40 protein-coding genes and 2 pseudogenes are annotated in these 52,124 nt (G+C 72.0%); 24 read left to right on the forward strand and 18 right to left on the reverse strand.

Annotation, left to right across the window (positions count from 1 at the left end; all coding sequences use genetic code 11):
- Positions 1–141: 141 nt before the first annotated feature.
- Complete coding sequence (locus ACZ4WQ_RS20840) at positions 142–1,662, reverse strand: M81 family metallopeptidase (RefSeq protein WP_468022332.1); 1,521 nt, start codon at positions 1,660–1,662, stop codon at positions 142–144.
- A 446-nt stretch (positions 1,663–2,108) separates the two neighbouring features.
- Between ACZ4WQ_RS20840 and ACZ4WQ_RS20845 the strand changes: the two genes are divergently transcribed.
- Positions 2,109–4,358 (forward strand): MMPL family transporter, encoded by a 2,250-nt coding sequence (locus ACZ4WQ_RS20845; protein WP_468022333.1) that lies wholly within the window; start codon positions 2,109–2,111, stop codon positions 4,356–4,358.
- A 13-nt stretch (positions 4,359–4,371) separates the two neighbouring features.
- Here the strand turns inward: ACZ4WQ_RS20845 and ACZ4WQ_RS20850 are convergent, their stop codons facing one another.
- A complete protein-coding gene (locus tag ACZ4WQ_RS20850) occupies positions 4,372–5,346 on the reverse strand; it encodes a winged helix-turn-helix domain-containing protein (protein WP_311730738.1) in 975 nt (324 codons plus the stop codon).
- Positions 5,347–5,420: 74 nt separating this feature from the next.
- Between ACZ4WQ_RS20850 and ACZ4WQ_RS20855 the strand changes: the two genes are divergently transcribed.
- The 4 genes and pseudogenes from ACZ4WQ_RS20855 to ACZ4WQ_RS20870 all read left to right on the forward strand — a co-directional run.
- Positions 5,421–6,620, forward strand: coding sequence for an MFS transporter (locus tag ACZ4WQ_RS20855; protein ID WP_468022334.1), 1,200 nt, complete (start codon positions 5,421–5,423; stop codon positions 6,618–6,620).
- Between the two features lie 126 nt (positions 6,621–6,746).
- The gene (locus ACZ4WQ_RS20860; protein WP_311730736.1) at positions 6,747–6,941 is read left to right on the forward strand and encodes a hypothetical protein; all 195 of its coding nucleotides are present in this window, start codon (positions 6,747–6,749) and stop codon (positions 6,939–6,941) included.
- Positions 6,942–7,063: 122 nt separating this feature from the next.
- Positions 7,064–10,141, forward strand: coding sequence for a helix-turn-helix transcriptional regulator (locus ACZ4WQ_RS20865; RefSeq protein ID WP_398371858.1), 3,078 nt, complete (start codon positions 7,064–7,066; stop codon positions 10,139–10,141).
- A 46-nt stretch (positions 10,142–10,187) separates the two neighbouring features.
- Positions 10,188–10,325: pseudogene (locus ACZ4WQ_RS20870) on the forward strand (LuxR C-terminal-related transcriptional regulator); the annotation flags it as partial.
- 269 nt (positions 10,326–10,594) lie between these two features.
- Here the strand turns inward: ACZ4WQ_RS20870 and ACZ4WQ_RS20875 are convergent.
- The 3 genes from ACZ4WQ_RS20875 to ACZ4WQ_RS20885 form a co-directional block, all read right to left on the reverse strand.
- Positions 10,595–10,780 (reverse strand): DUF6191 domain-containing protein, encoded by a 186-nt coding sequence (locus tag ACZ4WQ_RS20875; RefSeq protein WP_311730735.1) that lies wholly within the window; start codon positions 10,778–10,780, stop codon positions 10,595–10,597.
- Positions 10,781–10,876: 96 nt separating this feature from the next.
- Positions 10,877–12,073: a PQQ-dependent sugar dehydrogenase gene (locus tag ACZ4WQ_RS20880; RefSeq protein ID WP_468022335.1), complete on the reverse strand. Its 1,197-nt coding sequence runs from the start codon at positions 12,071–12,073 to the stop codon at positions 10,877–10,879.
- Positions 12,074–12,221: 148 nt separating this feature from the next.
- Positions 12,222–13,220, reverse strand: coding sequence for an aldo/keto reductase (locus tag ACZ4WQ_RS20885; RefSeq protein WP_385348948.1), 999 nt, complete (start codon positions 13,218–13,220; stop codon positions 12,222–12,224).
- A 73-nt stretch (positions 13,221–13,293) separates the two neighbouring features.
- Here ACZ4WQ_RS20885 and ACZ4WQ_RS20890 point away from each other — a divergent pair, with 73 nt between their 5' ends.
- From ACZ4WQ_RS20890 to ACZ4WQ_RS20925, 8 genes are all read left to right on the forward strand, one after another.
- Entirely contained in the window at positions 13,294–14,292 is a 999-nt protein-coding gene (locus ACZ4WQ_RS20890) for a 2-hydroxyacid dehydrogenase (protein ID WP_385348945.1), read from the forward strand.
- A gap of 286 nt (positions 14,293–14,578) precedes the next feature.
- The gene (locus tag ACZ4WQ_RS20895; protein WP_385348942.1) at positions 14,579–17,563 is read left to right on the forward strand and encodes a putative bifunctional diguanylate cyclase/phosphodiesterase; all 2,985 of its coding nucleotides are present in this window, start codon (positions 14,579–14,581) and stop codon (positions 17,561–17,563) included.
- 214 nt (positions 17,564–17,777) lie between these two features.
- On the forward strand, positions 17,778–19,634 hold the full coding sequence (locus ACZ4WQ_RS20900) for an acetolactate synthase large subunit (RefSeq protein ID WP_311730730.1): 1,857 nt from the start codon (positions 17,778–17,780) through the stop codon (positions 19,632–19,634).
- Between the two features lie 28 nt (positions 19,635–19,662).
- Positions 19,663–20,190 carry an acetolactate synthase small subunit gene (gene ilvN / locus ACZ4WQ_RS20905; RefSeq protein ID WP_311730729.1) on the forward strand — a complete coding sequence of 176 codons (528 nt, stop codon included), beginning with the start codon at positions 19,663–19,665 and terminating at the stop codon, positions 20,188–20,190.
- A gap of 129 nt (positions 20,191–20,319) precedes the next feature.
- On the forward strand, positions 20,320–21,318 hold the full coding sequence (gene ilvC / locus ACZ4WQ_RS20910) for a ketol-acid reductoisomerase (RefSeq protein ID WP_352129389.1): 999 nt from the start codon (positions 20,320–20,322) through the stop codon (positions 21,316–21,318).
- Positions 21,319–21,564: 246 nt separating this feature from the next.
- Complete coding sequence (gene serA, locus ACZ4WQ_RS20915) at positions 21,565–23,169, forward strand: phosphoglycerate dehydrogenase (RefSeq protein WP_311730727.1); 1,605 nt, start codon at positions 21,565–21,567, stop codon at positions 23,167–23,169.
- Positions 23,170–23,409: 240 nt separating this feature from the next.
- Positions 23,410–24,132, forward strand: coding sequence for a TetR/AcrR family transcriptional regulator (locus tag ACZ4WQ_RS20920; RefSeq protein WP_468022336.1), 723 nt, complete (start codon positions 23,410–23,412; stop codon positions 24,130–24,132).
- A gap of 102 nt (positions 24,133–24,234) precedes the next feature.
- Positions 24,235–25,734 (forward strand): MFS transporter, encoded by a 1,500-nt coding sequence (locus ACZ4WQ_RS20925; RefSeq protein WP_311730725.1) that lies wholly within the window; start codon positions 24,235–24,237, stop codon positions 25,732–25,734.
- A gap of 444 nt (positions 25,735–26,178) precedes the next feature.
- On the opposite strand, the gene ACZ4WQ_RS20930 is transcribed toward ACZ4WQ_RS20925, so the two are convergent.
- Positions 26,179–26,787, reverse strand: a complete 609-nt coding sequence (locus ACZ4WQ_RS20930; protein ID WP_311730723.1) for a TIGR03086 family metal-binding protein — start codon at positions 26,785–26,787, stop codon at positions 26,179–26,181.
- Positions 26,788–26,854: 67 nt separating this feature from the next.
- Here ACZ4WQ_RS20930 and pdxR point away from each other — a divergent pair, with 67 nt between their 5' ends.
- The gene (gene pdxR, locus ACZ4WQ_RS20935) at positions 26,855–28,261 is read left to right on the forward strand and encodes a MocR-like pyridoxine biosynthesis transcription factor PdxR (RefSeq protein WP_311730722.1); all 1,407 of its coding nucleotides are present in this window, start codon (positions 26,855–26,857) and stop codon (positions 28,259–28,261) included.
- Here the strand turns inward: pdxR and ACZ4WQ_RS20940 are convergent, their stop codons facing one another.
- The 6 genes from ACZ4WQ_RS20940 to ACZ4WQ_RS20965 all read right to left on the reverse strand — a co-directional run bounded on the left by ACZ4WQ_RS20940 (position 28,262) and on the right by ACZ4WQ_RS20965 (position 35,218).
- The gene (locus ACZ4WQ_RS20940; RefSeq protein ID WP_311730721.1) at positions 28,262–28,777 is read right to left on the reverse strand and encodes a TIGR03618 family F420-dependent PPOX class oxidoreductase; all 516 of its coding nucleotides are present in this window, start codon (positions 28,775–28,777) and stop codon (positions 28,262–28,264) included.
- 35 nt (positions 28,778–28,812) lie between these two features.
- Positions 28,813–30,294, reverse strand: coding sequence for an MFS transporter (locus tag ACZ4WQ_RS20945; RefSeq protein ID WP_361192427.1), 1,482 nt, complete (start codon positions 30,292–30,294; stop codon positions 28,813–28,815).
- A gap of 94 nt (positions 30,295–30,388) precedes the next feature.
- Complete coding sequence (locus tag ACZ4WQ_RS20950; RefSeq protein WP_398896240.1) at positions 30,389–30,868, reverse strand: MarR family winged helix-turn-helix transcriptional regulator; 480 nt, start codon at positions 30,866–30,868, stop codon at positions 30,389–30,391.
- A gap of 34 nt (positions 30,869–30,902) precedes the next feature.
- Complete coding sequence (locus ACZ4WQ_RS20955) at positions 30,903–32,354, reverse strand: polysaccharide lyase family 1 protein (protein ID WP_398371769.1); 1,452 nt, start codon at positions 32,352–32,354, stop codon at positions 30,903–30,905.
- Positions 32,355–32,356: 2 nt separating this feature from the next.
- Positions 32,357–33,310, reverse strand: a complete 954-nt coding sequence (locus ACZ4WQ_RS20960; protein ID WP_311730717.1) for a glycoside hydrolase family 6 protein — start codon at positions 33,308–33,310, stop codon at positions 32,357–32,359.
- A 246-nt stretch (positions 33,311–33,556) separates the two neighbouring features.
- Positions 33,557–35,218 (reverse strand): MFS transporter, encoded by a 1,662-nt coding sequence (locus tag ACZ4WQ_RS20965; RefSeq protein WP_398371771.1) that lies wholly within the window; start codon positions 35,216–35,218, stop codon positions 33,557–33,559.
- Between the two features lie 98 nt (positions 35,219–35,316).
- Here ACZ4WQ_RS20965 and ACZ4WQ_RS20970 point away from each other — a divergent pair, with 98 nt between their 5' ends.
- Complete coding sequence (locus tag ACZ4WQ_RS20970) at positions 35,317–35,937, forward strand: TetR/AcrR family transcriptional regulator (RefSeq protein WP_361192436.1); 621 nt, start codon at positions 35,317–35,319, stop codon at positions 35,935–35,937.
- Between the two features lie 67 nt (positions 35,938–36,004).
- Here the strand turns inward: ACZ4WQ_RS20970 and ACZ4WQ_RS20975 are convergent, their stop codons facing one another.
- On the reverse strand, positions 36,005–36,601 hold the full coding sequence (locus ACZ4WQ_RS20975; RefSeq protein WP_398371773.1) for a hypothetical protein: 597 nt from the start codon (positions 36,599–36,601) through the stop codon (positions 36,005–36,007).
- Between the two features lie 107 nt (positions 36,602–36,708).
- The gene (locus ACZ4WQ_RS20980) at positions 36,709–38,001 is read right to left on the reverse strand and encodes a PucR family transcriptional regulator (RefSeq protein WP_398371775.1); all 1,293 of its coding nucleotides are present in this window, start codon (positions 37,999–38,001) and stop codon (positions 36,709–36,711) included.
- Positions 38,002–38,179: 178 nt separating this feature from the next.
- Here ACZ4WQ_RS20980 and ACZ4WQ_RS20985 point away from each other — a divergent pair, with 178 nt between their 5' ends.
- The 3 genes from ACZ4WQ_RS20985 to ACZ4WQ_RS20995 all read left to right on the forward strand — a co-directional run bounded on the left by ACZ4WQ_RS20985 (position 38,180) and on the right by ACZ4WQ_RS20995 (position 41,569).
- On the forward strand, positions 38,180–39,106 hold the full coding sequence (locus ACZ4WQ_RS20985) for a proline dehydrogenase family protein (protein WP_398371777.1): 927 nt from the start codon (positions 38,180–38,182) through the stop codon (positions 39,104–39,106).
- Positions 39,107–39,328: 222 nt separating this feature from the next.
- Complete coding sequence (pruA, locus tag ACZ4WQ_RS20990; RefSeq protein WP_311730741.1) at positions 39,329–40,960, forward strand: L-glutamate gamma-semialdehyde dehydrogenase; 1,632 nt, start codon at positions 39,329–39,331, stop codon at positions 40,958–40,960.
- 486 nt (positions 40,961–41,446) lie between these two features.
- The gene (locus ACZ4WQ_RS20995) at positions 41,447–41,569 is read left to right on the forward strand and encodes a hypothetical protein (protein WP_311730711.1); all 123 of its coding nucleotides are present in this window, start codon (positions 41,447–41,449) and stop codon (positions 41,567–41,569) included.
- A gap of 6 nt (positions 41,570–41,575) precedes the next feature.
- Here ACZ4WQ_RS20995 and ACZ4WQ_RS21000 read toward each other — a convergent pair whose 3' ends face one another.
- Entirely contained in the window at positions 41,576–43,195 is a 1,620-nt protein-coding gene (locus ACZ4WQ_RS21000; RefSeq protein ID WP_398371780.1) for a purple acid phosphatase family protein, read from the reverse strand.
- A 129-nt stretch (positions 43,196–43,324) separates the two neighbouring features.
- Between ACZ4WQ_RS21000 and ACZ4WQ_RS21005 the strand changes: the two genes are divergently transcribed.
- The 6 genes from ACZ4WQ_RS21005 (at position 43,325) to ACZ4WQ_RS21030 (ending at position 50,548) form a co-directional block, all read left to right on the forward strand.
- The gene (locus ACZ4WQ_RS21005; RefSeq protein WP_358847655.1) at positions 43,325–44,365 is read left to right on the forward strand and encodes a 3-isopropylmalate dehydrogenase; all 1,041 of its coding nucleotides are present in this window, start codon (positions 43,325–43,327) and stop codon (positions 44,363–44,365) included.
- 203 nt (positions 44,366–44,568) lie between these two features.
- Positions 44,569–45,654, forward strand: a complete 1,086-nt coding sequence (locus ACZ4WQ_RS21010; protein WP_361192449.1) for a branched-chain amino acid aminotransferase — start codon at positions 44,569–44,571, stop codon at positions 45,652–45,654.
- A 429-nt stretch (positions 45,655–46,083) separates the two neighbouring features.
- Complete coding sequence (gene cimA, locus ACZ4WQ_RS21015; RefSeq protein ID WP_311730706.1) at positions 46,084–47,682, forward strand: citramalate synthase; 1,599 nt, start codon at positions 46,084–46,086, stop codon at positions 47,680–47,682.
- A gap of 264 nt (positions 47,683–47,946) precedes the next feature.
- Entirely contained in the window at positions 47,947–48,468 is a 522-nt protein-coding gene (locus tag ACZ4WQ_RS21020; RefSeq protein WP_311730705.1) for a hypothetical protein, read from the forward strand.
- 222 nt (positions 48,469–48,690) lie between these two features.
- Complete coding sequence (locus ACZ4WQ_RS21025; RefSeq protein ID WP_311730704.1) at positions 48,691–50,274, forward strand: acyl-CoA carboxylase subunit beta; 1,584 nt, start codon at positions 48,691–48,693, stop codon at positions 50,272–50,274.
- 25 nt (positions 50,275–50,299) lie between these two features.
- The gene (locus ACZ4WQ_RS21030; RefSeq protein ID WP_311730703.1) at positions 50,300–50,548 is read left to right on the forward strand and encodes an acyl-CoA carboxylase subunit epsilon; all 249 of its coding nucleotides are present in this window, start codon (positions 50,300–50,302) and stop codon (positions 50,546–50,548) included.
- Between the two features lie 139 nt (positions 50,549–50,687).
- Here the strand turns inward: ACZ4WQ_RS21030 and ACZ4WQ_RS21035 are convergent, their stop codons facing one another.
- The 3 genes and pseudogenes from ACZ4WQ_RS21035 to ACZ4WQ_RS21045 form a co-directional block, all read right to left on the reverse strand.
- On the reverse strand, positions 50,688–51,266 hold the full coding sequence (locus ACZ4WQ_RS21035) for a GTP-binding protein (protein WP_078610434.1): 579 nt from the start codon (positions 51,264–51,266) through the stop codon (positions 50,688–50,690).
- Positions 51,247–51,933 carry a DUF742 domain-containing protein gene (locus ACZ4WQ_RS21040; RefSeq protein ID WP_311730700.1) on the reverse strand — a complete coding sequence of 229 codons (687 nt, stop codon included), beginning with the start codon at positions 51,931–51,933 and terminating at the stop codon, positions 51,247–51,249. Before ACZ4WQ_RS21040 ends, ACZ4WQ_RS21035 begins: the two co-directional genes overlap by 20 nt.
- 83 nt (positions 51,934–52,016) lie before the next feature.
- A pseudogene (locus ACZ4WQ_RS21045) lies at positions 52,017–52,124 on the reverse strand (roadblock/LC7 domain-containing protein); the annotation flags it as partial.

Raw genomic sequence — 52,124 nt, forward strand, 5'->3', positions numbered from 1 at the left:
GGCGCCCCGCCGCCGCCCAGTCCCCGGCTCCTCGGCGGCCCCCGGGGCCCCCCCCCCCCCCCCGGCCGGGGGGGGGGGGGCCCCCGGCCCCCCCCCCCGCCGCCGACCTTTGCGTCACGTGGCGGGGCCGCGCGGCCGCCGCTACAGCAGTTCCGGTGTGAGGTCCGGGGCCGGCATGTGCGGGTCGAGGGGGAACAGGGGGCGCTCCACGCGGCGGTGGCCCAGCCGCCGCAGGTTCTGGTCGACGGCGCCCGGGGTGAGGGCCAGGCGCCAGTCGGCCGCCAGGTCGGACAACTCCGGCGCCGGGCAGCCCGCCTTCACGACGACCAGGTCGTATCCGCGCGGGTCCAGCTCGCCGAAGTCCGCGCGGGAGCGGAACGGTTTGCGGCGGCTGACCAGGACCGCGGTCACCCCGCCGCGCCGCACGGCGGCCACGTCGCCGCCGACCTCGTCGGCCTCGCGGAGGGCCACGACCTCGCCGGAGAGCTCGTACGGCTCGTACGGCTCGTACGGCTCGTACGGCCCGTGCGTACCGCCGACCGACAGCCGCACCCCCGCCCCCACCCCCGCGGCGAAGCACTCCGCGACCGCCGCCGGATCGGTGATGCCGGCGTGCAGGGCGGTGACGCGCCCGGCTGCCAGGTCCTCGTGGGCCAGCAGCCGCCCCAGCATGTACGGGAGGTCGCCCGCGCCGCCCGCCGCCGGGTTGTCGCCGGTGTCGCTGATGAGGAACGGGCGGGCGGGGGAGGCGACGGCCGCCTCGACGCACTCGTCGGCGTCGCCTGCGGGGGCGGCGAACACGAAGTCGTGGCGCAGGTCCCAGTACTCCGTGGCCAGCGAGCGGGCCTGCTCGACGGCGAGTGCGGGGTCGTCGCCGGTGACGACGACGGCCGCCTTGCAGCGCGGCTCGTCGGCCCAGGGCCAGCCGGCCCAGACCGCCGCGTCCACGATGCCGTCCAGCTCCTCGATGGAGGCCGGCCGCCCGTACAGGGATCTGGCGGGCTCCAGGCGCGGGCTGGTCCGTTCGCCGGGCAGCAGCACCGGCACCTGCACCCAGGCCAGGTGGGGGCGGCCCTTGCCGGCGGCGAGGCGTTCGACGAGTTTGCGGGCGGCGCGCTCGCGGGTCCGGGCTGCGTCCTGGCCCGCGGCGGGGCGGTGCGCGGCGTTGCTGTGCGCGGCGGGGCGGTGCGCGGTGACCAGGTCCAGCGCGGTGGCGAGCCGGCGCGAGACATTGCCGTGCGGGTCCATGGCGGCGGAGATCAGCGCGCGAGGGCCGAGGGCCTCCCGTACGGCCTCGGTCAGGTCGGCTTCGGCGTCCTCCAGGCCGACGACGCCCATCGCGCCGTGGAGTTCGTGGACGAGGCCGTCGAGAGGGCCGATCTGCCGTATGCGGTCCACCAGTTCACCCTTGAGGCGCCGGTACGCCTCCGGCTCGACCGGCCCGCCCGGCACCGCCACGGCGTGGACCAGCGGAACCCACTCGACCGGGCCGCTCAGGTCGCCGTCCGGGCGGGTCCAGGCGTCGCGGGCCAGCAGCTCGGCGCCGCGGGTGACGCGGAAGTCGTCGTACGTGGTGCGGTGCGGGCTGAAGGTGGCGGATCGGACGGACATACCGCCGATGCCGATGCGCGGGCGGCGGCCGGTGGGGAACGGCGTGCTCATGCGGATGCGGAATCCTTTCCCGGCTCGCGCGGCGGGCGGGCATGTGACCACGGATCTTATGCGGGTATCGGTCGATGTGGGGGTAATGACCGCCTATGGCGGGCGGGCGGGCTGCTCATGCCCGGACGACGGCTCCGCGCCACCCGCCACGCGGCATCGGCGCCCTGACGGAGCGGCGCCCCCAGCCGTGCTCCGCCGCCCTGGTGAACGGCCGCTGACGGGTGGCGGACCAGTGGCGGACCGCATTCCCGCGGGCGGTGTGGGAAAGTCCACAAAGGGGGCAAAGGATCTTTTCCGGCTGTCAGAGTGCAGGGGGAGTTCGCCGCCGGTCCAGCTTCAGGACGTGCGGCGTTCCTTCACATGTTCATCAGTGCGTTAGCCGCCACGGGTCCGGCCGGTCTCCCTCCGGGCCCGGCGAGTTCGGCGCGTTACCCGGAAAGCAGACCATGGCCGCACTCGCCCGGTGGTGCCTCAGGCGCCGCTTCGTCGTCATCGCGCTGTGGCTGGCCGCTTTCGCGGGGGTGTCGGTGGCGGCCGCGGTCACGGGGTCCGCGTACTCGAACGACTACGGCATCCCGGGGACGGACTCGGCGCGGGTCTCCGAGCTGATGGGGCGGGAGTTCCCGGGGCAGGCCGGGGACAGCGACACCATCGTCTGGCACACGGCGCGCGACGCGGGCACCGTGCGCGCGGTGGACGTGCGGCAGCGCATGGCGGCGGCGCTGGAGCGGGTCGAGAAGCTGCCCGGAGTCGTCTCCGTCACCGGGCCGTACGGCGACAGTGCTGTGGACGCGGCCCGGATCAGCGCCGACGAGCACACCGCCTACGCCACCGTCGCCTTCGACAAGCCCGCCTCCGAACTCGGCGAGGCTCAGGTGCGCGAAGTGGTCGACACCGCCCGCGCCGCGGCGGCCGACGGGCTCGAGGTGGAGATGGGCGGCGCGGGCATCGGCGCGGCCCAAGGGATGGGCTCCGCCCACCTCAGCGAGGTCATCGGGGTCGCCGTGGCCGCCGTCGTCCTCTTCCTGGCCTTCGGTTCGCTCGCGGCGGCGTTCCTGCCGATCGCCACCGCGGTGGTCGGCGTGGGCACCGCGTACGCGGGCGTCGGGCTGCTCGGCCACGCCATGACCGTCGCCGACTTCGCGCCCATGCTCGGCACGCTGATCGGGCTCGGCGTCGGCATCGACTACGCGCTGTTCATCGTCACCCGGCACCGCCAGGGGCTGAAGGCGGGGTTGCCGGTCGACGAGGCCGCCCGGCGCGCGGTGGCCACCTCGGGACGCGCGGTGATCTTCGCCGGGGCGACCGTCTGTGTGGCGCTGCTGGGCATGCTGGTGCTGCGGCTGAGCTTTCTGAACGGGGTCGCGGTCGCGGCGGCGCTGACCGTCCTGCTGACCGTCGCCGCGTCGGTCACCCTGCTGCCCGCGCTGCTCGGGGTGATCGGCACCCGGGCCCTGAGCCGGCGCGAGCGGCGCCGGCTGGCCGAGCGCGGGCCGCGGACCAAGGCGCGTGGCGGGTTCGCGGTCCGGTGGTCGGCCCTGGTCGAGCGGCGCCCGAAGCTGCTCGGCGCCATCGCGGCCGTGCTGATGCTGGTCCTCGCGCTGCCCACGCTCTCGCTCCGGCTGGGTACCTCCGACCAGGGCAACGACCCGGCCTCCTCGACGACCCGGAAGGCCTACGACCTCCTCGCCGAGGGGTTCGGGCCCGGCTTCAACGGCCCGCTGACGCTCGTCGGCCGGATCGACGGCGCCGCCGACCGGCTCGCGTTCGACAAGCTCCCCGAGACCCTGCGCGGCGCCGAGGGCGTCGCCTCGGTGAGCCGGGCCGAGCTGAGCACCAGCGGCGACACGGCCGTGATCACGGTCGTCCCCGAGACCGCCCCGCAGTCGCGCGCCACCTCCGAGCTGGTGTCCCGGCTGCGCCACGAGGTGCTGCCCAGGGCCGCCGAGGCCACCTCGCTCCGGGTGTACGTCGGCGGGCTGACCGCGGGCTACGACGACTTCGCGATGGTGATCGTCGGAAAGCTGCCGCTGTTCGTGGGGGTGGTCGTGGGCCTCGGCTGCGTCCTGCTGCTGCTCGCGTTCCGCAGCATCGGCATTCCGGTCAAGGCGGCCGTGATGAACGTGGCCGCCGTCGCCGCGTCCTTCGGGGTCGTCGTCGCCATCTTCCAGTGGGGGTGGGGGAGCGAGCTGCTGGGGCTCGGCCGGGCCGGCCCGATCGAGCCGTTCCTGCCGGTGATCATGGTGTCGGTGCTCTTCGGGCTGTCCATGGACTATCAGGTCTTCCTGGTCAGCCGGATGTACGAGGAGTGGCGGCAGACCCGGGACAACCGGGTCGCGGTGCGGGTCGGGCTCGCCGAGACCAGCCGGGTCATCAACTCCGCCGCCGTCATCATGATCGCCGTCTTCTCGGCCTTCGTGCTCAGCGGCGACCGCATCATCGCGATGTTCGGCATCGGCCTGGCCGCCGCCGTCGCCCTGGACGCCTTCGTCCTCCGTACGCTCCTGGTGCCCGCCGTCATGCATCTGCTGGGCGGGGCCAACTGGTGGCTGCCGCGCCAGCTGGACCGCTGGCTGCCGAGGATCAGCATCGAGGGGCCGGGCGAGCGCGCGGCGGACGGACCGTCCCTGCTGCCGGGACAGCGCGCACCCGAGGAGGAAGAAGACGCGGGGGCCGTACGGGCAGGCGTGCGCTGAGGGGGACTTCGGGTTACTCGCCGGTCTCCCGCGCCGTCACCAGCACCTCGCCCGCGGCCGTCCGGTAGTAGAGCACGGACCGCCCGGCGCGCCGCCGCCGCACCAGGCCGGCGTCCAGCAGAACCTTGAGGTGGCGGCCCACCGAGCCCAGCCCCTGGCCGGTCAGCGCGACGAGTTGCGTGGTGCTCTTCGGGCTGTCGAGCAGCACGAGGACGGCCGCCCGGCCCGGCCCGAGCAGCCTGCCCAGGGACTCGGGCACCGACGCCCGGTCCGCCTCGGCCAGCGCGCCCGAGCAGGGGTAGACCACGGCGTACCGGCGCGGAGCGTCCCAGGAGACCCAGCCGGTGTGCGGGGTAACCGGGACGAACAGCAGCCGCGCCCCGGAGATCTCCCGCGGCGGGTAGTCGTAAGGGTTGATCTGGAGCCGGCTCTCCCCGAGCCACCGCATCCCCGGCCGCATGGCGTCCACCACCGCGGCCCAGCCGCCCTGGCTCAGCTGCGCCGTGCGCGCCACCACATCGGCCTCGATGATCCGCCGGCGGCGGGGCCAGCTGGGCAGCACGGTCCGCGTCCACACCCACTCCAGGATGTCGGCGGCGCGCTCCGCCGGATCGCAGCGGCGCAGCGGGTCGGGGAGCGGGCCGCGCAGCGAGACGGTCAGATCGGCGCGGGCGGCCTCGGGCGGGGTCGCGCGGACGTACGCCAACTCCTCGGCGAAGCCCGGCTCGCCGTCGCCGGTGGGCGTGGGGGTGAGGAAGTCGGCGAGCCAGCGGTGGCCCACCGCCGCCCGTACGGTCAGCGCGGTGAGCGGGTCGCCGGCCAGCCGCGTCCGGTAGGCGGGCAGATGGGCGTCGAGCCAGGCGCGCTGGCCCGCGTGTTCGGCCACGCCCCGGTGCAGGGAGATCAGGCCCGCGACGGCCTCGGCGAGCGGTGAGACCACGAACCGGCTCCCGGCGAGGGTGTCCGCGTTGACCTGCCACCAGCCCATCAGCTCAGCCCAATCGTTTCGCGTGCGCGCGAAACTGTAACGCCGGCGGGCGGGGGCCGCCGAGACTCCGGGCCATGCGCACCTACCGAGAGCTGTTCGCCGTACCGGAGTTCACTCCGCTCTTCCTCACCGGCACCCTGAAGGCGGCCGCCTCGACGATGAGCGGGCTGGCCCTGGGCACGCTGGTGTACGCGGCGACCGGCTCACCGCTGCTGTCCGCCCTCAGCATGTTCGGCCCCTCCCTGGCCCATGTGATCGGCGCGACCGTGCTGCTGTCGGCCGCCGACCGGCTGCCGCCGCGCGCCGCCCTGTGCGGCCTGGGGCTGCTGTTCGCCCTGGGCACCGCCGCCCAGGCCGTCCCGGGCCTGCCGGTGCCTGCCGTCTTCGCGATCCTCCTGCTCCTGGGAACGACCGCCTCGCTGGGCGGCGGGGTGAGCTACGGGCTGCTCAACGAGATCCTGGTGCGGGACGGCTATCTGCTCGGCCGCTCCGTGCTCAACATGTCCACGGGCACCATGCAGATCTGCGGCTACGCGGCCGGCGGCGTCCTGGTGACCGCGCTGTCGCCGCGCGGCACCCTCCTCGTCGCCGCCGCCCTGTATCTCGTCGGGGCGTTCGTCGCGCTTTTCGGGCTCAGCCGGCGGCCGGCGCGGGCCGCGGGGCGGCCGTCGGTCGCCGAGACCTGGCGGAACAACGCCCGGCTGTGGTCCTCGGTTCCACGCCGCTATGTCTATCTCGCGCTGTGGGTGCCCAACGGGCTGATCGTCGGCTGCGAATCCCTCTTCGTCCCCTACGCTCCCGGGCACGCCGGGCTGCTGCTGGCCTGCGCGGCCCTCGGCATGCTCGTCGGCGACACCCTGACCGGCCGGTTCGTACCGCCGTGGTGGCGCGAGCGGCTCGGCGCCCCGCTGCGGCTGCTGCTCGCCGCCCCGTACCTGGTCTTCGCCCTGCACCCGCCGCTGCCGCTCGCGGCGGCCGCGGTCGCCCTCGCGTCGGTCGGCTTCGCGGCGAGCCTGCTGCTCCAGGAACGGCTGATGGCCCTGACGCCCGACGAGCTGAGCGGGCACGCGCTCGGGCTGCACTCCTCGGGCATGCTCACCATGCAGGGCGTCGGGGCCGCCCTCGCGGGCGCCGTCGCCCAGCACACCTCACCCTTGACCGCGATGGCCCTCATGGCGGCGGCCTCCGTCACGGTCACCCTGGCCCTGGCCCCGGGACTAAGGCCCCTGAGCCGTCCTAAGGACCCGGTGCCGGGTGGGGCTCAGGAGGTCTAAGGCCCCGGCGCGGGCGGAGATCAGGCACTCTCCCGATGTGGTGGACCCCCCTTGCGGACGAAAGTGGAGGGACGTTGAGAACCCCGTCACGACGGGGATCCGTGAACGACCACCCAGGAGAAAACGATGTTCCACCACGAGCTGTACAAGATCCGCCAGGCCGAGGCGCTGCGCGAGGCCGCCGAGTACCGGGTGGCCCGCCAGGCGCGGCGCGAGGGCGGCGGCCGGTCCGGTGTCGAGGAACCCGAAGGGCGGGTGAAGGCCGTGAACCGGCGGGGCGGCGGCCGCCGTACGCCGCGCGCGTACGGCACCGTGGCCTGAGACCGGGCCGCGCCGTGCTGCCCGTACCGCGCACCGCGCCGGTCCCCGGCATCGCCCAGGGCGCCGCCCGGGGCCAGTCCCGGGGCCGGTCCCTCGCCCCCCGGCTGTCGGACCCCTGTGCGATGCTCGACGTCGTGCAGCACACGTCAGTCAGCCCGGTGTTCGTCGGCCGCGCCCAGGAACTCGCCGTTCTCACCGACGCGCTCGCCTGCGCCGCCGGGGGCGAGCCGCAGGTGGTGCTCGTCGGAGGAGAGGCGGGGGTCGGCAAGAGCCGGCTCGTGGACGAGTTCCTGACCGGGGCCACGGCCGCCGGGGCCGCCGCCGCGGTCGGCGGCTGTGTGGAGATCGGGGTCGACGGCCTGCCGTTCGCCCCCGTGTCCACCGTGCTGCGCGCGCTGCGCCGCAAGCTGGGGGACGAACTCGACCGGGCCGCCGCCGGGCAGGAGGGCGAGCTGGCCCGGCTGCTGCCCGAGCTGGGCGAGACCGCCCGCGAGTCGCGTGACGAGGACAGCCGCGCCCGGCTCTTCGAGCTCACCGTCCGGCTGCTGGAGCGGCTGGCCACCGACCGGACGCTGGTCGTCGTGATCGAGGACCTGCACTGGGCCGACCGCTCCACCCGCGAGCTGCTCGGCTATCTCTTCCGCTCCCTGATCGGCGCCCGGCTGCTGGTCGTCGCCACCTACCGCTCCGACGACATCCACCGCCGCCACCCGCTGCGCCCCTTCCTCGCCGAGATCGACCGGATGCGGGCGGTGCGCCGTATCGAGCTGCCCCGCTTCAACCGCTCCGAAGTGCGCGCCCAGATAGCCGGGATCCACGGCGCCCGGCCCGACCGGGCACTGGTCGACCGCATCTTCGAGCGCAGCGACGGAAACGCCTTCTTCGTCGAGGAGATCGCCCGCAGCATCAGCGAGGGCTGCGCCACGGGCCTCAGCGAATCGCTGCGCGATCTGCTGCTGGTGCGGGTCGAGGCGCTGCCCGAGGGGGCCCAGCGGGTGGTGCGCTTCCTCGCCGAGGGCGGCTCCACCGTGGAGTACGAACTGCTGCGCGCGGTCGCCGGGCTCGGCGAGGACGACCTGATCGACGCGCTGCGCGCCGCCGTCGGCGCCAACATCCTGCGGCCCACGGGCGATGACAGCGGCTACCGCTTCCGCCACGCCCTCGTCCGCGAGGCCGTGGCCGACGATCTGCTGCCTGGCGAGCGCTCCCGCATCAACCGGCGCTACGCGGAGACGCTGGAGGACGAGCCCGCGCTGGTGCGGGCCGATGAGCGCGCGGCCCGCCTGGCCAGCTACTGGTACCACGCACACGACCCGGCCAAGGCCCTGCCCGCCGTGTTGCGGGCCTCCGTCGAGGCCCGTCGGCGGTATGCGCACGCCGAGCAGCTGCGGCTGCTGGAGCGCGCCATGGAGCTGTGGGAAGACGTCCCCGAGGGGATCCGCGAGGAGCAGCGCCCCCTCGACTACGCCGAGGCGTATCCCGCGTGCGGCTGTGACGACACGGCGCTGCGCCATCTGGACCTGCTGGCCGAGGTGGTGGTGGCCGCGCTCAGGTCAGGGCAGCGGGAGCGGGCGCTGACCGTCACCAAGCGGGCGCTGCGCAATCTGGACGAGAGCGAGGACCCGCTGCGGGCCGCGTGGTTCTGGACCCAGAAATCCAAGCTGGTGGGGTCTTTGGGGCGGGGCGACGGCTGGGCCGAGCTCGGCCGGGCCCAGGAGCTGGTGCGCGGACTGCCGCCGTCCGCCGTGCACGCCGATGTGCTGGCGGAGGCGGCGAGCTGGAGCATGGTCCGCAAGCACGGGCCGGACGGCTTCGCGGTGGCCGAGCGGGCCGTGGAGCTGGCCCGGCTGGTCGGCGCCCGGAGCACCGAGCTCCACGCCCGGCTGACGCTGGGCTATTTCAAGGCCGAGTCCGGGGACGTGGAGGGCGGCCTCGCCGAGATGCGGGAGGTCTGCGAGGCCGCCATCGAGATGGGCGATGTGAGCATCGTGGGGCGCTGCTTCATCAATCTGGTCTCCGGGCTCGAGGGGCTCGGCCGGTCGGCCGAGGCGGTCGAGGTCGCCGAGAAGGGCGTGCGGATACTGGACCGCTTCGGGCTGCCGGACTCCCTGGCGTGGGTGTTCGGGAACATGGCCGAGTCGCTGCTGTCGCTGGGCCGCTGGGCCGAGGCGGAGGAGGCCGCGGCCACCACCCGGCGCATGGCGATCGGCAACAAGACGGGCCGTATCGCGCTGAACCGCTTCGCCCGGCTGGCGCTGGCCCGGGGCGACTGGGACACCGCGGAGCGCGAGCTGTCGGTGGCCCGGGAGCAGCAGAACCTCATCCCCGAGCCGCAGTTCTCCATTCCGCTGACCCACCTCTCCCTCGAACTCGCGGCGGCCCGCGGCGGGATCCTGGAGGCCCGCGAGCTTCTCGGCCGGACCCTGGAGGACAGCCTCCGCGTCGGCATGCAGCGCTACACCTGGCCGCTGCTGACGGCCGCCGCCGCGGCCGAGGCGGACGCCCGTGGGCTGCCCGCCGCCGAGCCGGGCCGGGGCGAGGCCCTGGCCCGGATCCGGGCGACGGCCAAGCAGGTGGCGCAGCCGGTGCCGGTGTGGCGGGCCTACGGCCTGCTGCTGGACGCCGAACTGGCGCGCGCCGAGGGGCATGACGACGCCGACCGCTGGGCGGAGGCGGTGGCCGCCTTCCAGCGGCTGGACCGCCCGGACCCCCTGGCGCGGGCCCGCTTCCGCTGGGCGGAGGCGCTGCTGGCCTCGGGCGCGGCCCGCGAGCGGGTCGCGGAGCCCCTGGCGGCGGCCCACGCCACAGCGGTCCGGCTGGCGGCGCGCCCGCTACGCGAGGGCATCGAGCTGCTGGCCCGCCGCGCCCGGCTGCCGCTGGCATCCGGCCCGGCGGCCGCCGCGACCACCCCGATCGCCGCCCTTCCCGCGGCCTCCCCCGCGGACCCCGCCGCCGAGCCCGCCGACCCCGCCGCGGCCCTCGGGCTCACCCCCCGGGAGCGCGATGTGCTGCGGCTGGTGGCCCTGGGGCGCAGCAACCGTCAGATCGCCGAGGAGCTGTTCATCTCGCCGAAGACGGCGAGTGTGCATGTGTCCAACATCCTGGCCAAGCTGGAGGTGTCGGGCCGTGGTGAGGCGGCGGCGGTGGCACACCGGTTGAGGTTGGTTGATGGTTTGGGGGATGGGGTGGTGGCGCGTTGAGGGCGTTGGCTGGGGGTACGGGGGTTATCCCCCGGGGGATTGCAGTATCTCGCCGAAGACGGCGAGTGTGCATGTGTCCAACATCCTGGCCAAGCTGGAGGTGTCGGGCCGTGGTGAGGCGGCGGCGGTGGCACATCGACTGCGGCTGGTGGACGGCCTGGTGGACGAGGCCGCGGTGCGCTGAGCCGACGGGCCGCAGGCCGCGGCCCGCCGCCGCGCGCCCGGGCAGGGGCGTGCCCGGCGGATCCCGATGCCTGCGGTGGCCACACGGCGGAGCCGCGTTTCGGCGGGGCCGACCGGAGCCGGGAAGGTGCGGGTGAAGGAAAGATCCGCCGGAGACCCCTGAGCGGTTCGGCCCGCACGGCGGTCTTCGGACCGCGCGGACTCAGCGCCCGCGCGGCGGCTTGCGATCGGCGGGCGGTGGTTCAGCCCGACGGAGCCCAGGCCGCGGGTTCAGCCCTCGCGAGGGCGGACGACCACCCGGCCGGAGTCCAGGTCGATCGGCCCCCGCCACGGCTTGTCGCCATCGCCCACGTCGTCCACGGTCAACTCCAGGCGGTTGCGCTCTTCCTCGGTGTGCTTTCGGCCCGGCGAGAACAGTTCCTCGATGATGTTGAACACGGTGACCCCCAGGGGCAAGCGACTTCTGCCAGTCTAGGCGCTGCCCCGGTGATCTCCCCTGGCGTAGCGGAGACCCTTCCCACCAGGGGATCCGCCCGCCACAAGGGCCTCCCGTCAGGAGATCTCCAGCCGCAGGATCCGGTCGTCCTCCGCGCCCGGCTTCTTGCGCCCGTCCGTATTGCTCGTCGTCACCCACAGCCTGCCGTCGTCCGTGGCCACCACCGTCCGCAGCCGCCCGTACTTCCCATCGAGGAACGACTGAGGCTTCCCCGCCGAGCGGGTGCCGTCCAGGGGGATGCGCCACAGCCGCTCCCCGCGCAGCCCCGCCATCCAGATCGAGCCCTTGGCGTAGGCGATGCCGCTGGGCGAGGCGTCCTCCGGCTTCCACTGCTCGACCGGGTCGACGAACCCCTCCTTGCCGGCCTTGCCCTCGGCATCCGGCCAGCCGTAGTTCTTGCCCGGCTCGATCTGGTTGAGCTCGTCCCAGGTGTCCTGCCCGAACTCGGAGGCCCACAGCCGCTTGTCCGTGTCCCAGGCCAGGCCCTGGACATTGCGATGGCCGTAGGAATAGACCACCGAGTCGGCCTCGGGGTTGCCATGGGCGGGTTCGCCCTCCGGGGTCATCCGTAGGATCTTGCCGCCGAGCGACTCCTGGTCCTGGGCGAGACTTCGGTCCCCGCTGTCGCCCGTGCCCACATAGAGCATCTTGTCGGGGCCGAAGGCGATCCGCCCGCCGTTGTGAATGGCGCCCTTGGGGATGCCCTTGAAGACCGTGTCCGGGGCGCCGAGCTGGGAGCCGGTGGGGCGCTTGTCGTCGTACGACATGCGGGCGATGCGGTTGTCCGAGGCGGTGGTGAAGTACGCGTACACCATCGGGTTCGAGCCGTAGTCGGGGGAGATCGCCAGGCCCAGCAGACCGCCCTCGCCGCCGGGGGAGACACCCGCGACCGAGCCCACCTCCGTCTTCTTGCCGCTGTCCGCGTCGACCTTGAAGACCTTGCCGGTGTCCCGGGAGGAGACCAGCAGATTTCCGTCGGGCAGCGGGGCGATCCCCCACGGAGAGTCCAGCTTGGTGGTGAGCGTGCGGTCCACCTTCACCGAGCCCTTGGCCGGGGCTGCCGGGGCGGAGGACGAGGGAGAGGAGGAAGGACCCCCCTTGGGTGGGGAATCGCCGTCGGACCCGGATTTCTCGGGGCCGGGCGTGCTGGGGCGGCGGTTGAAGGGGCCCTGTCCGTCACCGGACGAGCAGCCCGCCGCGAGCAGCAGCGCGGCAGCGGAGGCGAGCACAGGGATCACACCAGGACGTCGCACCTTCGGTTCCTCTCCGTGGGCACATGTGCCTCGGCACGGCACTGATTCTTATACACCGCAGCCCCGCCGCCGGTTCCCACCGCGGAAACCCCCGCACACAAGCCCGGCCCCCAAGAGCGCGAGGCCCCGAACCCGAGCCGCCCGAGTTCTAGTCCCATGACCCCTGGGCCGGTGGCAGCGCCGCTATCTCCGCGAAGTCCGCGTCCGTCAGCCGGAGCCCGGCGGCGCCGCAGTTCTCCGTCGCCCACCGCTCCCGCTTGGTCCCCGGCACCGGCACCACATGCCGCCCCTGCCCCAGCAGCCACGCCAGCGCGACCTGCGCCGCCGTGACCGACTCCCCGTGCCGCCGCGCCACCCGGCGCAGCCCGGCCACGATCGGCTGGTTCGCCGCCATCATCTCCGCCGTGAAGCGCGGATGTCTGGCCCGTACATCGTCCGGCTCGAAGCCCTGCCCCGGTGTCAGCGTCCCGCTCAGGAAGCCGTTCCCCAGCGGCATCGCGGCCAGGAAACCGACCCCCCGTGAGGCGCACCACGGCACCAGCGCCTCCAGTGCCTCCGGCGACCAGACCGACAGCTCCGCCTGCACACAGCTGACCGGGAAGACCTGCTGCACCCGCTCCAGCTGCCGCACCGTGGCGTCGTGCATCCCGCCCCCGGCCCGCCGCTGTGCCCGCACCCCCAGCGCGCACAGCCCCAGCGCCCGCACCTTTCCGGCCGCGACCAGCTCCGCCATCGCGCCCCAGGTCTCCTCTATCGGCACCTCCGGGTCGGCCCGGTGCAGCTGGTAGAGGTCGATGACGTCGGTCTGGAGTCGGCGCAGCGAGGCGTCGCAGGCCCGCTTCACATAGCCGGGGCGGCCGTTGGCCACGATGTGCGTCTCGCCCACCAGCAGCCCGCACTTGGTGGACACGAAGGCGTCCCGGCGCCGCTCCTTGAGCACCCGCCCCACCAGCCGCTCATTCGTGAACGGCCCGTACATGTCGGCGGTGTCCAGCAGGCTCGCGCCCGCGTCGAGCGCGGCGTGCATGGCGCGCAGCGAGTCCTCACCGCTCCGCTGCGAAGCGGTGTACGCCCAGCTCATGGGCATGCACCCGAGGCCTATCGCGCCCACCTCGAGCGTCGCCGCCCCGATTCTCCTGCGCTCCACCTGGCCAGACCCCTCCCGTTTCCCGCACCAAACTAACGTCTGCGTGCGCCCGGTGATCGCATAGCCTCCAGGCATGAGCGCAGATCACAGCGACAACCCCGACAACCCGGTCCCCGACAACCCGGTTCCCGACGACTCGCGCCCCCTCGCGTGGCTGCCCTACCCCGCGGACGAGATCGACGGGCTGCCCGACGGCCTGGAATACGCCTACTGGGACGGCGAGTCCGACTACCCCACCGACCCCGCCCGCTGCGCGTTCTACTGCCTGCCGTACATGAAGAACAAAGAGGGTGTGCGGCCGCTGCCCGCCATGACCAATCTGAGCGTCGTGCAGACCCTCACCGCCGGCATAGACCATGTGCAGTCGGTCATCGCGGACCTGCCGCCCGGCGTGCGGCTGTGCAATGCGCGCGGGGTGCACGACGCGAGCACCGCGGAGCTGGCCCTGACCCTCATCCTCGCCTCGCTGCGCGGCATCCCCGGCTTTGTGCGCGAGCAGGACGCCGGGCGGTGGAGCCAGGGCTTCCGTCCCGCGCTCGCCGACAAGTCCGTGCTGATCGTGGGCTACGGGTCGATCGGCGCCGCGATCGAGGACCGGCTTGTGCCGTTCGAGTGCGAGCGGGTCCTTCGCGTCGCGCGCTCCCCGCGCACGACCGAGCGCGGTCCGGTGCACCCGATCGACGACTTGCCCCGACTGCTTCCGGACGCCGATGTGGTGGTGCTCGTCACGCCCCTCACCCCTGCCACCCGCGGCCTGGCCGGGGCAGACTTCCTGGCCCGGATGAAGGACGGCGCGTTGCTGGTGAACGTCGCGCGCGGTCCGGTGGTGGACACCGAGGCGCTGCTCGTCGAGTTGGAGAAGGGCCGGCTGCGGGCCGCGCTGGATGTGACCGACCCCGAACCGCTGCCCGCCGGGCATCCGCTGTGGCACGCTCCAGGAGTGCTCATCACCCCGCACGTGGGGGGTCCTTCGTCGGCCTTCCTGCCCCGCGCGAAGCGGCTGCTGCGTGACCAGCTGCGCCGTTTCGCGGCCGGAGAACCGCTGAGTCATATCGTCACAACGACCGGATGAAATGCCCGTGGCACCACATACAGACACGGTATGACTGCACTCCGTATAAACAACGCCGTTGTCGGTTACGGTGCGTAGATGACCTATGTCCCTGAGTGACGGGTCTGGTGTATCGTCCCGAGCGGGGGCTGGCGCCACTGACCGAATGGCGTCAGCGATGGACCGGAACTCAAGGGGGGCGACGGGCGATGCATGGCCGGTGGAGCCAATGGACCGACGACCCGACGCGACTCAGGCGTCGACAGCTAGCTTCCCGCGCCCTCGCGCGGCACTCGAAGGCCGTCCGGTGAGCGCCACCGGAGCGGTGCTCGCCCGGCCGTCGGTCTCCGGCGGCGGGGCGGGGCTGCTGCCTCAGGTCATGCTGGCCCTGGTGTGCGGCGGATACGCGGCGGGCGCGGTGCTCGGCTGGGGCTCGTCCGGACTGGCCGTGTTCATGGGCGACTTCGGGCTCAGCGCCGCCGCCCTGGCCGCCTCCGTCTCCTGCCTGTGGTACGGCCGTACGCGCTCCGGGCGGCTGCGTCCCGCCTGGCTGCTGTTCGCGGCGTCCTCGTTCATGGCCGCGCTGGGCAACGGCGTCTGGGGCTGGTACGAGGTGGTGCTCGGCCGCCCCGTCCCCAGCCCCTCGCCCGCCGACTTCTGCTTCCTGCTCTTCGCCCCGCCCGCGATCGTCGGCATGCTGGTGCTCGCCAAGCGCCCGGTGACCCGCGCCGGCTGGATCTGCCTGGCGCTGGACGCCTGGCTGATCGCCGGTTCGCTGCTGACCCTGTCCTGGAGCCTGGCGCTCGCGCACACCGCCCAGTTCGGCGGGGGCGGCGAGTCCGTGGCGCGCAGGGCTTTCTCGCTCGCCTATCCGCTGCTGGACATCGTGTTGGTCAGCATGGTCGTCGCGGTCCACTTCCGGCGCTCCTCGACCAACCGCTCCGCGATCAACACCGCGATCGCCGCCTTCGCCGTGACCGTGCTGTGCGACGCGCTGTTCACCTCGCCGCTGCTGCGCGAGCACTACCGCTCCGGACAGATCCTTGACGCCGGGTGGTTCGCGGGCTCCATACTGCTCGCGTACGCCCCCTGGGTGGCCCGGCGCGAAGCCGCTCAGGCCCCGCCCACCACGGTCCGCCGCCCCGCGCGCCCCGCGCAGCCCAGCCGCGCCAGCGCGGGCTCCCTCGCCGCCCTGGCGCCGTATTTCGCCGCCGCCGTCTGCACCCTGGGGATCCTCTACAACGTGATGGACGGCCGGCCGATCGACGGGGTGATGCTCTTCACCGCCTGCGCGGTCGTGCTCGCCCTCGTCGTCCGCCAGGCCATCATGCTGCTCGACAACATCTCGCTCACCCAGGAGCTGGCGGAGAAGGAGAACCACTTCCGCTCCCTGGTGCAGAGCTCCAGCGACGTCATCATGATCGCCGCGCCCACCGGGATCCTGCGCTATGTGAGCCCGGCCGCCACCGGGGTCTACGGGCGCGACGCCGACGATCTGGTCGGCTCCGAGCTGGCCTCCCTCATCCACCCCGAGGACCTGGGCTCGGTCGTCCACGAGGTCCGGCGCTTCCTGGCCGCCTCGCCGGGGGAGGAGCCCACCACCCGCATCGAGTGCCGCTTCCGCTCCGGCTCCGGCGACTGGCTCAACGTGGAGTCGACGATCAACCGCCACCACGGCGGCCTCATCTTCAACAGCCGGGACGTCACCGAGCGGGTGCGGCTCCAGGCCCAGCTCCAGCACAGCGCCGAGCACGACCCGCTCACCGACCTGCCCAACCGCTCCCTGTTCACCAAGCGGGTCAGCCACGCGCTCGCCGGGCGGCGCCGCACGGACGCGGGCACCGCCGTGCTCTTCATCGACCTCGACGGCTTCAAGGCGGTCAACGACACCGTCGGCCACCAGGCGGGCGACGAACTGCTGGTCCAGGCGGCCCGCCGGCTCCAGGAGTCCGTGCGGTCCGGGTCCGGCGACTGCGCGGCCCGGCTCGGGGGCGACGAGTTCGCCGCGCTGATCCTCGGCGACGGCGACCGGGACACCGCCGCCCGCGAGTGCCGCATCCTGGAGATCGCCGACCGGCTGCGCGCCCGGCTCTCCCAGCCCTACCAGGTCGTGGGCGGCACCGAGGTCCGGGTGGCCGCCAGCATCGGCGTCGCCTTCGCCGAGCCCGGCACCAGCCCCGGAGAGCTGATGCGCAACGCCGACCTGGCGATGTACCGCGCCAAGGCCGCGGGCAAGAACCGGGTCGAGCTGTACGCGCCGCAGATGCAGGCCGATGTGACGCGCCGCGCCGAGTTCGCCACCCGGCTGCGGACCGCGCTCAACGACGGCGAGTTCGTGCTGCTGAACCAGCCCGTCGTCGAGCTCGCCGGCGGCCGGATCACCGCCGTCGCCGCCCAGCCCCGCTGGCGCTCCGCCCAGGGCATCCTGTTCACCCCGGCCGAGTTCCTGCGGGTCGCCGACAGCGGGCACGACACCGCGCGCGGCGGCCGCGGCGGCGAGGACGCGGCCCGCACCGCCGAGCTGGCCCGCTGGACGCTGGAGGCGGCCGTCGAGCAGGCCGCGGAGCGCCGCCGTGACGGATTCCCGGTTCCGGTGTGCGTACGGCTCCCGGCGAGCCGCCTGGTGGACAGGTCGATGCCGCCGAAGAGCGTCGAGGCTCTGCTGGCCCGGCACGGCCTGCCCTCCGGCGCGCTGATCCTGGAGCTGACCGACAGCGACCCCCGGGTGCCGCTGGACGAGCTGGAGCACCGGCTGAGCGCGCTGCGGCGGCTGGGCGTGCGCGTCGCCCTCGACGGCTTCGGCAGCGGCTATGCCGCGATCCGGGCGCTGCGCAGGCTCCCCATCGACGTGCTCAAGCTGGACCGGGGGCTGGTGGAGGGCGTCGTCGAGTCCTCCCGGCTGCACAAGATCACATCAGGGCTGCTGCGGATCGCCGGAGACCTGGGCATGCAGTCCCTCGCGGAGGGGGTCGACCTGCCTGAGCAGATCGTCGCCCTGCGGGCCATGGGGTGCTCCCATGCCCAGGGGGCGGCCTTCTCCGGGCCGCTGGACGAGCACCGGCTGCGGCGCGCCCTGAACCGCGGCTCGTACCCTGTGTCGCGGTCGGACAGCCCCGTGCTGGTCGGCGGCGCGCTGCCGGTGCGCCACCTGGGCCATGTCGCGCTCCATGGGGCCGGGCACCCGGCGGGACACGCCGCCGGGCATGGCGCGGGTCACGGGCCGCGGCGGGCGGAGCCTCACACCCACCCCCCGTCCCGTTCAAATACTGAGACGCCCGTCCCACCCACTTGACACCCGATATGCGCCGGGGGGAGGGTCGGAGCCATGCGCACCCGAATTCTCGTACTTGGACAGCGCGTCGGCTGAGCAGGGCCACCCCGAAAGCCCTGCGGACCTCTCCGGCGCGCTCCCCTCGCTTGCCTCACGGCACGAGGGGTTTTTTGTTGCACTGGCACAAGTCGTACCGCTCTCCCACTCCCCGCACAGACCCTCATCCGAGAAGAGAATGCCGATGACCGAGCAGGCCACCGGGGCCCACCATCCCCAGCCGCGGCCCCGAAACGGCGGTTCCCACCCCGCCCCCGTCGAGCACGTCACGGGCGCGCAGTCCCTCATCCGCTCGCTCGAGGAGGTCGGCGCCGACACCGTCTTCGGTATCCCCGGCGGCGCGATCCTCCCCGCGTACGACCCGATGATGGACTCCTCGAAGGTCCGGCATGTGCTCGTCCGCCATGAGCAGGGTGCGGGCCACGCCGCCACCGGCTACGCCCAGGCCACCGGCAAGGTCGGCGTCTGCATGGCGACCTCGGGCCCCGGCGCCACCAACCTGGTCACCCCGATCGCCGACGCGCACATGGACTCGGTCCCCATCGTCGCGATCACCGGTCAGGTCGCCTCCAAGGCCATCGGCACGGACGCCTTCCAGGAGGCGGACATCTGCGGCATCACCATGCCGATCACCAAGCACAACTTCCTGGTCACCAAGGCCGAGGACATCCCGCGGACGATCGCCGAGGCGTTCCACATCGCCTCCACCGGCCGCCCCGGCCCGGTCCTGGTCGACATCGCCAAGGACGCCCTCCAGGCGCGGACCACCTTCTCCTGGCCGCCGCAGACCGATCTGCCCGGCTACCGCCCGGTCACCAAGCCGCACGCCAAGCAGATCCGCGAGGCCGCCCGCCTGATCACCCAGGCCGAGCGCCCGGTGCTGTACGTGGGCGGCGGCGTCCTCAAGGCCCAGGCCACCGCCGAGCTGAGGGTGCTGGCCGAGCTGACCGGCGCGCCCGTCACCACCACCCTCATGGCGCTGGGTGCCTTCCCCGACACCCACCGCCAGCACCTGGGCATGCCGGGTATGCATGGCACCGTCGCCGCCGTCACCGCCCTCCAGAAGGCCGACCTGCTCATCACCCTGGGCGCCCGCTTCGACGACCGGGTCACCGGCAAGCTCGACTCCTTCGCCCCGAACGCCAAGGTGGTCCACGCCGATATCGACCCGGCCGAGATCGGCAAGAACCGCGCCGCCGACGTGCCGATCGTCGGCGACGCCCGCGAGGTCATCGCGGACCTGGTCGTCGCGGTCCAGGCCGAGCACGACGCGGGCCACGTCGGCGACTACTCCGGCTGGTGGGAGGACCTGAACCGGTGGCGGGAGACCTACCCGCTGGGCTACGAGCAGCCGGAGGACGGCAGCCTGTCCCCGCAGCAGGTCATCCAGCGGATCGGACAGCTGGCGCCGGAGGACACGATCTTCGCCGCGGGCGTCGGACAGCACCAGATGTGGGCCGCCCACTTCATCGACTACGAGCAGCCGGCGACCTGGCTGAACTCCGGCGGCGCCGGGACCATGGGCTACGCGGTCCCCGCCGCGATGGGCGCCAAGGCCGGCACCCCGGACCGCACGGTCTGGGCGATCGACGGCGACGGCTGCTTCCAGATGACCAACCAGGAGCTGGTCACCTGCGCGCTGAACAACATCCCGATCAAGGTCGCGATCATCAACAACGGCGCGCTGGGCATGGTCCGCCAGTGGCAGACGCTCTTCTACAACCAGCGCTACTCCAACACCGTGCTGCACTCGGGCCCGGACACCCCCGCCCAGCAGAACGCGGGCACCCGCGTCCCCGACTTCGTCAAGCTCGCCGAGGCCATGGGGTGCATCGGGATCCGCTGTGAGGACCCGGCCGACCTCGACGCCGTCATCGAGAAGGCCAACTCGATCAACGACCGGCCGGTGGTCGTGGACTTCATCGTCCACGAGGACGCCATGGTCTGGCCGATGGTCGCGGCCGGCACCTCCAACGACGAGATCCAGGCGGCGCGCGGCGTCCGTCCGGACTTCGGCGACGGCGAAGACGACTGAGGCCAGGACAGCAGAGAGAAGAGAGACCATGTCCACCAAGCACACACTCTCCGTCCTGGTGGAGAACACCCCCGGCATCCTGGCCCGGATCGCCGCGCTGTTCTCCCGCCGCGGCTTCAACATCGACTCGCTCGCGGTCGGCGTCACCGAGCACCCCGACATCTCCCGGATCACCATCGTGGTCAATGTCGACGAGCTCCCGCTGGAGCAGGTCACCAAGCAGCTCAACAAGCTGGTCAACGTTCTGAAGATCGTCGAGCTGGAGGGCAGCCAGGCGATCCAGCGGGAACTCGTCCTGGTGAAGGTCCGCGCCGACAACGAGACCCGCTCCCAGATCGTCGAGATCGTCCAGCTGTTCCGCGCCAAGACCGTGGACGTCTCCCCGGAGGCCGTGACCATCGAGGCCACCGGCAGCAGCGACAAGCTCGAGGCCATGTTCAAGATGCTGGAACCGTACGGCATCAAGGAACTGGTCCAGTCCGGCACCATCGCCATAGGGCGCGGCGCCCGCTCCATCACCGACCGGAGCCTGCGCGCGCTCGACCGAACCGCCTGACGGGCCCTGGGGCGCCGGGCGGCTGATCATGGCCGACCCGGGGCCCGTATGGCGAGACCCCGCAACCTTCATCCGCCCGCCCGTCATACGGTGGGACGCACAACCCGAAAACGCTAGGAGAATCCCGAAGTGGCCGAGCTGTTCTACGACGACGACGCCGACCTGTCCATCATCCAGGGCCGCAAGGTCGCGGTCCTCGGCTACGGCAGCCAGGGCCACGCCCACGCGCTGTCGCTGCGCGACTCGGGCGTCGACGTCCGGGTCGGCCTGCACGAGGGCTCGAAGTCCAAGGCCAAGGCCGAGGAGCAGGGGCTGCGCGTCGTCACCCCGGCCGAGGCCGCCGCCGAGGCCGACGTGATCATGATCCTGGTCCCGGACCCGATCCAGGCCAAGGTGTACGAGGAGTCGGTGAAGGCCAACCTGAAGGACGGCGACGCGCTGTTCTTCGGCCACGGCTTCAACATCCGGTTCGGCTTCATCCAGCCGCCGGCCGGCGTCGACGTTTGCATGGTCGCCCCCAAGGGCCCGGGCCACCTGGTCCGCCGCCAGTACGAGGAGGGCCGCGGCGTGCCGTGTATCGCGGCCGTCGAGCAGGACGCCACCGGCAACGCCTTCGCGCTCGCCCTGTCGTACGCCAAGGGCATCGGCGGCACCCGCGCCGGCGTCATCAAGACCACCTTCACCGAGGAGACCGAGACCGACCTCTTCGGCGAGCAGGCGGTGCTGTGCGGTGGCACCTCCGCGCTGGTCAAGGCCGGATTCGAGACCCTGGTCGAGGCCGGCTACCAGCCGGAGATCGCGTACTTCGAGTGCCTCCACGAGCTGAAGCTGATCGTGGACCTCATGTACGAGGGCGGCCTGGAGAAGATGCGCTGGTCGATCTCCGAGACCGCGGAGTGGGGCGACTACGTCACCGGCCCGCGGATCATCAACGACCAGACCAAGGCCGAGATGAAGAAGGTCCTCGCCGAGATCCAGGACGGCACCTTCGCCAAGAACTGGATGGACGAGTACCACGCGGGTCTGCCGAAGTACAACGAGTACAAGAAGGCCGACGGCGACCACCTGCTGGAGACCACCGGCAAGGAGCTGCGCAAGCTCATGAGCTGGGTCGACGACGAGGCCTGAGCCCTCAGGGACCGGACCCGCGAGCCCGCACCTCGGGGGTCCGGTCCCGGACTTGTCCATCATGCAAGACCACGTGCGGGTGATCCTGCCGCTATGGCGCAAAACGCCTGTGGTACGCCACTACACTGACGGGAACAAGCGCGTCAGGGCTCACAGCGTCGTGTGTCTTTCACGCGGCTGCCCCCCTTCACGCCTGCGGCCGTCGGGACGGCCGTCCGCATAGGACTAGTGAGGACTGAAGACCACGTGAGCACTGCTTCCACGGGTAAACCCGTCGTACTCATCGCCGAAGAGTTGTCGCCCGCCACGGTGGACGCCCTGGGCCCGGACTTCGAGATCCGCAGCTGCAACGGCGGGGACCGGGCCGAGCTGCTGCCCGCCATCGCCGACGTGGACGCGATCCTCGTGCGCAGCGCCACCAAGGTCGATGCCGAGGCCATCGCCGCGGCGAAGAAGCTCAAGGTGATCGCCCGCGCGGGCGTCGGTCTCGACAATGTGGACGTCTCCGCCGCCACCAAGGCCGGTGTGATGGTCGTCAACGCCCCGACGTCCAACATCGTCACCGCCGCCGAGCTGGCCTGTGGTCTGCTGGTCGCCACCGCCCGCAACATCCCGCAGGCGAACGCGGCGCTGAAGAACGGCGAGTGGAAGCGCAGCAAGTACACCGGCGTGGAGCTGAGCGAGAAGACCCTCGGCGTCGTCGGCCTCGGCCGCATCGGCGTGCTGGTCGCCCAGCGGATGTCCGCCTTCGGCATGAAGATCGTCGCGTACGACCCCTACGTCCAGCCCGCGCGCGCCGCCCAGATGGGCGTCAAGCTGCTGTCGCTCGACGAGCTGCTCGAGGTCTCCGACTTCATCACGGTCCACCTCCCCAAGACCCCCGAGACCGTCGGCCTGATCGGCGACGAGGCGCTCCACAAGGTCAAGCCCGAGGTCCGGATCGTCAACGCCGCGCGCGGCGGGATCGTCGACGAGGAGGCGCTGGCGGCGGCCCTCAAGGAGGGCCGGGTCGCGGCCGCCGGCCTGGACGTCTTCTCCAAGGAGCCGTGCACGGACTCCCCGCTCTTCGAGTTCGACAACGTGGTCGCCACCCCGCACCTGGGCGCCTCCACCGGCGAGGCCCAGGAGAAGGCGGGCATCGCGGTCGCCCGCTCGGTGCGCCTGGCGCTTGCGGGCGAGCTGGTCCCGGACGCGGTGAACGTCCAAGGCGGCGTCATCGCCGAGGAGGTGCGCCCCGGGCTGCCGCTGGCCGAGAAGCTCGGGCGGATCTTCACCGCGCTCGCGGGCGAGGTCGCGGTCCGGCTGGACGTCGAGGTGTACGGCGAGATCACCCAGCACGACGTCAAGGTGCTCGAGCTCTCCGCGCTCAAGGGCGTGTTCGAGGACATCGTCGACGAGACCGTGTCGTATGTGAACGCCCCGCTGTTCGCGCAGGAGCGCGGCGTCGAGGTGCGTCTGACCACCAGCTCGGAGTCCTCGGAGCACCGCAATGTGGTGACCGTTCGCGGCACCCTCTCCGGGGGCGACGAGGTCTCGATCTCCGGCACCCTGGCCGGCCCCAAGCACCAGCAGAAGATCGTCGCGGTCGGCGAGTACGACGTCGACCTGGCGCTCGCCGATCACATGGCCTTCCTGCGCTACACCGACCGCCCGGGCGTGGTCGGCACGCTCGGCCGGATCCTCGGCGAGGCGGGCATCAACATCGCCGGTATGCAGGTCTCGCGTTCGGCGGCGGGCGGCGCGGCGCTGGTGGCGCTGACCGTGGACGACACGATCCCGCAGACGGTCCTCACCGAGATCGCCGAGGAGATCGGCGCCACGTCGGCCCGTTCGGTCAACCTGGTCGACTGAGCGAGACCGCAGGGCGGCCTCCGACAGCACAGAGCAGCACAGGGCCCGGCCCCCGCTTCGGCGGGGGCCGGGCTTTGTCGTGCCCGGGGGCCGCGGGTGCGTTCGTGGGTGTGTTCGGGACTCGCCGGGGTTTTTCATCATGTGTTGAATGACGTGCGCTCAGCGGCTACGCTAAAACAGCTAAGTGGAGAAAAAGTCTCCACCTAGCTCGCCATGTGCGCTGCCCGTGGGAGGTCCGCCGTGTCCACCACCCCCGACGCCGACGCGGCCGAGGCCCCCGAAGTGCCCGGTGCCGCCGACCGGCCCGGGCCGCCCCGGATGCGGGCCGACGCCCGCCGCAACCGCGAGCAGATCCTGTGCGCCGCCCGCTCGGTCTTCGCCGAACAGGGCCCCGACGCCCCCCTCGATGAGATCGCGCGCCGGGCCGGCGTGGGCATCGCGACGCTCTACCGGCGGTTTCCCGAGCGCGCCGATCTGATCCGCGCGGTGGCGATAGACGTGTTCACCGCGCTGGTCGAGACCGCGCACCGGGCGGCCGAGGAGGCGTGCGACCCGCTGGACGCGCTGCGCCGCTTCATGCACGCGGCCCTCGATCTCAAGATCGGCTCGGTGGTGCCCTCGCTCCTCGGCCGGGTCACGGTCGACGAGCTCGTGGACGCCGTCAGCCAGGACGCCGCCGACCCCGTGGACGAGCTGCTCCGGCAGGCCCGCGAGGCCGGGCTGGTCCGCTCCGACGTCGTCTTCGGCGACATAACCCTGCTGCTCATCCGGCTGGCCCGCCCGCTGCCGGGCGGCCTCATCCCGGAGGACGAGGCGCTCGCGCACCGCCATCTGGACGTATATCTCGACGGCCTGCGCCCCGACGGCAGCCCCCGGCCCAACACCCCGCTGTCCGGTCCGGCGCTGGACTCCGCCGCGTTCAAGCGGCTCAGAGGACGGGTGATGGGCGGCGGGTCGGACTGACCCGTCCAGTCGCTTCCGGAGGACCCCCGTGCCCGGGCAAACCCCGCCGGGGAAGCCTCTCTAAGCCCGAAATCTTCGCATTCGCCCCAGAAAGGCACCGCTATGGCCCAGCCCCTCGACACGCAGCCCGCGGTCAACCCCCGGCGCTGGCTGGCACTGCTCTTCATCGGCCTGGCCCAGCTGATGATCGTCCTCGATATCACCGTCGTGAACATCGCCCTGCCCTCGGCCCAGCAGGACCTCGGGATCTCCGACGGCGACCGGCAGTGGGTGGTCACCGCCTACACCCTGGCGTTCGGCAGCCTGCTGCTCCTCGGCGGACGGATCGCCGACTACACCGGCCGCCGGCGCACCTTCCTCATCGGTCTGATCGGCTTCGCCGCGTCCTCCGCCCTCGGCGGCGCGGCCTCCGGGTTCGGGATGCTCCTCGCCGCCCGCGCGCTCCAGGGCGTGTTCGCCGCCCTGCTCGCCCCCACGGTGCTGTCCCTGATCTCGGTGAACTTCACCGAACCGCGCGAGCGCGCCAAGGCCTTCGGCGTCTTCGGCGCCATCGCGGCGGGCGGCGGCGCGGTCGGGCTGGTGCTCGGCGGGCTGCTGACCGAGTATCTGAACTGGCGCTGGTGCCTGTATGTGAACGTGCCCGTCGCCGCCGTCGCCGTCTTCAGCTGGTACGTCCTGCCCGCCGACGAGCCCGCCAAGGGCGAGCGCGCCCGCTTCGACGTGCCCGGCGTGCTGCTGGCCGTGTCCGGTCTTGTCGCGCTGGTGTACGGGTGCAGCGAGGCGGAGTCCGAGGGCTGGGGGTCGCTGACCGTGACCGGGCTGCTCACCCTGGGCGTGGTCCTGCTGACGGCGTTCGTCCTGACCGAGCGCGTCGTCCCGCGCCCGCTGCTGCCCCTGCGGGTGATCACGGACCGCACGCGCGGCAGCGCCTATCTCGCGGTCGGGATGGCGGTCGTCGGCATGTTCGCGATGTTCCTCTTCCTCACGTACTACATGCAGCGCGTCAAGGGCTACTCGGCGCTGGTCAGCGGCGTGGCCTTTCTGCCGATGACCGCGGCCGTGCTGGTCTCGGCCGCCGGCGTCGGGTCCCGGCTGCTCCCCAAGGTGGCGCCCCGCGTCCTCATGGTCCCGGGCATGCTCATCGCGGCCCTCGGCGTCGCGCTGCTGGTCCCCCTGGAGCCCGGCAGCTCGTACGCGGCGGGCATCCTGCCCGCCGAACTTCTCGTCGGCTTCGGCATGGGCCTGACGATGGCGCCGTCGATGAACTACTCCACCCACGGCGTCCAGCCCCAGGACGCGGGCATCGCCTCCGCCACCGTCAACACCGCCCAGCAGATCGGCGGCTCGATCGGCACGGCGATGCTCAACACGATCGCCACCAGCGCCACCAACGACTACCTGGCCCCGGCGGTCCGCGCCGGTGAGGTCAGCCCGCAGATGGCCAAGGAAGGCCTGGTCGAGGGGTTCTCCCAGGCCTTCGTCTGGTCCTCGGTCATCCTCGCGGTGTCGGCGGTCGTGGTGGGCCTGCTGATGAACACCCCGCGGCCGAGCCGTCAGCCCGACGCGGAGCAGGTGGCGCCGCTTCCGGCGCACCTGGGATAGCCCCGTCCGGGGTGGAAACATCCGCGCCGGGGCCGCCCCTACCCCCGTCAGGGGCGGCTCCGGCGTCTTCGGATCCCATCAGCACGCGATAGGCGTCCCGCCAGACGCGGGCCTCGTCGAACCCGGGAGACATCCAGGTCGTCACCCTGGTCTCGCCGCGCGTACGGTACTTGCGCATGATCGCGACGTGGTCCGGCAGACCCACGAATCCGTACAGGGCCTGATCGCCGGTCCACACGGACACCGCGCCGCAGCGCCGGGCCCACGGCGCCGTCCACAGCCACAGGCCGACCGCCCCGTCGAGCGTGGGCCAGCCGCGCCGCAGCCGGACGGCCGCGCGGGCGATGCCGGGCAGGTCCAGCCGTCTGGCGAAGGTGAAGTCGGTGACGCTGACCAGCACCGGGCCGTCCGTGCCCGCCTCCGGCCCGGGGCGCCAGCCGGTTCTCAGCATGACCCGCCCGCCCCGCGCGGGGTACGGCCGAGCAGGCCGAGCAGCCGGTGGCACGGCGGTGCGCCGTCCGGGTGCGGGAGGCGCCGGTCGAAGGCGGCGCCGGGGCCGCGGCCCTCCTCCGGCACCCTCTCGGCGATCCGCAGCGCGGCGGCGGTCAGCTCCTCATCGGGTTCCCACGGGACGCCGATCGTCACCGCGACATCCCAGGCGTGGACGACGCAGTCGAGGAAGTGGAAGCCGATCGCGACCCGCCCGGGGAAGGCCCCGCCCTCCCGCACCTCCGGCAGGACGAACGGCCGGTCAAGCACGCCGTCTTCCGTGAACGCCTCGCCGACCAGCGCCGCCGACGCCTCGAACGCGGCGCGAGGGTCGCCGCCGAGGTCGCCCTCGCGCCAGACGGAGAGCGTTCCGCCCGCGCCGCGCGCCGCGGCGGCGAAACCCTCGTTCTGGCTGACGAGATGGCGGATCAGGCCGTGCAGGGTCCAGTCCGGGCACGGCGTCGGGAGCGGCAGCTGATCGTCTTTCATCCTGCCCACGACCTCGCCCAGGAGCGTCAGCGCGCGGCGGTCGAGCTCTTGGACGTCCGCCTTGTGAATTTCCATGGCCCGAGCCTAAAAATGGCAGTGGACCAACACCAGGTCCAATAAACCCTCATACGATTGAGCCAATATGGAGGTCCACGTCAGCCTGGACGGGCATCGCGACCTGTCCGGCCAGATCTATCGACAGGTCCGTGCCGCCATCCTCGACGGGCGGCTGCGACCGGGCGACGCCCTGCCGCCCACCCGGGAGATGGCCCGTCGTCTCGCGGTGGCCCGCAACACGGTCGGCGTCGCCTACGACCGCCTGGCGAGCGAGGGCTATCTGGAGAGCCGGGTCGGCGCGGGGACGTTCGTACGGGCGGTCGGCCGGACGTCGGGCGCCGGGAGCACCCCGTCCGTCCTGCGGCCGCGCCCCGTCTGGGACGGGGTGTCGCTATGGCGGGCCCGGGCCGACGACGAGCCGGCCTCCGTCGCGTACGACCTGCGCGTGGGGCTGCCGGACGCCCGGCTGTTCCCGTATCAGACCTGGCGGCGGCTGGTGGCCCGCGAGCTGCGCCCGTCGGCCTCGGCCGCGCGGGGCCTCGGACATCCGGCGGGCCACGGCGGGCTGCGCGCGGCGATCGCCCGCCACATCGGCCTCTCCCGGGCGGTGCGGGCGTCTGCCGACGATGTGGTGGTGACCAACGGCATCCAGCAGGCCCTCGACCTGATCTGCCGGGTGATGGTCGGGCCGGGCGACGGCGTCGCGGTCGAGGACCCCGGCTATCCGCCGGCCCGGATGCTCTTCCGCTCGCTGGGCGCCACGGTCGTGGAGGTCCCGGTGGACGCCGAGGGGCTGTGCGTCGACGCCCTGCCGGACGGGGTGCGCGTGGTCTATGTGACGCCCTCCCACCAGTTCCCGCTGGGCATGCCGATGTCGCTGCGGCGCCGGATGGCGCTCGTCGAGTGGGCCGAGCGACACGGCGCGGTCGTGATCGAGGACGACTACGACAGCGAGTTCCGGTTCGGCGGGCGGCCGATCGACCCGTTGCAGAGCGTCGACCGGGCCGGACATGTGATCTACGTGGGCTCCTTCTCGAAGGTCATGCTGCCCTCGCTGAGGCTCGGCTTCCTGATCGCGCCGGCCCCGCTGCGGGACGCGCTGCGCGCGGCGAAGTACGTCACCGACTGGAGCACCTCCCTGCCCACTCAGGCGGCGCTGGCCCGGTTCATCGACGACGGCCTGCTGGCCCGCCACATCCGCCGGATGCGGCAGGAGTACGCGGCGCGGCACCAGCGGATCACGACCGCGCTCGCCCAGGACTTCCCGGATCGGCTCGACGTCGTCCCGTCCTCGGCCGGTCTGCATGTCACCGCCTACGCCACGGGCGACCTCGCCGAACTGGTGGGCCGGGCCCGCGCCTCGGGGGTGGCGCTCCACACTCTGTCCGAGGTCGCCATGAGCCCTTCCGTACGCCCGGGTCTCGTCTTCGGCTACGGCGCGATCGCAGCGCCGGACATCGGTCCGGCGCTGCGGCGGCTGGCAGTTGTCTGATCAGTCGGCGGCGGGGATGTCGAGGGCCGTTCCGTACAGGCGGGACACCCGGATCCTGATCACCACGCGCCGGTCCGCCACCACCTGCTCCAGGAAGGCCGCCTCGTCCCGCGGGTCGTCGAAGCCGGGCGTCAGGGAGAGCAGTTCCCGCCCGACCGCGTCGCCGGGCACGGTCGTCACCTCGGAGATCTCCGCGTCGCCCTCGGCGACGGCGAACGACCAGACATCCGGGCCCACGTGCAGGGCGGCGTGCGGGTCGCGGCGCAGCTGACGCACCTTGAGGCGGTCGGCGGTGGTGGAGATCCGGATCACGCGCTCCTCGGGGCTCCAGCGGTAGATCACGGTCGAAAGGTGGGGGTGGCCGCTGCGCCTGACCGTGGCGAGCACCGCGAACTGCCCCTCCCGCAGCACCCGGGACAGTTCCTCGTCCGTGAGCGGCCGGGGCTCGGGTCCGGAACCCGGCTTGTGCTCTTCCTCGTTCGTCGGGCTGGTGTTCTCGACCACGTTCGTGTTCATGGGGCCGGGCCTTTCGGTGGTGGTGAGGGAGGGGGTCAGGCGACGGGGGCGGGGGCGGCGGCCGGGTCGGCGGCCTCCTCGGTCACCGCGGTGGGCCGCGGCCGGGGCTGGGCGAGCACGGTGAACGCGACGACGAAGGCGGCGACGAGCAGCCCGGCACCGACGGTGAAGGCCAGCCGGTAGCCGCCGGTCAGCGCCTCGGCCCGGCTCCGGCCCTGGGCCAGCAGGCTGTCGCTGCGGGACGCCGCCAGGGTGGACAGGACCGCGACGCCCAGGCTCATCCCGATCTGCTGGGTGGTGTTGAACAGCCCGGAGGCGAGACCGGCGTCGTCCTCCTTCGCGCCGGACATGCCGAGGGTGGTCAGCGCCGGGAGCGCGAGGCCGAAGCCGGCGGCGAGCAGCATCACGGGAAGGAGGTCGGTGACGTAGTCCGCGTGCACGGGGACGCGGGTGAGCAGCCCGAGGACCCCGATCAGGAGCACGATCCCCGCCAGCAGCACCTTGCGCTCGCCGAAGCGGGCGTTGAGCCGGGCGGAGACGCCCAGGGAGACGGCGCCGATGACGGCGGCGGCCGGGAGCATGGCCAGGCCGGTCTCGGCGGCGCCGTACTCCAGCACCCGCTGGAGATAGAGGGCGACCAGGATCTGGAAGGAGAACAGGGCGGCGACCATCAGGACCTGGATGACATTGGCCCCCGCGACGCTGCGCGACCGGAGGATCCGCAGCGGCATGAGCGGGGTGCGGGCGGTGGCCTGGCGGGCGACGAACCCGGCGAGCAGAAGCAGCGAGAGGGCTCCCAAGCCGAGGGTGTGAGCCGAAGTCCAGCCGTGTTCCTCGACCTTGACCACGGTGTAGATGCCCAGCATCAGCCCCGCCGTGACGAGGATGGCGCCGATGACATCGGCTCCGGCGCGCAGGCCGAGCCCGCGGTCGGCGGGCAGGACCGGGACGGCGATCGCGAGGGCCACCAGCCCGATCGGCAGGTTGATGAGGAAGATCCAGTGCCAGTTGAGCGCGTCGGTGAGGACCCCGCCGAGCACCTGGCCGATCGAGGCGCCGGCCGCGCCGGTGAAGCTGAACACGGCGATCGCCTTGGCGCGCTCCCTGGGCTCGGTGAACAGCGTGACCAGGATGCCCAGGCTGACCGCGGAGGACATCGCGCTGCCGACCCCCTGGAGGAACCGGGCGGCGATCAGTATCGCGGGGGAGGTGGCGGCGGCCGCCAGCAGGGAGGCCGCGGTGAAGACCCCGACGCCGGCCAGGAACATGCGCTTACGGCCGATCAGGTCGCCGAGCCGTCCCGCGAGCAGGAGCAGGCTGCCGAACGCGATCAGGTAGGCGTTGACGACCCAGCTCAGACCGACGGGGGAGAAGCCCAGGTCGTCCTGGATGGCCGGCATCGCCACGGTCACGATGGAGCCGTCGAGGACGACCATCAGCATCCCCGTCGCGATCACGCCGAGTGCCAGCCAGCGCGAGCGGGAAATGGCGGGAGGGGAAGCGGAAATAGCAGACATAACGTCTCTCCTGTCGATGCCGTCGCGTGATGGCGACAGGAAAGACCGTAGCAGATAGTTCCGTTGCAGACGATCTATTTCAGTTCTATATGTGTCACTGGCGTGCCCGCCGGGCGGGCCGGGGGCTCTCCGCCGGGGTGGCCAGATGCCCTTCGGTCAGCTGGTTCAGGGCCTGGAGCAGGGCGGTCCGGGTGGGCTCGGGGAGCGCCCCCAGGGCATCCCGGTGCACCTGGTCGACGAGCTCCTGGCTCCGCTCGGCGACCTGTGCGCCCTCCTCGGTGACGGCGATGATCCGGGCCCGCCGGTCCTTGCTGGAGGGGCGGCGCTCGGCGAGGCCGGCCGCCTCCAGGGCGTCCACCGTCACCACCATCGTGGTCTTGTCCATGTCTCCGAGCTCGGCGAGCTGGGCCTGGGTGCGCTCCTCCTCCAGGGCGTGGACCAGCACACAGTGCATGCGCGCCGTCAGCCCGATCTCGGAGAGCGCCGCGGCCATGCGGGTGCGCAGAACATGGCTGGTGTGGTCCAGCAGGTACGACAGGTCGGGTTGGGTGCGTGAGGGTGCCATGGCGGTCATGTCCGCCAGGGTAACAATGTCGATCCGTGGCGGATTATCCCGAAGGGGACTTTTTGGCGGCCGGGGACGGCCGTACGGCCTTCCTGGGGCCCGCCTCGCGGAGCACCGTGTGCCGGACGGCCGCCGCCGAGCGCTGCGGGCGGTAGCGGTACACGTCGGCGGGGGACCAGCCGACGTCCGTGGTGAAGGTGCGGGTCGCCCACTCGGGGGGCTGGGTACCCGACGCCTCCGCGTCCGCGCGCGCCCTGGCCGCCGCGGTCTCGAACTTCCGCCGGGCGACGGCGTCGATGTCGAGCGGGCGGCCGCGGTACCAGGACCCGGTGTCATGGAACTGGTGGCCGTGGAAGTTGGCCAGCACGATGTCCGGGGAGGCGCCGGGGCCGGTGTGGTCGAAGGCGTTGTACTCGGAGACGAGCTTGGATTCGAGCCCCACGCCGAGAAAGTACGCGCTGCCGCCGAGCCGTTCGCCGCGCATCGGGTAGTCGGGATCGACGGTGGAGCCGCGGAAGTAGTTGTTGTACGTGTGGACCTGGCCGAAGCGGACGCGCGGGGAGCGCTGGGCGGTGTCGGCGAAGAGGTTGTGGTGGAAGGTGATCCGCAGATGGCCGCGGTCGCGGTCGCCCTTGCCGTCGCCCGAGCCGATGAGGACGGTCTTCTCGTGGTCGGTGAAGCGGCTGTAGGAGACGGTGACGAAGTCGGTGGCGTCCTCCATGTCGAGCAGCCCGTCATGGCGCTCGACGGGCTTGCCGTGGAAGCCGGCCGGGGCCTGGCTGTTGGGGTAGCGGCCGTCACCGAAGGCGCAGTGGTCGATCCAGAGATTGCGGCCGGTGACCACCGACATGGCGTCGAAGCGCGCGTTCCAGGCGCCTTGGTCGCCGTCGCCGGGATCCCAGCTGGGGAAGTGGTCGATGGGCGCCTCGAAGCGGAGATCGCGGACGATGATGTTCTGGCCGGTGTTGACGGTGAGGTCGACGCCGAGGAGGGCCGCGTCGTCGCCCGCCCCGAGGATCGTGGTGTTGCTGGGGACGGTCAGCTGGATCTGCTGCTTCTGGGCGTTCGAGCCGGTGATCCGCAGCGTACGCATCCGCTTGCACCACTCGTAGCGGTCGTCGCTCCAGGATGTGCCGTCGGGGCCGAAGCAGTCCATGTACCGGCGCAGGTCCCAGCCGGGGGCGTAGTCCTGTTCGCCGAGGAGGCGGCCGTCGTCGGTCTGGTTGCCGTGGACGGTGCCGCGAATGGTGATGACCTTGGGTGCGGTGGGGTCGCCGTGGTTGGCCAGGGCGGCCTTGAGCTCGGCCCGGTTCCGCACCGTATGCCTGCTGTCGGGTGCGGCGCCCGCGCCCCCGGTGGTGCCCGGGCCCGCCGTGGCCCAGCCGGTGGGCCGGTCTTGAGGCAGGTCCCGCTGCGCGGCGGCGGCCCCGCCGGGTGCGGCCAGAAGCCCGCACACCAGCGAGGCCGCCAGGGCGTACGACGTACGTCCGAGCACGGCTAACCCGCCAGCTCGTACGCGTAGTCGGGGGAGAAGCTGCCCGCGGCGCCCGCGCAGCCGTCCAGCTCGCCCGGCAGCTTGATCCACAGATAGGCGTCGATGGCCGGGTCGCCGGTGTTCGCGGTCGGGTTCTCGCCCACCTTGCGGCCGTGCGGGTCGCACCAGGCGTTGTCGGGGGCGGGGCCGTTGCCGTTGCGGCTGGTGTCGATGACCGCGGTCAGGCCCGAGCCGCCGAGCTGGCCGAGCACGCTCTTGGCGAAGGCGACCTCGTTCGAGGTGCGGTTGTAGTTGGAGACATTGCTGTAGATGCCGTCGCCGCTGGTCAGCACGGACGCCGAGCGCAGCCGCGAGGCCTGTACGGAGGCGCTGTTCCACGCGGAGTGCCCGGCGTCGAAGTAGACCCGGGCCTTGGGGCTCGCGGCGTGGATGGCGGAGGCGGCCCGGGCGAGCGAGGCGTAGCGGGCGCTCAGCTCGCTCGACGACAGGCAGCTGATGAGCGCGATCGAGTCCGGTTCGAGGATGACGATCGAGGACCCGCTGCCCAGTCCGGCGGCGAAGTTGCGCGCCCACGCGTCGTAGGCGGTGAGGTCGGGGGCGCCGCCGGCGGAGGCGCCGCCGCAGTCGCGGTTGGGGATCATGTACGCGACGAGGACGGGGACCTGGTTCTTGGAGGCGGCCGCGGAGGTCACCTTGCGGACGTCCGCGGTGACGGTGGAGGGGGAGTAGCGGGCGAACCAGACGGCCTGCGGCTGGCTGGCTATCCGCGAGGCTATGCGCGGCTGGCGGGAGTCGCCGGGGTTGGCGGCGACCCACTTGTTGACCTGGGAGTCCGGGTCGGTGAAGAAGCTCGTGTCGGCGGGCAGTTCACCCGCGACGGCTTGGGGCGCATGGCCCGCCCCCACCAGGAATGCGGTGGCGAGCGCGGCGGTCACTAAGGCTCGGGGGAGGCGCACGGTGCATCAGTCCTCTCGGGGGGATTCAGGGGACTTTGGTGTTTTCTGTGACGTCAGTTGGCAGAGAGAAACGAGTAGCTCTCCGTGCCTCTGGTTGCCGCCGCGCGCAGGAAGGTTGCCATCGGATTCGACGAGGATTCGAGTCAAGCTCCAGGAGGCTTACGGCCGTTGGCGGCGCCCGGCATGACGCGACCCCGCCCGGGGTCCCGGGCGGGGTCGCGTCGGTGAGGGGCGCGGGGCCACGGCCTAGCGGCGGCCCGCCACCGTCTCCGGCCGGAGTTCGCCCGGTGCCGTCCCCCGCTCGGCACCGGACGCGAGCGGCTCCCCGTGCTCCCGCGCGCTCTCCTCGGCGGTCTTCGCGGTGTCCTCGGCGTCGCGGGCCGCGGCCCGGATGTGCCGCAGGGCGAAGGCCGCCACGACCGCGGCCGCGACCAGGACCAGCGCCCCAGCCACCGAAGCCACCCGCAAGCCGTGGGTGAACGCCTCGCGCGCCGCGCTCAGCATCTCGTCCCCGGCCGGACCGGTCAGCCGGTCGGCCACCGCCGCCGCGCCGCCCAGCGTCTCGCGGGCCGCGTCCAGCGCGTCGGGCGGCAGGCCGGACGGCAGGTCGGCGGGCAGCTTGTCCGTCATGTCGTGGCGGTAGACGGCGTTGCCGACGACGCCGAGCAGGGCCATCCCGAGCGCCCCGCCGAACTCCTGGCCCGTCTCCAGCAGGGACGAGGCGGAACCGGCCTTCTCCGCCGGGGCCGCGCCCAGCGCCATGTCGGTGATCAGCGACATCACGGTGACGATGCCCGAGGCGAGGACGCCCGCCGCGATCAGCACGAGCCACAGCGAGTCGGTGCCGGCGAGGGTCAGCAGCCCGAAGCCGGCGGCCGCGACGAGGAATCCGCCGCTGATGACGTACGCCCGGTTCACCTTCTGGGCGAGCGCGGCCGATGCCGGGCCGGCGGCGCCCACCAGCACCGAGGGGAGCAGGCTCCACAGCGCGGCTTCCAGCGGGCCCTTGCCGAGCACCGACTGCAGGTACTGGGTGGTGAAGAGGGCGGAGCCCATCATCGCGAACGAGGCCATGAGGTTGAGCCCGATCGAGGAGCCGAAGCCGCGGCGGCGGAACAGCTCGGGGCTGATCATGGGGTGCGCGTGGGTGCGCTGGCAGTGGACGAAGACGAGGCCGATCAGCAGCCCGGCCGCGATCCACAGCGCCCGCGGCCCGCTGAACCCGTGGGCCGCCGACTCCTTCAGACCGTAGATCACCGGCAGCACCGCGCCCATCGACAGCGGAACGCCCAGCAGGTCGAACTTCCCCGGGGCCGGGTCCTTGAACTCGGGCACCAGGACCGGGACGAGGATCAGCAGCAGCGCCATCACCGGGGTGTTGATGAGGAAGACCGAGCCCCACCAGAAGTGGGACAGCATGACCCCGCCCAGCACCGAGCCGAGCGCGACCCCGCCGGCCATGGCGCCGGACCAGATGCCGATCGCGGTGGCGCGCTGCTTCGGGTCCTGGAAGAGATTGCGGCTGAGCGCCATGGTCGAGGGCATCAGGGTCGCCCCGCCGATGCCGAGCAGCGCGCGGGCCGCGATCAGCATCTCGGCGCTGTTCGCGTACGCGGCCGCCACCGAGGCGGCGCCGAAGGCCGTGGCGCCGATCATCAGCAGCTTCCGGCGCCCGATCCGGTCGCCGAGCGACCCCATGGTGATGAGCAGCCCGGCGAGGGCGAAGCCGTAGATGTCGAAGATCCACAGCTGCTGGGTGGAACTGGGGCGCAGCTGCGCGCTGATCTCGGGGAGCGCGAAGTACAGCACCGACACGTCCATGGACACCAGGAGCAGCGGGAGCATCAGCACCGCGAAGGCGGTCCACTCCTTGCGACCGGCCCGGGAATTGGCGGAAGTCGAAGTCATGCCGAGGACTATACGAACGTCTTAAACGCTTGTCTAGTACGGCTGTATAAGACGGATGTCTTGGACGGTTGTATGGGTCTCGGGATAGGGTGGACGGCATGGGACACCGAGAGGATCTGCTGGCGGGGGCCAAGCGCTGCCTGCTGGAAAAGGGCTGGTCACGCACCACCGCGCGGGACATCGTGGCCGCCTCGGGCGCCAATCTGGCGTCCATCGGCTACCACTACGGCTCCAAGGACGCCCTGATGAGGGAGGCCCTGTTCGCGGCCATGGGCGAGTGGGCGGACGACGTGGAGCGGTCCTTGAAGGAAGAGGCCCGCAGCGCCGAGGGCCCGGGCGCCGAGGACTCCGGCGCGGGCCAGGCAGCGCGGTTCGAGGCGGGGTGGACCCGGATGCTCGAACTGTTCGGCAAGCACCAGGCGCTGTGGCGGGTGCAGCTCGAGGCGGTCATGCGGGTCGAGGGCGACCCGGAGCTGCGCGCGGCGTTCGGTCAGGCGCAGCCGGAGGGGCGGAAGGGGCTGGTGGCCCTCTTCCATGGGATCCCGGAGGACGAGGTCGACGAGGAGAGCGCGCGGATCCTGGGCTCGTTCTACATGATGCTGGTGGGCGGCATGGCCGTGCAGATGGCCATCGACCCCGACGCCACGCCCCTCGCCGGGGATCTGACCGAGGCGATGCGCCGCATCCTCACCGGCCCGCCCCTCGGCCCGGCCGGCTGACCCCGCGTCACCCCTGGGCGGGGCGCCGGGCCCGGCGCGGTCGTCCCGCTTGCGGGCGCCGAGGATCTCAGAACTTGCCGCCCTGCTCCTCCGTGCGGTGCCCCAACCGCCTGGAGAACTCGGCGAGGAAGGCGGTGCCGAGCGGTGGCCACCCCCAGAAGTCGAACGCGAGCGCCCCGAGGTCGAAGCCGGAGCCGAACCGCCACTCGGTGACCGGGACGACCGCACCGCACGCGGCGCAGGCCGTGCTTTCCCCGCCGGTCTCCTTCCAGGCGGCGATGGCCTCCCGGAACGGCCGCCAGACCTCGTCGTCCGCCTCGAACTGCTCCGGATAGTCGATGATCACGGTCTTCGTGTCGCACCGCGGGCAGACCGCGGAGTCCGCCTCGTCCTGCCCCTGGCCCCCGACGTAGTAGTCCCGCCCGGTCATGACCGCCACCGGGCCCGGCTGCCACCCCGTCTCCGCGGAACCCTCCACGGCCCGGTCCCAGCGGGGGCCGGGCACATAACCCTCGTCCGCGGTCTGGCTGTACACCCCTTCGCCGGACGTCTCACGGGTGATCACACCCTCGGCGACCAGCCAGCCGACCATCCGCTCCGCGAGCGCCCCGGCCTCGTCGCCGGCCGCCTCCACATCGACGATCCGCTGAAAGTAGTCACCCATCGGCAGCCCCGTCGCCATCGCCCTCGTCGCACGGGCTTCCCCCGCGTCCCCCCACTGTGACACCCGCCACCGACAGCGGGCCGGGCCACCCGGGCGCGGCCCGCCGGTCACAGGCGCGCGGACTTCAGGGCCATGTGCAGCAAAAGCCGGTCCTCACCCGCGTCGAGGTCGAGACCGGTCAGCTGCTCGACGCGGGAGAGCCGGTAGTAGAGCGTCTGCCGGTGGATGCCGAGCGCCTGGGCGGTGCGGCTCGCCTGTCCCGCACAGTCCAGGAACGCCTCCGTGGTACGGGCGAGTTCGGCGTGCGAGGGCTCCAACAGGGCTCGTACCGCGGGGTCGGGGCCGGCCTGGGCGGGCAGCGCGGCCAGCAGCCGGTACGGGCCGATGGCGGACCACTCAGCGACCGGGCCCAGCCGCGGGTCCGCCCGCGCGGCCCGCGCGGCGGCCAGCGCCTCGGGCCAGGCGGCGGGCAGGTCGTCCAGGCCGCGACGCGGCTCGCTGACCCCCGCGAACCCTCCGCCCCGCCCGGTCCCCGCGCCGGAGCCGGGGGCGGCGGCCGGAGCGGCCGCTTCCGGGGAGCGGAGGAGGTGTTCGGCCGCGGTACGGGCCGGGTCCAGGGCCGTCGAGGCGCGCAGCCGGACCAGCGCGGCCAGGCTCGCCATCGGCCCGGCCGGAACAGCGGGACCGGCCCCGGCGAGTACACAGACGGCGGCCACCCCGGGCGGGCTGGGCAGCCGGGCGGAGCGGTAATCCGCGGCGTCCGCGCCGTCCCCCGGGGCCCACGGGGTCACCGCGACGAGCGCCAGCGGCCCGTCGGCCGCCCCGCGCAGCGCGGCGCGCAGGGCCGTGCGCGCGGTGTCGCGGCCGCCCGGCTCCCCGGTGAGCAGATCGCGCAGCATCCGGCCGAGCTCCTCGTCCGCCCTGGCCTCCGCCGCCAGCAGCACCCCGATCCGCGCCGCCGTCTCCATGGCGCGGGCGAGCCGGGGGTCCGGCGGGCCGGCCGGGCCGCCGAGCTCCAGGTCGGACAGATGGCCGTCGTCCAGCAGCCACACATAGCCGTGCACCACGCCCCGGTGGCGCACCGGCAGACAGATCCGGCCCATGAAGACCCCCGCCCCCGGGTCCGGCGGGATTCGCAGCGGCGCCTGGGCCCGCGCGATGCCGAAGCCCTCGAACCAGGCGCGCACCGCGGCGGTGGACCGGCGCCGCAGGATGGAGCGGGTGCGCACCGGATCCAGCGCCGGCTCGTCGGCCCCGTCGGCCTCGTCACTCTCGTCGAGGTCTCTGCCGCCGTCCTGGGCGCCGAAGGCGATCAGCCCGAAGTCGCGGTTCTCGAGCGTCGCGGGCGCTCCGAGTGCCGCCGAGATCTCGTCCACGAGCTGCTGATAGTCGTCCAGCACCGGTCTCTCTCCTCCTCCCGCCGCTCCGGGTTCCGGCCGCTCTCCCATTCTCATACATCTGTCTGAGATCCCGGACACGGATGCGTGACAGCTGTCGATGGCCCGGGATCCGAGCGATCCTTAAGTTTCACGGTGAGTCAACAAAGCCGTCCGACGGCCGTCATCGTGGAGGTGCCCCGTGCTGGGTCCCGTGCTGCTCGCCGCTTCCCGCAGCGCCGCCATCCGGCGCATCGTCTCGGCCGCCCCGGTCACCCGCCCGACGGTGGACCGGTTCGTCGCGGGCGAGCGCCTCGCCGAGGCCGTCCCGGTCGTACGCGCACTGGCGGACCGCGGCCTGGAGGTGACGCTCGACCACCTGGGCGAGGACATCACCGATCCGGCGGAAGCGCTGCGCAACCGGGACGCCTATCTCGCGCTCACCGAGGCGCTGGCCGCCGAGGACCTGGCCGGCCGGGCGGAGATGTCGGTGAAGCTGTCCGCCTTCGGGCAGGCGCTGCCCGGCGGCCACGATCTGGCCCTGGCCCATGTGACCCCGGTGGTGGAGGCCGCGGACGCGGCGGGCACCACGGTCACCCTGGACATGGAGGACCACACCACCGTGGACTCCACTCTCGCGATCCTCGCCGAGCTGCGCCGGCGGTTCCCGAAGACCGGCGCGGTCCTCCAGTCGTATCTCTTCCGCACCGAGGACGACTGCCGGGCGCTGGCCGGGGAGGGCTCGCGGGTGCGGCTGGTGAAGGGCGCGTACAAGGAGCCGGCGAGCGTCGCGCACCAGGACAAGCGCGAGGTCGACCTGGCCTATGTGCGCTGTCTGAAGATCCTCATGGCGGGCGAGGGCTACCCGATGATCGGCTCCCACGACCCCCGCATGGTCGCCATCACCCAGGAGCTGGCGCGCCGCCTCGGCCGCAAGCTCGACGAGTACGAGTTCCAGATGCTGTACGGGATCCGCCCGGCCGAGCAGGAGCGGCTCGCTGCCGAGGGGCACCGTATGCGGGTTTACGTCCCGTATGGAACAGACTGGTACGGGTACTTCATGCGGCGCCTCGCGGAGCGCCCCGCGAATCTGGCGTTCTTCCTGCGCTCGCTGGCCGGCCGTAGTTGAGCGTTGACCGGCTGAACGACATCGTCGTCCAGCTGGTCAACGCTCGGCCCTCTGGGCCTTGTGGCCTATAAGGAGACGAAGGCCACGTGACTCCTCCCCCGACCGAAGCCGGGAGCTTCTCACTTGGCGAACCAGACAACCGCATGACGGACAAGCCCTGCCCGGTGCCTCGCGGCACTCACACAGCGTAGCAGTACCGCCACTCAGGCGAAGGAGAAAATGATGGACGCCGTGACCCAGGTCCCCGTGCCGGTGAACGAGCCGGTGCACACCTACGCCCCCGGCACCCCGGAGCGCGCCCGCCTCGAGACCAAGCTCAAGGAGCTGGCCCAGAACCCCGTCGACCTGCCGATGACCATCGGCGGCGAGAAGCGGATGGGCGGGGGCACGCGCTTCGACGTCGTACAGCCGCACAACCACGCGGCCCGCCTGGGCACCTACGCCAACGCCACCCAGGCCGACGCGCAGGACGCGATCGACGCCGCCCTGGCCGCCGCCCCGGCCTGGCGCGCGCTCGACTTCGACGACCGGGCCGCGATCATCCTCAAGGCCGCCGACCTGCTCTCCGGCCCCTGGCGGGAGACGCTGGCCGCCTCCACCATGCTCGGCCAGTCCAAGACCGCCCAGCAGGCCGAGATCGACACTCCGTGTGAGCTGATCGACTTCTGGCGCTTCAACGTCCACTTCGCCCGCCAGATCCTGGCCGAGCAGCCGGTGACCAACTCCCCGGGGGTCTGGAACCGCAGCGACCACCGGCCGCTGGAGGGGTTCGTCTACGCGATCACGCCCTTCAACTTCACCGCCATCGCGGGCAACCTCCCCACCGCCCCCGCCCTGATGGGCAATGTGGTGGTCTGGAAGCCGTCCCCGACGCAGACCCACGCCGCCGTGCTGCTGATGGAGCTGCTGGAGGAGGCGGGGCTGCCCAAGGGCGTGATCAACCTGGTGACCGGCGACGGCAAGGACGTCTCCGAGGTGGCCCTGGCCCACCCGGACCTCGCGGGCATCCACTTCACCGGCTCGACGCGCACCTTCCAGTACCTGTGGAAGACGGTCGGCACCAACATCGAGGCGTACAAGACCTACCCGCGCCTGGTCGGGGAGACCGGTGGCAAGGACTTCATCGTCGCCCACCCGTCGGCCGACCCGAAGGTGCTGAAGACGGCGATGACCCGCGGCGCCTTCGAGTACCAGGGCCAGAAGTGCTCGGCCGCCTCGCGCGCCTACGTCCCGCGCTCGCTGTGGGAGAGCGGCTTCAAGGAGGAGTTCGCGGCCGAGGTCGAGGGCCTGACCATGGGCGATGTGACCGATCTCGGCAACTTCATCGGCGCCGTCATCGACGAGCGCGCCTTCGCCAAGTCCAAGGCGGCCATCGACCGGGCGAAGTCCGACCCGACCGTCGAGGTCGTGGCGGGCGGCGGCTACGACGACAGCGAGGGTTACTTCGTCCGCCCGACGGTCCTCGTCTCCACCGACCCGGACAACGAGATCTTCAGGGACGAGTACTTCGGCCCGATCCTCGGGGTGTTCGTCTACGAGGACGCCGAGTACGACGCGATGCTGGCGCAGATGGAGTCGGCGTCGCCGTACGGCCTCACCGGCTGCGTCATCGCCCGGGACCGCGCCGCGGCCGCCGCCACCTGTGAGGCGCTGCGCTTCGCGGCCGGCAACTTCTACATCAACGACAAGCCCACCGGGGCCGTCGTCGGCCAGCAGCCCTTCGGTGGCGGGCGGGCCTCCGGCACCAACGACAAGGCGGGCGCCAAGCAGAACCTGATGCGCTGGACCTCCACCCGCTCCATCAAGGAGACCCTGGTCCCGCCGACCGACTACCGCTACCCGCACATGGGCTGACCCGCCCCGGCCGGCCCCGGTCGAACCCGCTGCTCGAAACCCCTGGTCGAGCCGGTCGACGGCCGCCTTCCGCGCCCCGCGCGGACGGCGGCCGTCGCCGTGTGACAAGCCGAAAAGTCATGGACGGGGGAGGCGCGGCGGTGCTAGCGTCTGACAGCCAAGTAGCCGTTATTCACGGCAGTTTACGAAGCTAACCAACGAGTAAGCACCTTCTGAACGGCGCGAATACTGGTTGGTCGAGGCCGAACGGGGGTTGGCCTCGACCACCCATGACTCATGTCTGCGTCTCAGATAGTAGGACGTCCGAGTAATTGTGGGGACAGTCCGGCCCCGAGGCCTTATTTTTGTGGAAGCCGAACGTCTCGCTCCATCGAGCGATGGCGGCCGCGGCCGGTGCGCATGCGCAGGTGACCCCTGCCGCACTCAAGGCCCCCGCCCCTCCGGCATCTTCCGCAGCACCTGCTTGGGACACAGGGAGACGCGATCATGGCTGAGACGGCCCGCCGCAGGACCCGCCGCAAGACCGACAACACCGACCGCAAGAACGCCGCCGCCGCGCTCCAGCGCGCGCTCGACCGCCGCGACAACGGCGGCGCCACCGGGCACTGACGCCGGTCACCGCCCCGGCGTGCGCACCACCTCGAAGTGGTCCACGCGCTCGCCCGACTCGGCGAGCGTGGTGACCTCCAGCTTCGGGTTGGGGCCCGGATCCACCTTCACCACGAGGAACGAGAAGCCGGTGTAGCGCACCCGCGACCACTCCACCGATTCCTTGCTCTTCGACCCGTCCTTCGCCCAGTGGTAGCTGTTCACCTCGTCGAGGTCCTTCACCTGGCCCTCGTAGCTGTCGGGCACCGGGAACTCGTACAGCCGCGCCCCGGCCCCGCCGGCCGTGGCGTAGACGATGCCGTCGCGCACCGCGTCGGCGCTGCCGCCGATCGGGACCTGCTTGGCGGCCTTGCCGCCGCGGATGGCGTCGGTGCGCTCGTAGACGTGGTTGTGGCCGTTGATGACCAGGTCCACCTGGTGCTTCTCGAACAGCGGCACCCAGGCGTCGCGCACCCCGCCGTCCGAGGCGTGGGCGCTGGTGGTCGAGAAGGCGCAGTGGTGGAAGAAGACCACGACGAAGTCGATGCCGGGCTGCGCGCGCAGCTCGCCGAGGATCCGGTCCAGCCAGCGCGTCTGCTCGCCGCCCGTGTAGCCGGTGTTGGGGGTGATCTCGTAGCTGACGTCGTTGGCGTCCAGCGCGACGACGCCCACGTTGGCGTAGGTGAAGGAGTAGGCCCCGGGCGCCTTGCGCGGATCGGGGCCGTTGTCGGGGAGCGTCCAGCGGGCCAGCTGGCCGCCGTAGCCGTCGGGGGAGTACCAGGCCTCCATGTCGTGGTTGCCGGTGGTCACCATCCACGGCACGCTCGCCGCGACCGAGTCGGTCTGGGCGAGGAAGGAGTCCCACACCCGGGCGTCGTACACGTCCGAGGCCGAGCCGTGGCCGCTGGTGTCCGCGTAGCACAGGTCCCCGGCGTGCAGATGGAAGGAGGGGTCCTGGCCGAGCAGCAACTGGTCGTTGGCGAGCGCGTCATAGCTGACGCCCTGGTCGCCGAAGGCGGTGAAGACGAAGGACTCGGCCTTCTCGGGGGCCGTGCGGAACGTCCCGAGGGCCGAGAAGCGGCGCGGGTCGGCCGGGTCGAAGCCGTCGTGGCCGACGCCGTAGTAGTAGGTGACGCCGGGCCGCAGGCCGTCCAGGGCGGCGTGCAGGTAGTACTGGTCGACGGCCGGGAGCTTGGCGCTGAGCGAGGGCGTGTGCAGCGGGCGCACCTCGGCCTCGATCTTCTGGCTCAGCTCCCAGGGCTGGAGGCCGATCCGCACATACGGGGCCTTGACGGCGAGGGGGACCTGCCAGGAGATCCGCATCTGTGTCCTGGGGTCGGCGCCGAAGGCGAGATGGCGGCCGAAGGGCGCGACCAGCGAGCCGTCCACCTTCCGCGACACCGGGCCGGCGAGCAGGGTCGGCGACGGCCTCCTCTCCACGGCGCTCGCCGACCCGGTGAGCAGCCCCGCCCCCGCCACCGTGCCCGCCGCCGCGATGCCGCCGCGCAGCGCCCCGCGCCGGGAGAGCCTGGTCCGCAGATACTCGTGCTGCTCGGCCATCGTCATCCGGCGCGCCAGGCGCTCGGGAATGCCGACCCGCGGGACATCGGAGGAGGTGGGGGGCGTGCCCCGGGAGAAGTCAGCCATGTGCCGGAATCTGCCCCTGAAAGGCGACTTCACGCGGTACACAGGGTGAACGTGAGCCATCCGGATGAGCATCCGTCCACATGTCGGACGTTCAATGTCATTGATTGGGACGAGGGGTAGGGTCCCGGTATGTCTCGTAGCATTCGCCTCGCAGTGATCCCCGGTGACGGTATCGGCCAGGAAGTCGTGCCGCAGGGTCTCAAGGTCCTCTCGGCCGTCCTTCCGCAGGACGTGAAGCTCGAGACCCAGGAGTACGACCTCGGCGCCCGGCGCTGGCACGCGACCGGCGAGACCCTGCCGGACGCGGAGCTCGAGTCGCTGAAGAACCACGACGCGATCCTGCTCGGCGCCATCGGCGACCCGTCGGTGCCCTCGGGCGTACTGGAGCGCGGGCTGCTGCTCAAGCTGCGCTTCGTCTTCGACCACTACGTCAATCTGCGTCCGTCGAAGCTGTTCCCGAACACCGCCACCCCGCTGGCCGGCCGCCCCGACATCGACTTCGTCGTCGTACGCGAGGGCACCGAGGGTCCGTACACGGGCAACGGCGGGTCGCTGCGCACCGGCACCCCGGCCGAGGTGGCCACCGAGGTCAGCGTGAACACGGCGTACGGCGTCGAGCGCGTGGTGCGCGACGCGTACGCCCGGGCCGCCGCCCGGCCGCGCAAGAAGCTCACCCTCGTGCACAAGACCAATGTCCTGGCGCACGCGGGCCACCTGTGGAAGAACATCTTCGACAAGGTCGGCGCGGAGTTCCCCGAGGTCACCACCGACTATCTGCACGTCGACGCCGCGACGATCTTCTTCGTCACCCAGCCCGAGCGGTTCGACGTGATCGTCACCGACAACCTCTTCGGTGACATCCTCACGGACCTGGCCGCCGCCGTCACCGGTGGCATCGGGCTCGCCGCGAGCGGCAACATCAACCCCTCCGGCACCTTCCCGTCGATGTTCGAGCCGGTCCACGGCTCCGCGCCGGACATCGCGGGCACCGGCAAGGCCGACCCGACCGCGACCGTGCTGTCGGTGGCCCTGCTGCTCCAGCACCTCGGATACGAGGCCGAGGCGGCCCGTATCGAGACCGCCGTCGCCCAGGACCTCGCGGAGCGTGGCGACACGCCGCGCACCACCGACGAGATCGGCGACGCGCTCGCCGCACGAGTATCGGGCTGACCCCAGCCTCTGCCGACGCGCGGCTGGGTGCGACCATCGACCTTGGGCCGCGCTGACGCACGCACCTCTTCCCCGGCCCCACTCCGAGCGATAATCGGACGTGGGGCCGTCGCGTGAGAGGAAGCTCGGACGTCCTAGTACCTCCGGGTACCGGGGCGCCGCGGGCGCGGTCCGCTACAACCAACGGTGAAGGACTACCACTCATGACGACGCCCACGATCGAGCTCAAGCCCTCCGCACACCCCCTCTCCGACGATGAGCGGGAGCGGATCCTGGCCAACCCCGGCTTCGGCCGCCACTTCACCGACCACATGGTGACCGTCAAGTGGACCGAGGGGCGCGGCTGGCACGACGCCCAGCTCGTGCCGTACGCGCCCCTCTCGCTCGACCCGGCGAACATGACCCTCCACTACGCCCAGACGATCTTCGAGGGGCTCAAGGCGTACCGCCAGCCCGACGGCGGCGTGGCCACCTTCCGCCCCGAGGAGAACGCCGAGCGCTTCCGCGCCTCCGCGCGCCGCATGGGCATGCCCGAGCTGCCCGTCGAGACCTTCATCGCGGCCTGCGACGCGCTGGTCACCCAGGACCGGGCGTGGGTGCCGGCCAGCGGCGAGGAGTCGCTCTATCTGCGGCCCTTCATGTTCGCGACCGAGGTGGGCCTCGGCGTGCGGCCGGCGAACGAGTACCTCTTCATGGTCATCGCCTCCCCGGCCGGGGCCTACTTCCCCGGCGGGGTCAAGCCGGTCTCCGTGTGGCTCTCCGAGGAGTATGTGCGTGCCGCCCCCGGCGGCACCGGCGCCGCCAAGACGGGCGGCAACTACGCCGCTTCGCTGGTCGCCCAGGCGCAGGCCGCCGAGCAGGGCTGTGACCAGGTGGTCTGGCTGGACGCGATCGAGCGCCGCTGGATCGAGGAGATGGGCGGCATGAACCTGTACTTCGTGTACGGGGACCGCATCCTGACCCCCGAGCTGTCCGGCTCGCTGCTGCCGGGCATCACCCGCGCCTCGCTGCTGCGGATCGCCGCCGACCTGGGATACGAGGTCTCCGAGGGCCGGATCTCCGTCGACGACTGGCGGGAGGGCAACGCGGACGGCAGCCTCACCGAGGTCTTCGCCTGCGGCACGGCCGCCGTCATCACCCCCGTCGGCTCGGTCAAGTCCGCCCGCGCGAGCTGGACGGTGGCGGACGGCCGGCCGGGCGAGGTGACGATGAAGCTGCGCAAGGCGCTGCTGGACATCCAGACCGGCGCCGCCCCGGACACCCATGGCTGGATGCACCGCCTGGGCTGACGCGGGGAGCCGGGCGCCGGGCCCGCCAGAAGGGCCCGCCGGAAGGGTGAGACGGGTCGACGTCGTGTACGGCGTCGGCCCCTCCGAACGCGATTCCGAGCCGCGATCCCGACCCGGGTGCGCGTTCGCGCGCCGGCCCGCATTTTGAGACGGAAGGGAGCGCGGGGGCGGAGTGTGCCAAACTGCCCCCGTGCTCACGTTCGCCATGATTATTGGCAGCAGGCGCGCCGGTCCGCAGTGACCGCCCCGTACGACCATGTACGGCGCGACCACCGTGCCCCCAGACCCGCGCGCAGACCTCTCGCACCCGCGAGGGGTCTTTTCGTTTTCCGGACCACCCCGCCGGACGCGGAGCGCGAGGGATCATAGGAGGGCGCGGAACCGGTTATTCCGGTAGACCGAGATCGATCCCACAGGAGCCAGACCACCATGAAGGACCTGCCCGACGACAGCCTCCATGTCTTCGACACCACGCTGCGCGACGGCGCGCAGCGCGAGGGCATCAACCTCACCGTCGCGGACAAGCTGACCATCGCCCGTCACCTCGACGACTTCGGTGTGGGCTTCATCGAGGGCGGCTGGCCCGGCGCCAACCCGCGCGACACGGAGTTCTTCGCCCGGGCCCGCGCCGAGATCGACTTCAGGCACGCACAGCTGGTCGCGTTCGGCGCCACCCGCAAGGCGGGCGTCCGGGCCGCGGACGACCCCCAGGTCCAGGCGCTGCTCGACTCCCAGGCCCAGGTGATCACGCTGGTGGCCAAGTCCCACGACCGCCATGTGGAACTCGCCCTGCGCACCACGCTGGAGGAGAACCTGGAGATGGTCCGGGACACCGTCTCCCATCTGCGCGCCCAGGGCCGCCGGGTGTTCGTCGACTGCGAGCACTTCTTCGACGGCTACCGCGCCAACCCCGGCTACGCCAAGCAGGTCGTCAGCGCCGCCCATGAGGCGGGCGCCGATGTGGTCGTGCTCTGCGACACCAACGGCGGCATGCTCCCGGCCCAGATCGACGCCGTGGTCCGTACCGTCCTGGCCGACACCGGAGCCCGGCTGGGCATCCACGCCCAGGACGACACCGGCTGCGCCGTCGCCAACACCCTGGCCGCCGTGGACGCGGGCGCCACCCATGTCCAGTGCACCGCCAACGGCTACGGCGAGCGGGTCGGCAACGCCAACCTCTTCCCGGTGGTGGCCGCCCTGGAGCTCAAGTACGGCCGCACGGTCCTGCCTGCCGGCGCGCTGGCCGAGATGACCCGCATCTCGCACGCCATCGCCGAGGTGGTCAATCTCACCCCCTCGACCCACCAGCCCTACGTCGGCGTCTCGGCCTTCGCGCACAAGGCCGGGCTGCACGCCTCCGCGATCAAGGTGGACCCGGACCTCTACCAGCACATCGACCCCGAGCTGGTCGGCAACACCATGCGGATGCTGGTGTCGGACATGGCGGGGCGGGCGTCGGTCGAGCTGAAGGGCAAGGAGCTGGGCATCGACCTCGGCGGCGACCGGGAGCTGGTCGGCCGCGTCGTGGCGCGGGTCAAGGAGCGCGAGCTCGCGGGCTACACCTACGAGGCCGCCGACGCCTCCTTCGAACTGCTGCTGCACGAGGAGGTGGAGGGGCGGCCCCGCCGCTACTTCACCGTCGAGTCCTGGCGGGCCATCGTCGAGGACCGCCCCGACGGCACCCACGCCAACGAGGCGACGGTCAAGCTCCGGGCCAAGGGCGAGCGCATCGTCTCCACGGCCGAGGGCAACGGCCCGGTCAACGCGCTGGACCGGGCGCTGCGCCTGGGCCTGGAGCGCATCTACCCGCAGCTGGCCACGATGGAGCTGGTGGACTACAAGGTGCGCATCCTGGAGGGCAAGGGCGGTACGGAGTCCACGACGCGGGTGCTGGTCTCGACGACGGACGGCAAGGGCGAGTGGTCGACGGTGGGCGTCGGGGAGAACGTGATCGCGGCCTCGTGGCAGGCGCTCGACGACGCGTACGCCTACGGGCTGCTGAAGGCCGGCGTGGAGCCGCAGGAGTAGCCGGGCGGCAGGAGATTCGCGGCCCCGGCAGAGCCTTGGGGGTGTAGCTCTGCCGGGGCCGTTGCGTTGAAGTTATGTTGAATCTTCAACGGGACTAGCCTAACTCCATTCTCCACGAACACAAAATCTTCCGAAAATCGTCACGAGTGTTCACCGGAGAAGGTTGGCGACGCGCGTAGAAGTTCGGCAGGCTGTCTCACTCGCACGGCACGCTCCACCTGCACAGCCGCACCGTCCACAGCACGGCCCACAGCAGGAGGTCCCATGAAGCTCCGGTCCGTCGGCAGCTCCGCCGTCACGGCTCTCGTCCTCGTCCTCGGCGTCCTCTTCGCCCCCGGAGTCGGTGTGATCAGCAGCGCCGGGGAGGCGTTCGCGGTCACCAAGATCAGCCACTCCCAGGCCACCTCGATGTTCCGCTCCAGCGGTATCACCTGGTCCTCCTCCGGAGGCTGCTCGGACCGGAACAACGCCACCTGTACCTCCTTCGAACAGCTCAACCTGCCGACCGCGCAGGGGGCCCAGACCCTCAAGAGCGCCAGCGGCTGCGCCCTGAACATCACCGGCGGCACCGAGACCGGGCACGCGAGCGGCACCTACAGCCACTGGAACGGCTACAAGCTCGACTACGCCCTCAACAGCTGCGTCACCAACTACATCACCGGTAACTTCGCCTACATCGGCCTGCGCAGCGACGGCGCCAAGCAGTACAAGTCCAACTCGGGCAACATCTACGCCCTCGAGGGCAACCACTGGGACGTCATCTACTACAACTGCGGCGGCTGCTGACCCGCGCCCCGGCCGGGCGCGCCCATCCGGGTGGACATGTCCGCCGCCCCCGGGCGTGCCCGATCGGGGTTTGTGGGGTGCCGACAGCGGTGATTGCCCAGGGGCGCGTACAGTGGCAGGAAATCCGCTGTCCAGTTCTGTTCTGCCTACCCACCAAAACGCGCCCGACGTTGTATGGAATTGACATGCGTCTCGGGGGGCCCGGGAACGTACCGTCATTGCATGACCAATCTCGAAGGTGCGCCCGATGAGGCGAGCGACGTCCGCGGGCGTGTCGCCGAGCTGCACGCGATCCGCGAGCAGGCTCGGCGCGGCCCGAGCGAGCGGGCGACCGAGGCCCAGAAGGCCAAGGGGAAGCTGACGGCCCGCGAACGGATCGATCTGCTCCTGGACGAGGGGTCCTTCAACGAGGTCGAGCCGCTGCGGCGGCACCGCGCGAGCGGGTTCGGGCTCGAGGCGAAGCGGCCCTACACCGACGGTGTCGTCACGGGCTGGGGGACCGTACACGGCCGGACCGTGTTCGTGTACGCACACGACTTCCGGATCTTCGGCGGGGCCCTCGGGGAGGCCCACGCCACCAAGATCCACAAGATCATGGACATGGCCATCTCGGCCGGGGCGCCGCTGGTGTCCCTCAACGACGGTGCCGGCGCCCGCATCCAGGAGGGCGTCTCGGCGCTCGCCGGCTACGGCGGCATCTTCCAGCGCAACACCAAGGCGTCCGGCGTCATCCCGCAGATCAGCGTGATGCTCGGCCCGTGCGCGGGCGGCGCGGCCTACTCCCCGGCGCTCACCGACTTCGTCTTCATGGTCCGCGAGACCTCGCAGATGTTCATCACAGGACCGGACGTGGTCCAGGCGGTGACCGGCGAGAAGGTCACCCAGAACGGACTGGGCGGCGCGGATGTGCACGCCGAGACCTCGGGCGTGTGCCACTTCGCGTACGACGACGAGGAGAGCTGCCTGGAGGAGGTGCGCTACCTCCTGTCGCTGCTGCCGCAGAACAACCGCGAGAACCCGCCGGTCGTCGAGTCCGACGACCCGGCCGACCGGCGCGGCGAGACGCTGCTCGACCTCGTCCCGGCCGACGGCAACCGCCCGTACGACATGCGCAAGGTCATCGAGGAGATCGTCGACGACGGCGAGTACCTGGAGGTCCACGAGCGCTGGGCGACCAACATCATCTGCGCCCTGTCCCGGCTGGACGGCCAGGTGGTGGGCATCATCGCCAACCAGCCGCAGTCGCTCGCCGGTGTGCTGGACATCGAGGCGTCGGAGAAGTCCGCCCGCTTCATCCAGATGTGCGACGCCTTCAACATCCCGCTGATCACGCTGCTGGACGTGCCCGGCTTCCTGCCCGGCGTGGACCAGGAGCACGGCGGGATCATCCGGCACGGCGCCAAGATGCTGTACGCGTACTGCAACGCCACCGTGCCGCGGATCTCGGTCATCCTGCGCAAGGCCTACGGCGGCGCCTACATCGTCATGGACTCCCAGTCCATCGGCGCCGACCTGACCTACGCCTGGCCGACGAACGAGATCGCGGTGATGGGCGCCGAGGGCGCCGCCAACGTGATCTTCCGCCGGCAGATCGCCGGGGCCGACGACCCCGAGGCCATGCGCGCCCGCATGGTCAAGGAGTACAAGTCCGAGCTGATGCACCCGTACTACGCCGCCGAGCGCGGCCTGGTCGACGACGTCATCGACCCCGTGGAGACCCGCGAGGTCCTCATCAGGTCCCTGGCGATGCTGCGCAACAAGCACGCCGACCTGCCGTCCCGCAAGCACGGCAACCCGCCGCAGTAGCGCGAGCATTGGAGACGAAGCCACCGTGAGCAGTTCACAGGACATCGCCGATAACCCCGCCGATACCGCCGTCGGCACCGCCACTCTCGTCCGCGTCGAGAAGGGCCACGCCGACGCCGAGGAGCTCGCCGCCGTCACCGCGGTGCTCCTGGCCCGCGCGGCCGCGGGCGCCGTTCACCGCCGCTCGCCGGGCCGCACCGGCCGCAGCGCGGCGGGCTGGCGCCGACTGGAGCGCCAGCGGGGCTTCCGCGCCCCGAACAGCTGGCAGGGCTGAGCCCCCGGCGAAGCGACCCGGCGAGACGCCCCTGGCGAACGCCGCCCCGACCGCGGCCCGAAGCGCACAAATCCCCCGCTCTCCCGGAGAGCGGGGGATTTGTGCGTTCGGCGGCGGGCGCCGCCGACGCTGTACGTCGCTATCGCAAACGCGCCATCAGGGCGTGCTCCACGAGCGTGATGAGTGCGCTCTTGGCCTCGCTGCGGTGGCGGGCGTCGGTGATGATGATCGGCGCGTCCGGGCCGATCTGGAGTGCTTCCCGCACCTCTTCGGGGGTGTAGGGCTGGTGTCCGTCGAAGCCGTTGAGGGCGATGACGAAGGGCAGTCCGGAGTTCTCGAAGTAGTCGACGGCGGGGAAGCAGTCGGCGAGGCGCCGGGTGTCGACGAGGACGACGGCGCCGATGGCGCCGCGGACCAGGTCGTCCCACATGAACCAGAAGCGGTCCTGGCCGGGCGTGCCGAACAGGTACAGGATCAGGTCCTGGTCGAGCGTGATACGGCCGAAGTCCATGGCCACCGTGGTGGTGGTCTTGTCCGGCGCGTGGGTGAGATCGTCGATCCCCGCGGAGGCGGAGGTCATCACGGCTTCGGTGCGCAGCGGGTTGATCTCCGAGACCGCGCCTACAAACGTGGTCTTGCCCACGCCGAAGCCGCCCGCCACCACGATTTTCGCGGAGGTGGTGGAGCGGGCTGCACCGCTAGAGCTTGCGAAGTCCACTGAGCACCCTTTCGAGCAGTGTCACGTCAGGCTGGCCGCCGGCGGACTCGTCGCCGCCGGGCTGATGGATGGCGACGAGCCCGGCCTCGGCCAGGTCGGCTACGAGGATCCGGGCGACGCCGAGGGGAATGGTCAGGAGTGCGGAGATCTCGGCGACCGACTTGATCTCGCGGCACAGGTGGCAGATCCGCTGGTGCTCGGGCAGCTGGCCCTGGAGCTGGGCGGGGTCCGCCGTGGTGGAGACGAGCGCCTCGATGGCGAGCTGGTACCGGGGCCGGGTCCGGCCACCGGTCATGGCGTACGGGCGCACCAGCGGGTTGTGTCCGGTGGCCGGGGAGGACGGCTCCGGGTGTCGCACGGGCGGCGCGGGCCGGTTGCGCGGCTGATGCGACTGGTGCGGCTGAGGTTCGCCGGACAGGCCCGCCGAGCCGACGGGCGGGGCGTAGGAGGGCGCGTACGGCTGCTGGACGGGCTGCGGATGCGGGGTCAGGGGTTGTGCCTCCTGAGCCTGGTGAACGGGCTCCTGAGGCGCCGCAGGGGCCTGCCCGGCCGTACGGGCCTGACGGCTTGGCGTGGAGGGGAAGTTGAAGCGCTTCAACGGGGCGTCGCCGTGCGGCTCTGCCTGTTGCCCATGGCCGTACGGATATCCACCGGGGGGCGTTGCCACGTGTCCTCCTCCAACTCGCCTGTCTGCCGGTCGCGCCACCGCACCCTAACGGCGCGGTGGCGCGAAACGCATCTTTGTGTTTGCTAGTTGAGAAGACTGCCTTGCAGTTCGGCGCGGAGGTCCGGGGTGAGGACGGTGCCCGCGCGGTCGACCAGCAGGGCCATCTCGTAGCCCACGAGGCCGATGTCGCA

The sequence above is a fragment of the Streptomyces sp. NPDC028305 genome (assembly GCF_055569495.1).

Coding starts and splice junctions, on each gene's coding strand:
- ACZ4WQ_RS20840 (WP_468022332.1), bottom strand. CDS start 1,662: ATGAGCACGCCGTTCCCCACCGGCCGCCGCCCGCGCATCGGCATCGGC.
- ACZ4WQ_RS20845 (WP_468022333.1), top strand. CDS start 2,109: ATGGCCGCACTCGCCCGGTGGTGCCTCAGGCGCCGCTTCGTCGTCATC.
- ACZ4WQ_RS20850 (WP_311730738.1), bottom strand. CDS start 5,346: ATGGGCTGGTGGCAGGTCAACGCGGACACCCTCGCCGGGAGCCGGTTC.
- ACZ4WQ_RS20855 (WP_468022334.1), top strand. CDS start 5,421: ATGCGCACCTACCGAGAGCTGTTCGCCGTACCGGAGTTCACTCCGCTC.
- ACZ4WQ_RS20860 (WP_311730736.1), top strand. CDS start 6,747: ATGTTCCACCACGAGCTGTACAAGATCCGCCAGGCCGAGGCGCTGCGC.
- ACZ4WQ_RS20865 (WP_398371858.1), top strand. CDS start 7,064: ATGCTCGACGTCGTGCAGCACACGTCAGTCAGCCCGGTGTTCGTCGGC.
- ACZ4WQ_RS20890 (WP_385348945.1), top strand. CDS start 13,294: ATGAGCGCAGATCACAGCGACAACCCCGACAACCCGGTCCCCGACAAC.
- ACZ4WQ_RS20900 (WP_311730730.1), top strand. CDS start 17,778: ATGCCGATGACCGAGCAGGCCACCGGGGCCCACCATCCCCAGCCGCGG.
- ilvN (WP_311730729.1), top strand. CDS start 19,663: ATGTCCACCAAGCACACACTCTCCGTCCTGGTGGAGAACACCCCCGGC.
- ACZ4WQ_RS20925 (WP_311730725.1), top strand. CDS start 24,235: ATGGCCCAGCCCCTCGACACGCAGCCCGCGGTCAACCCCCGGCGCTGG.
- ACZ4WQ_RS20930 (WP_311730723.1), bottom strand. CDS start 26,787: ATGGAAATTCACAAGGCGGACGTCCAAGAGCTCGACCGCCGCGCGCTG.
- pdxR (WP_311730722.1), top strand. CDS start 26,855: ATGGAGGTCCACGTCAGCCTGGACGGGCATCGCGACCTGTCCGGCCAG.
- ACZ4WQ_RS20940 (WP_311730721.1), bottom strand. CDS start 28,777: ATGAACACGAACGTGGTCGAGAACACCAGCCCGACGAACGAGGAAGAG.
- ACZ4WQ_RS20945 (WP_361192427.1), bottom strand. CDS start 30,294: ATGTCTGCTATTTCCGCTTCCCCTCCCGCCATTTCCCGCTCGCGCTGG.
- ACZ4WQ_RS20950 (WP_398896240.1), bottom strand. CDS start 30,868: ATGACCGCCATGGCACCCTCACGCACCCAACCCGACCTGTCGTACCTG.
- ACZ4WQ_RS20965 (WP_398371771.1), bottom strand. CDS start 35,218: ATGACTTCGACTTCCGCCAATTCCCGGGCCGGTCGCAAGGAGTGGACC.
- ACZ4WQ_RS20970 (WP_361192436.1), top strand. CDS start 35,317: ATGGGACACCGAGAGGATCTGCTGGCGGGGGCCAAGCGCTGCCTGCTG.
- ACZ4WQ_RS20975 (WP_398371773.1), bottom strand. CDS start 36,601: ATGGGTGACTACTTTCAGCGGATCGTCGATGTGGAGGCGGCCGGCGAC.
- pruA (WP_311730741.1), top strand. CDS start 39,329: ATGGACGCCGTGACCCAGGTCCCCGTGCCGGTGAACGAGCCGGTGCAC.
- ACZ4WQ_RS20995 (WP_311730711.1), top strand. CDS start 41,447: ATGGCTGAGACGGCCCGCCGCAGGACCCGCCGCAAGACCGACAACACC.
- ACZ4WQ_RS21000 (WP_398371780.1), bottom strand. CDS start 43,195: ATGGCTGACTTCTCCCGGGGCACGCCCCCCACCTCCTCCGATGTCCCG.
- ACZ4WQ_RS21005 (WP_358847655.1), top strand. CDS start 43,325: ATGTCTCGTAGCATTCGCCTCGCAGTGATCCCCGGTGACGGTATCGGC.
- ACZ4WQ_RS21010 (WP_361192449.1), top strand. CDS start 44,569: ATGACGACGCCCACGATCGAGCTCAAGCCCTCCGCACACCCCCTCTCC.
- cimA (WP_311730706.1), top strand. CDS start 46,084: ATGAAGGACCTGCCCGACGACAGCCTCCATGTCTTCGACACCACGCTG.
- ACZ4WQ_RS21020 (WP_311730705.1), top strand. CDS start 47,947: ATGAAGCTCCGGTCCGTCGGCAGCTCCGCCGTCACGGCTCTCGTCCTC.
- ACZ4WQ_RS21025 (WP_311730704.1), top strand. CDS start 48,691: ATGACCAATCTCGAAGGTGCGCCCGATGAGGCGAGCGACGTCCGCGGG.